The organism is Nostoc sp. NMS2 (genome assembly GCF_017115105.1).
Lineage (GTDB): Bacteria > Cyanobacteriota > Cyanobacteriia > Cyanobacteriales > Nostocaceae > Nostoc.
Map to the genome: position 1 here is coordinate 1 of NZ_JABXKH010000137.1, position 57,671 is coordinate 57,671.

The 57,671-nt window shown below is 42.2% G+C and carries 43 protein-coding genes (1 of these 43 running past the window's edge); 20 read left to right on the forward strand and 23 right to left on the reverse strand.

Annotated elements, in window-relative coordinates; all coding sequences use genetic code 11:
- Positions 1 to 146: 146 nt before the first annotated feature.
- Both HWQ36_RS24545 and rimI read right to left on the reverse strand, forming a co-directional pair.
- Positions 147 to 2,618, reverse strand: coding sequence for an ATP-dependent Clp protease ATP-binding subunit (locus HWQ36_RS24545; RefSeq protein WP_292707502.1), 2,472 nt, complete (start codon positions 2,616 to 2,618; stop codon positions 147 to 149).
- A gap of 409 nt (positions 2,619 to 3,027) precedes the next feature.
- Positions 3,028 to 3,579: a ribosomal protein S18-alanine N-acetyltransferase gene (gene rimI / locus HWQ36_RS24550; protein ID WP_292707504.1), complete on the reverse strand. Its 552-nt coding sequence runs from the start codon at positions 3,577 to 3,579 to the stop codon at positions 3,028 to 3,030.
- Between the two features lie 156 nt (positions 3,580 to 3,735).
- Between rimI and lysA the strand changes: the two genes are divergently transcribed.
- The 3 genes from lysA to HWQ36_RS24565 all read left to right on the forward strand — a co-directional run bounded on the left by lysA (position 3,736) and on the right by HWQ36_RS24565 (position 7,005).
- The gene (gene lysA, locus HWQ36_RS24555; RefSeq protein ID WP_292707507.1) at positions 3,736 to 5,226 is read left to right on the forward strand and encodes a diaminopimelate decarboxylase; all 1,491 of its coding nucleotides are present in this window, start codon (positions 3,736 to 3,738) and stop codon (positions 5,224 to 5,226) included.
- Between the two features lie 109 nt (positions 5,227 to 5,335).
- Complete coding sequence (gene cdaA / locus HWQ36_RS24560; protein WP_292707510.1) at positions 5,336 to 6,259, forward strand: diadenylate cyclase CdaA; 924 nt, start codon at positions 5,336 to 5,338, stop codon at positions 6,257 to 6,259.
- Positions 6,256 to 7,005, forward strand: coding sequence for an isoprenyl transferase (locus tag HWQ36_RS24565; protein WP_292707512.1), 750 nt, complete (start codon positions 6,256 to 6,258; stop codon positions 7,003 to 7,005). Before cdaA ends, HWQ36_RS24565 begins: the two co-directional genes overlap by 4 nt.
- A gap of 298 nt (positions 7,006 to 7,303) precedes the next feature.
- Here the strand turns inward: HWQ36_RS24565 and HWQ36_RS24570 are convergent, their stop codons facing one another.
- Both HWQ36_RS24570 and HWQ36_RS24575 read right to left on the reverse strand, forming a co-directional pair.
- Positions 7,304 to 7,576, reverse strand: a complete 273-nt coding sequence (locus HWQ36_RS24570; RefSeq protein ID WP_012412225.1) for a DUF3143 domain-containing protein — start codon at positions 7,574 to 7,576, stop codon at positions 7,304 to 7,306.
- 31 nt (positions 7,577 to 7,607) lie between these two features.
- The gene (locus tag HWQ36_RS24575; RefSeq protein ID WP_292707737.1) at positions 7,608 to 8,132 is read right to left on the reverse strand and encodes a J domain-containing protein; all 525 of its coding nucleotides are present in this window, start codon (positions 8,130 to 8,132) and stop codon (positions 7,608 to 7,610) included.
- A gap of 568 nt (positions 8,133 to 8,700) precedes the next feature.
- Here HWQ36_RS24575 and HWQ36_RS24580 point away from each other — a divergent pair.
- Positions 8,701 to 9,600, forward strand: coding sequence for a DUF3365 domain-containing protein (locus tag HWQ36_RS24580; RefSeq protein WP_292707518.1), 900 nt, complete (start codon positions 8,701 to 8,703; stop codon positions 9,598 to 9,600).
- A gap of 324 nt (positions 9,601 to 9,924) precedes the next feature.
- On the opposite strand, the gene HWQ36_RS24585 is transcribed toward HWQ36_RS24580, so the two are convergent.
- Complete coding sequence (locus HWQ36_RS24585) at positions 9,925 to 10,920, reverse strand: J domain-containing protein (RefSeq protein ID WP_292707521.1); 996 nt, start codon at positions 10,918 to 10,920, stop codon at positions 9,925 to 9,927.
- A 165-nt stretch (positions 10,921 to 11,085) separates the two neighbouring features.
- On the reverse strand, positions 11,086 to 13,191 hold the full coding sequence (gene dnaK, locus HWQ36_RS24590; protein ID WP_292707524.1) for a molecular chaperone DnaK: 2,106 nt from the start codon (positions 13,189 to 13,191) through the stop codon (positions 11,086 to 11,088).
- Positions 13,192 to 13,734: 543 nt separating this feature from the next.
- On the opposite strand from dnaK, the gene HWQ36_RS24595 reads away from it, so the two are divergent.
- The 5 genes from HWQ36_RS24595 to HWQ36_RS24615 all read left to right on the forward strand — a co-directional run bounded on the left by HWQ36_RS24595 (position 13,735) and on the right by HWQ36_RS24615 (position 21,964).
- Positions 13,735 to 14,583 carry a M28 family peptidase gene (locus HWQ36_RS24595; protein ID WP_292707527.1) on the forward strand — a complete coding sequence of 283 codons (849 nt, stop codon included), beginning with the start codon at positions 13,735 to 13,737 and terminating at the stop codon, positions 14,581 to 14,583.
- 248 nt (positions 14,584 to 14,831) lie between these two features.
- Positions 14,832 to 16,364, forward strand: a complete 1,533-nt coding sequence (locus HWQ36_RS24600; RefSeq protein WP_292707740.1) for a SagB/ThcOx family dehydrogenase — start codon at positions 14,832 to 14,834, stop codon at positions 16,362 to 16,364.
- A 553-nt stretch (positions 16,365 to 16,917) separates the two neighbouring features.
- Positions 16,918 to 18,873 carry a PAS domain S-box protein gene (locus tag HWQ36_RS24605; RefSeq protein WP_292707530.1) on the forward strand — a complete coding sequence of 652 codons (1,956 nt, stop codon included), beginning with the start codon at positions 16,918 to 16,920 and terminating at the stop codon, positions 18,871 to 18,873.
- Between the two features lie 7 nt (positions 18,874 to 18,880).
- The gene (locus tag HWQ36_RS24610; protein ID WP_292707533.1) at positions 18,881 to 20,380 is read left to right on the forward strand and encodes an ATP-binding protein; all 1,500 of its coding nucleotides are present in this window, start codon (positions 18,881 to 18,883) and stop codon (positions 20,378 to 20,380) included.
- Between the two features lie 267 nt (positions 20,381 to 20,647).
- Positions 20,648 to 21,964: an aromatic amino acid transport family protein gene (locus HWQ36_RS24615; protein ID WP_292707535.1), complete on the forward strand. Its 1,317-nt coding sequence runs from the start codon at positions 20,648 to 20,650 to the stop codon at positions 21,962 to 21,964.
- A gap of 864 nt (positions 21,965 to 22,828) precedes the next feature.
- Here the strand turns inward: HWQ36_RS24615 and HWQ36_RS24620 are convergent.
- Positions 22,829 to 23,644: a peptidoglycan-binding protein gene (locus HWQ36_RS24620; protein ID WP_292707538.1), complete on the reverse strand. Its 816-nt coding sequence runs from the start codon at positions 23,642 to 23,644 to the stop codon at positions 22,829 to 22,831.
- Between the two features lie 67 nt (positions 23,645 to 23,711).
- Here HWQ36_RS24620 and HWQ36_RS24625 point away from each other — a divergent pair, with 67 nt between their 5' ends.
- On the forward strand, positions 23,712 to 23,873 hold the full coding sequence (locus HWQ36_RS24625) for a hypothetical protein (RefSeq protein ID WP_292707540.1): 162 nt from the start codon (positions 23,712 to 23,714) through the stop codon (positions 23,871 to 23,873).
- Between the two features lie 281 nt (positions 23,874 to 24,154).
- Positions 24,155 to 24,352: an NblA/ycf18 family protein gene (locus HWQ36_RS24630; protein ID WP_292707543.1), complete on the forward strand. Its 198-nt coding sequence runs from the start codon at positions 24,155 to 24,157 to the stop codon at positions 24,350 to 24,352.
- 131 nt (positions 24,353 to 24,483) lie between these two features.
- Here HWQ36_RS24630 and HWQ36_RS24635 read toward each other — a convergent pair whose 3' ends face one another.
- Positions 24,484 to 25,767, reverse strand: a complete 1,284-nt coding sequence (locus HWQ36_RS24635) for an RNA polymerase sigma factor (RefSeq protein WP_292707545.1) — start codon at positions 25,765 to 25,767, stop codon at positions 24,484 to 24,486.
- A gap of 186 nt (positions 25,768 to 25,953) precedes the next feature.
- Here HWQ36_RS24635 and HWQ36_RS24640 point away from each other — a divergent pair, with 186 nt between their 5' ends.
- From HWQ36_RS24640 to HWQ36_RS24655, 4 genes are all read left to right on the forward strand, one after another.
- Positions 25,954 to 26,313: a YciI family protein gene (locus tag HWQ36_RS24640; RefSeq protein WP_292707548.1), complete on the forward strand. Its 360-nt coding sequence runs from the start codon at positions 25,954 to 25,956 to the stop codon at positions 26,311 to 26,313.
- Between the two features lie 35 nt (positions 26,314 to 26,348).
- Positions 26,349 to 26,792, forward strand: a complete 444-nt coding sequence (locus tag HWQ36_RS24645; protein WP_292707550.1) for a nuclear transport factor 2 family protein — start codon at positions 26,349 to 26,351, stop codon at positions 26,790 to 26,792.
- 30 nt (positions 26,793 to 26,822) lie between these two features.
- A complete protein-coding gene (locus tag HWQ36_RS24650; RefSeq protein ID WP_292707553.1) occupies positions 26,823 to 27,233 on the forward strand; it encodes a VOC family protein in 411 nt (136 codons plus the stop codon).
- A 99-nt stretch (positions 27,234 to 27,332) separates the two neighbouring features.
- Positions 27,333 to 27,740, forward strand: coding sequence for a VOC family protein (locus tag HWQ36_RS24655; RefSeq protein WP_292707556.1), 408 nt, complete (start codon positions 27,333 to 27,335; stop codon positions 27,738 to 27,740).
- Between the two features lie 56 nt (positions 27,741 to 27,796).
- Here HWQ36_RS24655 and HWQ36_RS24660 read toward each other — a convergent pair whose 3' ends face one another.
- Both HWQ36_RS24660 and HWQ36_RS24665 read right to left on the reverse strand, forming a co-directional pair.
- A complete protein-coding gene (locus HWQ36_RS24660; RefSeq protein WP_292707559.1) occupies positions 27,797 to 27,937 on the reverse strand; it encodes a hypothetical protein in 141 nt (46 codons plus the stop codon).
- Positions 27,938 to 28,020: 83 nt separating this feature from the next.
- The gene (locus HWQ36_RS24665; protein ID WP_292707562.1) at positions 28,021 to 28,332 is read right to left on the reverse strand and encodes an Ig-like domain-containing protein; all 312 of its coding nucleotides are present in this window, start codon (positions 28,330 to 28,332) and stop codon (positions 28,021 to 28,023) included.
- Positions 28,333 to 29,255: 923 nt separating this feature from the next.
- Between HWQ36_RS24665 and rnhA the strand changes: the two genes are divergently transcribed.
- Entirely contained in the window at positions 29,256 to 30,164 is a 909-nt protein-coding gene (rnhA, locus tag HWQ36_RS24675) for a ribonuclease HI (RefSeq protein ID WP_292707568.1), read from the forward strand.
- 186 nt (positions 30,165 to 30,350) lie between these two features.
- On the opposite strand, the gene cruG is transcribed toward rnhA, so the two are convergent.
- Positions 30,351 to 31,571, reverse strand: a complete 1,221-nt coding sequence (cruG, locus tag HWQ36_RS24680) for a 2'-O-glycosyltransferase CruG (RefSeq protein ID WP_292707743.1) — start codon at positions 31,569 to 31,571, stop codon at positions 30,351 to 30,353.
- 188 nt (positions 31,572 to 31,759) lie between these two features.
- Positions 31,760 to 32,668 (reverse strand): gamma-carotene 1'-hydroxylase CruF, encoded by a 909-nt coding sequence (cruF, locus tag HWQ36_RS24685; RefSeq protein ID WP_292707571.1) that lies wholly within the window; start codon positions 32,666 to 32,668, stop codon positions 31,760 to 31,762.
- A gap of 416 nt (positions 32,669 to 33,084) precedes the next feature.
- Here cruF and HWQ36_RS24690 point away from each other — a divergent pair, with 416 nt between their 5' ends.
- The 3 genes from HWQ36_RS24690 to HWQ36_RS24700 all read left to right on the forward strand — a co-directional run bounded on the left by HWQ36_RS24690 (position 33,085) and on the right by HWQ36_RS24700 (position 36,066).
- Positions 33,085 to 34,170 carry a spermidine/putrescine ABC transporter substrate-binding protein gene (locus HWQ36_RS24690; protein WP_292707574.1) on the forward strand — a complete coding sequence of 362 codons (1,086 nt, stop codon included), beginning with the start codon at positions 33,085 to 33,087 and terminating at the stop codon, positions 34,168 to 34,170.
- A 219-nt stretch (positions 34,171 to 34,389) separates the two neighbouring features.
- Positions 34,390 to 35,283, forward strand: a complete 894-nt coding sequence (locus HWQ36_RS24695; RefSeq protein WP_292707576.1) for an ABC transporter permease — start codon at positions 34,390 to 34,392, stop codon at positions 35,281 to 35,283.
- 54 nt (positions 35,284 to 35,337) lie between these two features.
- The gene (locus HWQ36_RS24700; RefSeq protein ID WP_292707578.1) at positions 35,338 to 36,066 is read left to right on the forward strand and encodes a Uma2 family endonuclease; all 729 of its coding nucleotides are present in this window, start codon (positions 35,338 to 35,340) and stop codon (positions 36,064 to 36,066) included.
- Positions 36,067 to 36,143: 77 nt separating this feature from the next.
- Here HWQ36_RS24700 and HWQ36_RS24705 read toward each other — a convergent pair whose 3' ends face one another.
- From HWQ36_RS24705 to HWQ36_RS24755, 11 genes are all read right to left on the reverse strand, one after another.
- Complete coding sequence (locus HWQ36_RS24705) at positions 36,144 to 39,737, reverse strand: hybrid sensor histidine kinase/response regulator (RefSeq protein WP_292707581.1); 3,594 nt, start codon at positions 39,735 to 39,737, stop codon at positions 36,144 to 36,146.
- Positions 39,738 to 39,877: 140 nt separating this feature from the next.
- A complete protein-coding gene (locus HWQ36_RS24710) occupies positions 39,878 to 40,114 on the reverse strand; it encodes a four helix bundle protein (RefSeq protein ID WP_292707584.1) in 237 nt (78 codons plus the stop codon).
- A 38-nt stretch (positions 40,115 to 40,152) separates the two neighbouring features.
- A complete protein-coding gene (locus tag HWQ36_RS24715; protein ID WP_292707587.1) occupies positions 40,153 to 43,458 on the reverse strand; it encodes a GAF domain-containing protein in 3,306 nt (1,101 codons plus the stop codon).
- A gap of 119 nt (positions 43,459 to 43,577) precedes the next feature.
- Positions 43,578 to 44,051 carry a chemotaxis protein CheW gene (locus HWQ36_RS24720; RefSeq protein WP_292707590.1) on the reverse strand — a complete coding sequence of 158 codons (474 nt, stop codon included), beginning with the start codon at positions 44,049 to 44,051 and terminating at the stop codon, positions 43,578 to 43,580.
- A gap of 122 nt (positions 44,052 to 44,173) precedes the next feature.
- Positions 44,174 to 44,536, reverse strand: a complete 363-nt coding sequence (locus tag HWQ36_RS24725; RefSeq protein WP_114084071.1) for a response regulator — start codon at positions 44,534 to 44,536, stop codon at positions 44,174 to 44,176.
- A 1,024-nt stretch (positions 44,537 to 45,560) separates the two neighbouring features.
- Positions 45,561 to 46,751, reverse strand: a complete 1,191-nt coding sequence (locus tag HWQ36_RS24730; RefSeq protein ID WP_292707596.1) for a response regulator — start codon at positions 46,749 to 46,751, stop codon at positions 45,561 to 45,563.
- Between the two features lie 634 nt (positions 46,752 to 47,385).
- On the reverse strand, positions 47,386 to 48,312 hold the full coding sequence (gene murQ / locus HWQ36_RS24735; protein ID WP_292707599.1) for an N-acetylmuramic acid 6-phosphate etherase: 927 nt from the start codon (positions 48,310 to 48,312) through the stop codon (positions 47,386 to 47,388).
- A gap of 103 nt (positions 48,313 to 48,415) precedes the next feature.
- The gene (locus HWQ36_RS24740) at positions 48,416 to 48,862 is read right to left on the reverse strand and encodes a DUF3110 domain-containing protein (protein WP_292707602.1); all 447 of its coding nucleotides are present in this window, start codon (positions 48,860 to 48,862) and stop codon (positions 48,416 to 48,418) included.
- Positions 48,863 to 49,030: 168 nt separating this feature from the next.
- Positions 49,031 to 50,104 carry an O-antigen ligase family protein gene (locus HWQ36_RS24745; RefSeq protein ID WP_292707605.1) on the reverse strand — a complete coding sequence of 358 codons (1,074 nt, stop codon included), beginning with the start codon at positions 50,102 to 50,104 and terminating at the stop codon, positions 49,031 to 49,033.
- A 112-nt stretch (positions 50,105 to 50,216) separates the two neighbouring features.
- Positions 50,217 to 51,725, reverse strand: coding sequence for a hypothetical protein (locus HWQ36_RS24750; RefSeq protein ID WP_292707608.1), 1,509 nt, complete (start codon positions 51,723 to 51,725; stop codon positions 50,217 to 50,219).
- A gap of 169 nt (positions 51,726 to 51,894) precedes the next feature.
- Positions 51,895 to 52,482: a hypothetical protein gene (locus tag HWQ36_RS24755; RefSeq protein WP_292707610.1), complete on the reverse strand. Its 588-nt coding sequence runs from the start codon at positions 52,480 to 52,482 to the stop codon at positions 51,895 to 51,897.
- Between the two features lie 976 nt (positions 52,483 to 53,458).
- Here HWQ36_RS24755 and HWQ36_RS24760 point away from each other — a divergent pair.
- Positions 53,459 to 57,671: the 5' portion of a translocation/assembly module TamB gene (locus HWQ36_RS24760; protein WP_292707612.1), read on the forward strand. Its footprint extends 1,772 nt past the window's final position; the window shows 4,213 of its 5,985 coding nt (coding positions 1–4,213); it begins with the start codon at positions 53,459 to 53,461; the stop codon falls past the right edge of the window.

The following is a 57,671-nucleotide window of genomic DNA, read 5'->3' on the forward strand; positions in this document are numbered from 1 at the left end:
GAAACTGGTTTGCTAGTTGCTGCTACTGTACCTCATAACAGCTGTAGATGCTGTATACTAACGCAGACCGAAAAAAACGGTAGAGCAATAAATACTCTACCGTTTTCTAATTTTCTATTTGAGATTTAAATCCCAAACCCTAAATCTTACTCAACACCTTGGGGTAACAATTCCCGACGCTGTTGAGAACTAACTTGCACAACGCCATTTTCATCGACATCAACAACGGCAGTATCGCCATCTTTAATGCGACCAGACAGAATTTCTTCTGCTAGGCTATCTTCTAACAGGCGCATAATTGCCCGACGTAATGGCCTTGCGCCGTAGCTGGGACTGTAACCTTCAGTGATCAACCGATCCTTGAAGCGGTCTGTGACTTCTAAGGTGATACCTTTTTCAGTCAGACGACCAAATACTTCCTTGAGCATAATTTCGGCGATTTGGGTCACTTCTGGCTTACTCAACTGACGGAAGACGATAATTTCATCGAGTCGGTTGAGGAACTCTGGACGGAAGTACTGTTTGAGTTCTTCGTTCACCAAAGAGCGAATCCGGTTGTAAGTTGACTCGCTCGCATCTTCTCCGGAGAATTCAAAGCCGATACCGCTACCGCCTTTTTCAATTACCTTAGAACCAATATTGGAAGTTAAAATCAGCAAGGTGTTCTTGAAGTCCACCGTGCGACCTTTGGCATCAGTTAACCGACCGTCTTCCAAAATTTGCAGCAGCATGTTGAATACATCGGGGTGTGCTTTTTCGATTTCGTCGAACAACACCACGGTGTAAGGACGCCGCCGCACGGCTTCGGTTAGCTGACCACCTTCGTTATAGCCAACATAACCTGGAGGGGAACCAATCAGCTTGCTGACGGTGTGACGCTCCATGTATTCGGACATATCTAAGCGGATCATCGCTTCTTCGGAACCGAAGAAGTAAGCAGCTAAGGATTTCGCCAACTCGGTTTTACCTACACCCGTAGGTCCAGAGAAGACAAAGCTAGCTATGGGTCGATTGGGATTTTTCAAACCGACACGAGCGCGACGAATTGCCCGTGAAACTGCTCTCACAGCTTCATCCTGACCGATTAAACGCTGATGCAAGGTGTCTTCCATGTGCAGCAGCTTTTCAGATTCAGACTCGGTGAGTTTGTTCACCGGTACCCCAGTCCAGGAAGCGACAATGTGGGCAATGTCTTCTTCTGTAACTACAGGTTCTTCACCTTCTGTGCCAGTTGCGTTGGTCTTGCTTTGAGCGATCGCTCGGATTTCGGCTTTGATTTCCATTTCGCGATCGCGCAGTTCCCCAGCTTTGTCAAAGTCTTGAGAGCGCACCGCGTCATCTTTTTCTTTTAATATCTGACGCAGTTCTTTGTCTAACTCTTTGGCTGCGGGTGGCAGTTGGGAGTTAATCAAGCGCACCCTAGAACCAGCTTCATCAACTAAGTCGATGGCTTTATCTGGGAGGAAGCGATCGCTAATGTAACGGTCTGATAACTTCGCCGCCGCTACTAATGCTTCGTCGGAGATTTTCAGTTTATGGTGTTGCTCGTAGCGTTCGCGCAGACCATATAAAATTTCAATTGTTTCATCAACTGTAGGTTCGCCAACCATTACTGGTTGGAAACGCCGCTCTAGGGCTGCATCTCGCTCGATGTGCTTCCGGTATTCATCTAGGGTTGTAGCGCCGATGCACTGCAACTCACCCCTAGCCAAAGCTGGCTTGAGGATATTCGCTGCGTCAATAGCACCTTCTGCTGCACCCGCACCAATTAAGGTGTGTACCTCATCAATCACGAGAATGACATTACCCGCCGAGCGGATTTCATCCATGATTTTTTTCAAGCGTTCTTCAAATTCACCCCGGTACTTGGTTCCTGCTACGAGCAAACCAATATCCAGTGTGACGACGCGCTTATCTTCCAGGATGTCAGGGACATCTTTGGTGGCAATGCGTGAAGCTAAACCTTCAGCGATCGCAGTTTTGCCAACTCCTGGTTCCCCAATCAGCACTGGGTTATTTTTAGTTCGGCGACCCAATATTTGAATCACCCGCTCAATTTCCTTGGCGCGTCCCACCACTGGATCGAGCTTATTGTCGATCGCCATCTGGGTCAGGTTTGAGCCAAATTCATCCAGAGTCGGGGTTTTTGTGCGCCCGGATGAACCGCCTGGTGAAACTTCGGCAGTTTCTCCCAACATGCGGATGACTTGGGTTCTTACCTTAGATAGATCCACACCGAGGTTTTCTAGCACCCTGGCTGCGACGCCTTCCCCTTCGCGGATTAGGCCCAACAGCAGATGCTCGGTGCCAATGTAGTTATGCCCCAGTTGGCGTGCTTCTTCCAAAGAGAGTTCTAGAACTCGCTTTGCCCGTGGCGTAAACGGAATTTCCACGGCAACAAAGCCTGATCCCCGTCCTATAATTTTTTCAACTTCAATTCGGGCATCTTTGAGATTGACGCCCATTGATTTCAGCACCTTGGCGGCTACACCAGTGCCTTCGCCAATCAGACCCAAGAGGATCTGCTCGGTTCCGACAAAGTTGTGACCTAAACGGCGGGCCTCTTCTTGGGCCAGCATGATTACCTTAATGGCTTTTTCTGTGAAGCGTTCAAACATGGCATTTTTCCCATCACCTGCGGTCGTGCCGGTATGCTGATTTTAGCACAGGCAAAGCTTTTGGATGCCTGTATAACAGATTATAGACATCCTGAAGCTATGACTTGGGTTGATGGGCTAATTGTTAACTATTGACTACTTTTATGTGGCTAGTGTACTGAGGAGCTTTAGTTCACCAGCGTTTTTGGGATTTATTACAAATAGCTGACTGCTTAGATTAGGGGTTTCTTTACTCAATTCCAAACATTTATATTTAACATATATCTTTTTTAATATCAAGCAAAAATATTTTATATATTTTTTACTTATAAAAATCATTTTTCATATAAAATATTTAAATAAATTTAGTCGCAGCAAAGTTACATTTTTTTGCTGAAGCTGATCCCAAGCCCTAATTAGGAATTACGAATTAGTTTAAAAGCAAGTGCCAAGAGGATTTGCGAAGGCGATCGCTGATTGTAGAATACCACTGGTCTAAAGTTGCTGGAAATTTGGAGTGTTGTAAATCTGGGAGCCAAAGGATTAGCGCATCTTCACCGTTATCTTGGTAGTAACCCCGCCGCCGTCCGGCTGTTTTGAAGCCAAATTTTTGATATAAAGATATTGCCGCCAAGTTAGAAGCCCGGACTTCGAGGGTAGCTCGCTCCATTCCGCGATCGCAAGCTGTCTTAATGAGTGAATATAGTAAAGCCGCACCCAAACCTTGACGGTGATATTGGGGATGAACCGCCAAAATTGTAATGTGGGCTTCCTCTAAAATTGACCAAAAGCAACCCATTCCTAACAAACTGATGTTGGAGAAAGGGGAAAATAAACCGAGTAAATCGCTGTTGGGACTATCTAATTCACGTTTGTAGCCCTCCAGAGTCCAAAGTCCGCCAAAACATGCTTGATCTAGTTCCAGAATTGCACTGAGATTATCTGGTGTCAGTAATTTAATTTCTAAGTCTAATAAGATCACATTTATTGAATAAGATTACAAACCCTTTTTGACATCAGACCCCTCAAATCAAAGCCGTCCTTCTAAGACAGGGCTTTAGACCCAGCTTTTCGGTAAACTGGGAATCGGGCGACGAACTCAAAGCCCATAATTTGAACAAGGACAACTTTTATATTTATGGTATCGACTCACCCCACTGGGGTTCAACATTCTGGAAGTCAATATTTACCTAAAAGGCGCGACACTAACCTGAATCCCTCGCCTAATCAGGAACTTTTACCTCTAACTGCTAGAGTTCATAATCATGACTCCCTAGAAATTGGTGGATGTGATGTCACAACCCTAGTTAAGCAATTTGGTTCACCTTTATATATTTTAGATGAAGAAACCCTGCGTTCAGCTTGTCAGCAATACCGAGATGCTTTCAAGCAATACTACAAGGGCGAATCTCAAGTATTGTACGCCTCAAAAGCTTGGAATTGTTTAGCAGTTTGTGCGATCGCTGCGTCTGAAGGATTAGGAATCGATGTAGTTTCTGGGGGTGAACTTTACACCGCCCTACAAGCGGGTGTTAATCCCAATAAAATTTACCTCCACGGCAATAATAAATCTCGTGAAGAACTAGTTTTAGCGATCGAGTCTGGTGTCACCATTGTGGCGGATAACTGGTATGAGTTGCGTACCCTTGTGGAAATAGCAGGGGAGCAGGGGAGCATACTTCGACTACGCTCAGTAACCGGGGGAGATGGGGGAGATGGGGGAGATGAGGGAGCAGGGGGAGAAAATTTTACCTCATCCCCTCTTCCCATCCGCATCATGCTACGGCTAACTCCCGGTATCGAGTGTCACACTCACGAATATATTCGCACGGGACACTTAGATAGCAAGTTTGGCTTTGATCCCAACGATTTAGATGAGGTGTTTTTGTTTGTCAGTCAACAAACAGCCCTTAATTGCGTGGGGGTACACGCTCATATTGGTTCCCAAATTTTTGAGCGCCAACCCCATCAAGATTTGGCTGCTGTCATGGTGCAATGGCTACGGGATGCCGGAAAGTATGGTTTAAATATTACAGAGTTAAATGTTGGTGGCGGTTTGGGGATTAAGTATACAGAATCAGATGATCCCCCCAGCATTGAAGAGTGGGTGAAGGCAATTTGTGAAGTTGTTCAAGAAGCCTGTGCGGTCGAAAATCTGCCTTTACCGAAATTACTGAGTGAACCAGGGCGATCGCTAATTGCCACAGCTTGCGTCACTGCTTATACTATTGGTTCATCCAAAGTTATTCCAGAAATTCGTACCTACGTAGCGATCGATGGGGGAATGTCTGATAATCCTCGCCCGATTACTTACCAATCAGTTTACCGGGCAGTAGTTGCCAATAAAATGTCTTCACCTTTAACTCAAACAGTCACAATTGCTGGTAAACATTGTGAATCAGGAGATATTCTGATTAAAAATGCACTACTCCCAAAGACTGAACCAGGAGATATTCTCGTAGTTATGGGAACTGGTGCGTACAATTACAGTATGGCATCTAACTACAACCGCTTGCCCCGACCAGCAGCAGTTGTGGTGGCAAATGGCGAAGCAAATTTAATTTTGCAACGTGAAACTTATCAAGACTTAATTCGACAAGATAGCCTACCAGAAAGGCTGAAAATTTAGTTATTTGTCCTTAGTCATTAGTCATTGGTCATTAGTCATTTGCAAATGACAAAGGACAAATGACTAATGACCAACCGTAAATTAGAGGCAAAAGTGTAATCCAGATGTCATGAGAGATTGGTGGAAGCAATGGCTGATAAACCTGGGGTGGTCACAGTCCTTGCTACTTGGGACTCTGGATATTGTGTTAGTGCTGGCGCTGACGTACATGATACTAGTTATTATTAGTGAGCGCCGAACACTGTGGATGGTGCGGGGATTCATTATCTTAATGCTAGCCTCAGCACTAAGTGGCAGATTAGGACTACCTCTGCTAAGTTTTGTGCTAGAAAAGTTGGTGATTGGTTGTGCTGTAGCGATGGCAGTTGCTTTACAGTCAGAGTTTCGGCGGTTTTTGGAGCAATTGGGGCGTGGCGAATTCCGCCAGTTGTTTCAACCCGATCGGCTGGCAATCCCCAAATCTGATAGTGTAATTGATGAAATTGTTGAGGCTGTTAAAGAATTGTCAAAAAACCGGATTGGAGCTTTACTAATTGTGGAAACCACAGGGCCAATTGATGAGCGAGATTTTTCTGTGCCAGGAGTAAAGCTAAATGCGGAGGTTTCTAAAGAACTAATCCAGACAATTTTTCAGCCAAAAACTTTGTTACACGATGGAGCGACATTAATCCGTGGCTCACGGATCGTATCATCGGGTATAATTTTGCCACTTTCGGGACGCACAGCCTCGCGCCAGTTGGGAACACGCCACCGGGCGGCAATGGGAATTACTGAGCGGGTCGAAAATTGCATTTGTGTCGTCGTATCTGAAGAAACGGGTTCCATTTCTTTAGCGGAACGGGGAACCCTAAATAGACCACTGACGATTAAGAAACTAAAAGAGTCATTAGAGGCTCTTTTGTCACCAACCGTGGATAGGGAAGCTGTTGCTCCTGGTCTGTTGAGTTTTGTTCGTCAGATAGGTGGGAAGACACTAGCACTGGTTTCACGTTTACTCGGATTACCATCGACCGCTTCTCGAGATAAAAAATGACAGCACAACAAACTAAACTGCAAGATTTGCCTACTGACTTAAAACGAGAACTTTTGCCGCAGCACGTTGCGGTGATTATGGATGGTAATGGTCGATGGGCTAAACGTCAGGGTCTACCCCGAATTATGGGTCATAAGCGAGGGGTAGATGCTCTTAAGGATTTACTTCGCTGTTGTCAGGATTGGGGAATTCAGGCGCTGACAGCTTATGCTTTCTCGACAGAGAACTGGAAAAGACCGCAGGAAGAAGTGGATTTTTTGATGACTCTGTTTCAAAGAGTTTTGCGTCAAGAACTGCGGGAAATGGTCGAAGAGAATGTTCAAATTAAGTTTGTAGGGAATTTGCAAGACTTGCCACGATCGCTCCAACAAGAAATTTCCCGTTCAATGGAAGAAACTAAGAATAATCGCGGTATTCGGTTTTCAGTAGCTACTAATTATGGCGGACGGCAAGAAATTTTACAAGCATGTCAGGCGATCGCAAAACTTGTCCAGCAAGGTTTGCTACAACCCGATGAAATTAATCAGCAGGTCTTTGAGGGCCACTTGTACACAGCCGGAATTACTGACCCAGATTTGTTAATTCGCACCAGTGGAGAAATGCGCCTCTCAAATTTTCTTCTCTGGCAAATGGCTTATGGAGAAATTTATATTACTGATGCTCTCTGGCCCGATTTTGACCGGGCCGAGTTTCACCGCGCCTTGTGTGCCTACCAGCAACGGGAGCGGCGGTTTGGGAAAGTTTAAATTTACAATCAAACCCAACAGCCAATTTCGGACTCAGTGGGTTGGGTGGAGATGACCACGAGGCTTGTTAACAAGGAGGATCAGCAATCAGAGTCGTGGAATAGGGCTTTGATATCTCGATAGCCACTGACAACACGAAAAATCTCCACATCTTGTCCTATGGGCATGTAGAGGATGAGGTAATCGCTTTTGTCAGCTACACCTACTTTAGAAGATTAGCGATGCCTACGGTGGTCACTGAGCTTGCCGAAGTGCGGTAAACTACGCACTTTGTTGGTGAATTGTACTCAGCACTTCCTTATGGGCCAGAAAACACAGCTTGTTCTACATCATCCCGACTGAGAGAATATTTGAATGACCGTTGGATATCTTGTCCATTTTCCCCAGATTGGACATATCGCACAACAATTTGCTCAACGTCGAGCCATAGTTCAGCTTGCCAACTAGGCCGTTGCACATGCCAGCAATGCCTCTGTGTTTCGTCTTGTTTACAACCTTGGTCTTTTAGCCACTGTTCAATTTGTGGCAGAGGATGATTATATAAGGGCGTATCAGAGGGAAGAAGAGGCATAGGAATTTTGGATTTTGGATTAGGAAATTTTTTAATTTTTAATTACCATAAGGGTAATTAGTTGCGATACATAGTTAATTTGCTGTTGTACTGATGGAGTTGACTGTAGCAAACGGGTTTGAAAAGCAGCATCACCACGAGTTAAACCAATGGCAACTGCTAATAACAGACAACCTACAAATGTTAACATCAGCATAAATAAAGCAAAAATTTCGCCAGATGATAAGGGGCGATCGCTAGCATCGAGGTAAGCTGACTTTGACCAGTCATGAGAACGCGATCCGGGATGATTCAAGTCAGGGGGTGGTTGAATCACTCCAAACCGGGAATAGCCAATTTTTAAATCGTAGCCGAAGCGCCGTTCTGGATGGCTAAGAGTGGCGTAGGCTTCGTTGATTTGCTGAAATTTGGAAGTGGCGATCGCAGTCGGCAAGTCTGTAGTATCAGGATGATAGCGTTTGCTCAGTTCCCGATAAGCGCGACGAATATCGATTACCGATGCCGAGGGATGCAGTCCTAGCAGGGAGTAATAAGTTGGTTTACTGCTTTGTGGCATTGCCCCATTGTGATTCACGGCTGTTTGAGTCACTTTGCTCAAAGATATTTTTTATATTTTAAATCCTTTGTGAATTGGAATTTGGCTAACAGCGATTCTCTATGAGGGGAGCATCCCAATGCAAGCTTAAATCTTTTCCCTCACCCCCAGCCCCTCTCCCATCTTTGGGAGAGGGGCTGGGGGTGAGGGCTATCAAGGTTTTTGCACATTTGGGATGCTCCCGTCTATTAGTCGATTTCGGATTTCTACTTAAGCAGCGCGAGATATTGAGGATACATGGATATTTTGGACTAATATTTGATTTTTGAAATCCGCGCAACAAATCTGCTCGGTCGTGGTTTACCCAATTCCTTAACGGACAATTTTTCCGTTTCGGCACAGTGAACCCCTTTCACGGTATTTTGTCTCCCCGCAAGGCATCTACTTTTTTAAAAAAATGTGAACCTGAATCTGGAACCCTACAAAGTTGTTTTGTAGTTATTTACATTCCTCGATGAAAATCCACCTCAACCTGTCCTTATAGATAAGACATAACTCTTGTACTTTTATTTCCACCTACTCTAGGATCATGTTAAAAAACTTAAAACTGAGACAAAAATTTACAATTTTGCTACTCGTAATTCTTGTAGTAGGTATGAGTTCAAGTGGGTTAGCTCTTTCTGCATTGCTGAGGCAGAATGCGACAAATGAAATAGCCTCAAGAGCTTTAACACTCATTGACACAATGACTTCTATACGTGAGTACACACTTATCCAAATCTATCCAGAACTCTCTTTGAAACTGGAAGAGAAGTTTCTGCCCCAAGTTGTATCCGCATACTCAGCACGAGAAGTTTTTGAAATTCTACGAAAAAAACCAGAATATCGGGACTTCTTTTATAAAGAAGCAGCAACAAATCCTACAAATCTTCGGGATAAAGCTGATAGTTTTGAAGCAAACATTTTAGAGCGTTTTAGAAAAGAAAAAGATTTAAAACAGGTGAATGGATTTCGCTCACTTCCTAGTGGCGAAATATTTTACATTTCCCGTCCGCTATCAATTAGCCAAAAAGCTTGTCTTCAGTGTCATAATACTCCTGAGACTGCTCCAAAAACTATGATTGACCTTTTTGGAGCAGTCAATGGATTTGGTTGGCACTTAAATGAAATTGTAGCAGCTCAATTTGTGTCTCTACCAGCAAGTAAAATCATCGAAAAAGCTCATCAATCCTCTTTATTAATAATAGGACTTGTCTCTGCTATTTTTATAGTGGTAATCCTTTTGGTTAATATCTTTTTGAATCGACAAGTTATTCTTCCTCTTAAGCGGATAACTCGTATTGCTGAAGAAGTGAGTACAGGACATTTAGAAGTTGACTTTGAGCAGGTTTCTAATGATGAAATTGGGAATCTTGTCAAAGCTTTTAGACGAATGAAATTAAGTTTAGAAATGGCAATGAAAAGAATTAGGTCTCATACCAATTCTTGATGAAGCTGCGCTAAATATTATCATTTTTTTCCTCTAAAATACAATCCGGTTCAGTTAAGGGCCACTGGCAAAATTTTGGGTTTTCGAGACGCGATAAATCGCCGTCTCTACAAGTGTTTTGGTCTTATCTGAATTGTATTGCTCTAAAATATAGGATGTAAAAAATTCCAACTCTAGAATAGTTATTGATACTTGTGACGTTGTTTGTCAACTTCAATGTCTCATTTTTCTTAAGTATTTGTATTTAGAAAAATCAGTAGCTAATTCCAGATTTTTGTATTGCTTTTTATACTACAAATGAAGTACATCCTGTGGGCTATATCCCTAACGGATTAAATCAGCACGGGGTTTAAAGGTTTCAATTTGCCGTAACTTTTCGTAAAGTTCCCGTTCTTCTTGACTAATATTTTTCGGTGTAACTATTTGAATTTCTACTAATTGATCGCCACGTTTACCGTCATCACTGGGATAGCCTTTATTACCTAGTCGAAATTTTTGACCTGACCTAACTCCGGGAGGGGTGGTCATTTTTACAGGCCCATCAAGAGTGGGTGCTTCTACCTGTCCTCCTAAAACTGCTTCGCTGGGAGTAACCGGTACTTGGCAGAGGATATTTGAACCTTCTAACTTAAATAATGGATGAGGTTCAACGGTAATTTTTAAGTATAGGTCGCCACCACCAACGCCTTGATTTCGCAAACGGATGGTTTGACCTGTTACCATACCTGGAGGCATATCAACTTCTAGCGATCGCCCATCTTCTAAACGAATGCGTTCATTACCACCTTGATAAGCTTTTTCTAGTGGTAGCGTTAATCTGGCTTCTATATCTCGCCGAGTAGTGCGAGGTGGGGTGTTAACTGTATAGGCAACTTTGGTTCTGGGGGAACGAAACGGATCGCTCGTATTCCCATTACTAGAATTACTTGTCCCACTTTTATTTTTGACGCCGATAACTTGATTAATAAAGCTTTCAAAATCGGAGAATTGACTTGGATCTACATCCTGATTGCCGTTGCGATCGCTAGCAGCACTCTGCCAAGTTTTAGCCTTGGGCGTTTGTTTGTTGCCTGCAAAGCCTTTTTGCTTCCAGTAGCGGCTAAACTGGTCGTATTGCGATCGCTTGGCTGAGTCGGAAAGGACTTCATAAGCCTCGCCGATATCCTTAAATTTTTCCTCAGATTCTTTGTTACCCGGATTAAGATCGGGGTGATATTGTCTTGCTAACCGCCGATAAACCTTTTTAATTTCCTCACCAGAAGCGTCTTTAGATACTCCCAAAATCTCGTAGTAATCGCGGAAATTCGGCAAATTTTGCATAGTCAGTTATTTAGATTTTAGATTTTAGATTTTAGATTACTTACAGCAGGTTGCAAGTAAGTGAGGTCAAAAATGCAGGACTCACACATCAGATATAAAGAGTTTCTATCTCCTGCCCCCTGCCCCCTGCCCCCTGCCCCCTGCCTCCTGCCTCCTGCCTTCTACTTACAACCAATCATTGTCATCTTCATCATCCCAGTTATCTTGGTAGCTGGGACGGGCTTTGCGTGGAGGACGGCTTTCATAAGAGGAAGAACGACTGTCTCGGCTATTGTCTCGGCTATTATCTCGGCTATTGTCTCGGCCATAGTCTTTGCCGTAATCTCTGCCGTAGTCCTTACCGAATGAATCGCGTTCCCGATATGTATCTCTAGGAAATTCGCGTTCTTTATCCTTATCACCGCCAGTAAAGATGTCACGGATAGTACCTAACAAATCGTCATCTTCATCTTCAGCATAAGTCTGGCGGACTTCCCGATTTAGCTCATAGAGAGCATCTTGCAAATCGGCGTAGGCTTGATCGATACCGCGATCGCTATTTTCCTTCAGACTCTCTTTTAAATCTCGGCAAATATTATCAATTCTTTGGCGGCGGCTGCGAGCAAACTGCATACCAAATTCGAGTGCTACTTCTCTAAGTTGCCGTTCTGCTTGGAAAATCAACGCCTCAGAACGAGTCCGCTTTTCTACCCGTTCTTTCCGTTCGCGATCGACATCGGCGTATTTCTGAGCGTCTTGAATCATCCGATTCACTTCTGACTCGTTCAAGGTGGAAGCGCCTTGAACGGTGATACTTTGCTCTCGCCCAGTGGTTCTATCTAGGGCTGTTACCTGTAAAATACCGTTAGCATCGATATCAAATGACACCTGAACTTGGGGAATTCCGCGTGGCGCTGGGGGGATGCCATACAGCTTAAAACGTCCTAAAGACTTATTGTTTGCTGCCATTTCACGTTCGCCTTGAACTACGTGAACTTCCACAGTATTTTGGTTATTTTCAGACGTGGAAAAAATGTCAGAACGACGGACTGGGATGGTGGTGTTGCGAGGAATGAGTTTTTTCATCACGCCGCCGATGGTTTCCAATCCCATAGAAAGGGGTGTGACATCCAAAAGCAGCACATCTTTGAGTTCGCCGGCGAGAATTCCGGCTTGAATTGCTGCACCCACTCCCACTACTTCATCGGGGTTGACGTTTTCGTTGGGTTCTGTACCAATCAAGTCCCGCACTAGCTGCTTCACCATTGGCATCCGTGTAGAACCGCCAACTAACACTACTTCTTCAATGTCTCTAGGTGAGAGTCCGGCATCTTTGAGGGCGCGTTTCACCGGTGTCCGCAATCGCCCCACCAAATCACCACACAAACCTTCAAACTGGGAACGAGTTAAACGAGTTTCCAGATGTTTGGGGCCATCTTCCGTGGCGGTGATGAAGGGTAAGTTAATATCGGTGACGCTGACAGCAGAAAGTTCTATTTTAGCTTTTTCCGCAGCTTCCATCAGACGTTGCAAAGCTTGGCGATCGCGTCTTAAGTCTACCTCTTCTGTTTCCAGAAATTGCTCTGCTAACCAATCTACTATTTTTTTGTCAAAGTCATTACCACCAAGTTGCGTATCTCCACTAGTAGCTTTGACTTCAAATATCCCATCGCCTACTTCTAAAATCGACACGTCAAAAGTACCGCCACCTAAGTCAAAAACTAAGATAGTTTCCGTGTCACCCCGATCTAATCCGTAAGCCAAAGATGCAGCAGTCGGTTCATTGAGAATTCGCAGCACCTCTAAACCAGCAATTCTGCCAGCATCGCGGGTTGCCTGCCGTTGAGAATCGTTAAAATAAGCGGGGACTGTTATCACTGCCCCTGTAACTGGTTCACCCAAATAGCGACTAGCATCGTCTGCTAATTTCTTCAGCACCATTGCCGAAATTTCTTCTGGGGCGAAATCTTTATTGAGACGAGGACAGGCGACTTTAATATTACCTACTTCATCTTTGCGGATGGTGTAGGGTACACGCTTAGAATCTGGACTAAGTTCGGCATATTTCCGCCCAATGAAGCGTTTCACTGCAAAAAAGGTATTTTGGGGATTGAGGACGGTTTGGCGGCGTGCCATTTGTCCAACTACCCTTTCGCCTTCTTTGCTAAAGCCAACTACGGAGGGGGTTGTTCGCATTCCTTCTGCATTGGCAATCACCACCGGCTTGCCACCCTCCATAACGGCGACTACTGAGTTGGTTGTACCCAAGTCGATGCCGACTACCTTGCCCATGCGTTACTCTTCTCCTAAAGTGTCTTATATATTTATTATGATTGGGCGAAACTACCTCTAGCTTTGTGCTATGGGATGAAAACACCTCAATGGTATAATAGTCATCATTAAGGCAGTGAGCTAAGAAGTAAAGCTAGAGGAGATAGTTGCAAGACTAGGATAGCATTGACAATGATTGCTGTGTCCAAGCAGTCTCAATTCTTGTTATCCGGTTACTTCTATGCACTGAATCTGTAAGTTGCTAAATGCACTTTAATAATAAATTTGTGCTTCATTGAGTGCCTGAAAAAGCGGCAAGGGAGCAGAATTGGGATTCTACACTTCAGCAAAGCTCTGTTACCACCTTATTTGTTGTTGCGCTCAATCTAATAGGGTACGAGAACCACTTACACTTAAATAGAAGTGGAGGATTCAGACCCATTTTTCCCCTTTCATTCCACCACAGTTGTATGATAGGGTCATTTCTCCCTTGCCCCCTGCCCCCTTGCCTCTTGCCTCCTGTCTCTTCGTTGAAAACCTTAATATTACCGCTATTTTAAACATTTGAATTTAACAGAGCGATTACAAACTTACCTCAGTGCGATCGCGCGAGAACGCGATCCTTACATGGCAACGGCTGGACATTTTTTTGTCCAAGAATATATCCGTCAGGAATTTTCCCAATGGGGGAGTGTGGAAATCCACACCTTTGAAGTCAGGGGTAAAGCTTGTAAGAACTTGATATTAAATTTACACTCCCAAGCTAGAGGGCAAAAAAAGGATTTGCCACCGATTTTAATTGGCGCTCATTATGATGGCGTTCCGGGAACACCTGCGGCTGATGATAATGCCACTGGTGTGGCGGTGTTGCTGGAATTAGCCAGAAAGTTTGCTGCCCAAGCTGTAAGATATCCTTTAAGGCTGGTTGCTTTCGATATGGAAGAATACGGCTTACTGGGTAGTGCTGACTATGCAGCCTTGTTGCACCAACAAAAGCAACAGCTACGTTTAATGATCTCCCTAGAAATGCTGGGCTATAAGGATTCTACGCCTGGTTCTCAAAGTTATCCCCCTCCTCTGGAACGCTTCTACCCAGACACAGGTGATTTTATTGCTTTAATTGGCAATTTGCGGACATTGCCTGACTTAATTGGTATGAGCCGTAATATTCGCAAAGCTGGCGTAGCTAGTCAATGGCTACCCGTGCCGAATCGAGGTTTAATAGTTCCCCAAACCAGACTTAGCGATCATGCACCTTTCTGGGATTTGGGTTATCCGGCAATGATGGTGACAGATACGGCATTCTTGCGAAATCCCCATTATCACAAACCTAGTGATGCGATCGCTACTTTAGATTTAGATTTTCTTAGTGGTGTCTGTGAAGGCTTAGAAATTGCGATTCGGCGGTTATGAAAAATATTGGACATGTCCAGAAATTAAATATGCGTTATCCAGAACCCTTGTAGAGGTGTAGCAGTGCTATGTCTCTACATTCTTTTTGCCCAATGCCCTGTTTGGCCAATGCCCCATTCCCAATCCCCAATGCAGTTGTTACCAATTACCACTTTATGACTATGAGGATTGTACGAATTGACACGAAACAATGGGGCTAATGAATGCCAAGATCAAAAAAAGAATGCCTCAAGGATATTAAAAGTACTATGCCAGAATTACACCAATCAATTGCCCAGCATTACCACGAACGGACTAAATACAACCCTGAGACACTCGCCTCCAAAAGTCAGCAGTTAGACTGGACTAAACAGCCAGTGCCTTTCAAAGAGTACAAAATTGGCTCTACTGTTGATCTCAAACCCTATATCCAAGAAAAACCAGAGGGCTTTGCTAATAACCCAGATGCTCAATGGTGGCAAAGACTTTCCCGGTTGCTGTTTCGCAGCTATGGATTGACGGCGAGAATGCCTTCTATGGGTAGTGCGGTGTATTTACGTGCTGCTCCCAGTGCCGGCGGATTATACCCGGCTGAAGTGTATGTGGTTTCCCGTGGCACGTCGTTATTGCCACCTGGTTTGTATAACTACCAGTGTCGGACTCATTCGCTGATGCATTATTGGGAAAGTGATGTTTGGCAAACTCTCCAAGCAGCTTGTTTCTGGCATCCTTCTTTAGAAAACACCCAACTAGCAATTATTGTCACTGCGGTATTTTATCGTTCTGCGTGGCGCTATGAAGATCGGGCTTATCGCCGGATTTTTCTAGATACGGGACATTTATTGGGTAATATCGAATTGGCTGGCGCGATTACTGATTTTCGCCCTCATTTAATCGGCGGCTTTGTGGACGAATCGGTAAACGATCTGCTTTATGTAGATCCGCAACAAGAAGGTGCGATCGCTGTCTTACCTCTGGCAGACTTGTTAGATGTCAATCAAAATTTGCCATTGGGATGTACTGCTTTACCTTCCGCCACCGAAACCAATTATCCCCAAATCCCCGATGGTGAATTGCTGACATATTTCCATCGACACACCGAGATCCAATCAGGTATTACTGGCAATCTCAATCTACCAGTGATCAAACAAGAAAAATCTTTGGAAGATAAATATAACTTTCCTTTCTGTTTGAAAATTCCCACCACCACCATACCTATAGACTGGGGACAAAAGCTGTCAGAACTGGAAAATACTATGTACAAGCGCCGCTCTACCCGCGCTTACAATGGTGATGATTTAACTTTCGAGGAATTAAAAAGTTTACTCGATTTCACTTACCAACCGCAAAATTACATCGACCAAAGTTTAGATATTTCTCCAGACTACTTTGATTTGAATTTAATAGAAACATTTATTGCTGTTTGCGGAGTTAAAGGACTGGAGGCAGGTTGTTATTATTACGCGCCCAAAGCCCAAGAATTACGCCAAATTCGGTTTAAAAATTTCCGGCGAGAGTTACATTTTCTCTGTTTGGGGCAAGAATTAGGGCGGGATGCAGCAGCAGTATTGTTTCATACAGCCGATCTTAAAGCTGCGATCGCTCAATATGGCGATCGCGTTTACCGTTATTTACATCTGGATGCCGGTCATTTAGGACAGCGCCTGAATTTAGCCGCAATGCACCTAAATATAGGCGTTAGCGGTATCGGTGGATTCTTTGATGACCAAGTAAATGAAGTTTTGGGTATTCCTGCTGATGAAGCTGCTCTATATATCACTACATTGGGACACCCAAGATAAAACGTAGATGTGCATAAGCTTACCGCAGGCTACCGCAAATTAGCTGAAAAACATCGAAGTTATATGTAAGAAGGGCTTTAAGCCCTAAGTCTTGCCAAGACTGATTTTGTGCAGTTTCACAGAGAATTGGTATAAACTTCGTTACTAAACTCATCTATCGATTATGTTGCAAAAACTGCCCATAATTTGATAAAAATACTGATGGGGAATATGAGTTTTTTTGAAACTCATACCAATTTTAGGTAAGGCTACGCTTTATTTACGCAGGGGTAATTCATAAATTGCCCCTACAGCCTGTAGTTTTACATCACTTTTATAGTCGCATCTTCAAACAGAAATGATATCACCTTTGAGCAACCTCAAGTGCCTATTATAGCGGTTCTCAATTGTATGGAATACAGACCTAACAAGAACAGCCCCAACCCTTGTAGTGTTGGGGAGTAAAATTCAAAGCCTCTCTCCTAAAAGGAGAGAGGAATGGAAGTGAGGTCAAAGTGTATAGCATCCAAGCGAGAAGCGCTATAAGAAGGAATAAATTATTCCAAGAAAAATAATGCTATTTCCTGAAAATGAAAGTCAACGGCTAGAAGTACTTCTTTTCTCTAAAAATCCTAATCCAATGTGGATATATAACCAGAATAATCTGCAATTTTTGGATGTAAATGAAGCTGCTGTTATCCACTACGGCTACTCACGAGAAGAATTTTTGCAAATGCGAATAACTGACATTTGCCCTCCAGAAAATGTGCCTATCTTCAGAGAATATTTAGGACAAAAGCACACTAACTTACACTTTTCTGCACAATGGCTACATCGGCGAAAAGACGGACAGATTCTTGATGTTGAAGTTGTCACACATACAATAGACTATGCCAGTTACAACGCTCGGTTAGTTAATATCCGAGATATTACAGAACACAAACGAATAGAAAGAACACTTCAAGAGCAAAATGAGTTTTTGCGGAGGATTTTTGAGAGTATACCATTGATGATTGCACTTATTGATACTAATGGTAAACTCCAGTGGATAAACCAAGAATGGGAAAGTGTTTTAGGCTGGAAATTTAAAGACTTCCAAACTGGTGATGTCTTGGAAGCATTATATCCTAATGCTGAATATCGACAGTATGTAATTAATTTTATGCAGTCTGCACAACACAATTGGGCTGACTTCAGAACTCAGGTTCGAGATGGTGATTTACTCGATATGTCTTGGACAAATGTTAAACTTTCAAATGGTCAAATTATCACTATTGGTCAAGATATCACAGAGCGCAAGCGAACTGAACTAGCTCTAAAAGGTCAAGCCGAACGGGAGCAATTGATGCGAACTGTTGCTCAACGAATTCGTCAATCTTTGAATCTCCAAAATATTTTGAATGCAACAGTTCAAGAAGTGCGAGATTTACTTCGGGTTGATCGAGTAGTAGTTTATCAGTTTGACTCAGAAATGATCGGCACAATTATGGCCGAGTCGGTGGAAACTGGATGGACAGTTTCTTTGGGCGTAAAGATTCATGATACGTGTTTTCAAACAGGCGCAGGAGTGGAGTATTATCAGGGACACAAACGAGCGATCGCTAATATTTATGAAGCTGGACTAACTGATTGTCATATTCGCTTATTAGAACAATTTGAAGTCAAAGCAAATTTAGTTGTACCCATTTTGCTAGAAGTAAGTTCTCAAAACCCTGGCTCTCACCTTTGGGGTTTACTGATTGCTCACCAATGCTCTGGTTTCCGTGAGTGGGAAGAAAATCAATTAGATTTGCTCGATCAACTGACAGTCCAATTAGCGATCGCAATTCAACAATCCAGCATCTTTGAGCAAGCTCAAACTGAACTTGTTCAAAGACAAAAAGCTCAAGTCAAATTAAAAAATGCCTTGGCTGAAAAAGAAGTTCTGTTAAAAGAAGTTCATCATCGAGTTAAGAATAATTTGCAAATTGTCTCCAGTTTATTACAACTTCAGTCTCAAACAGTCAAAGATCCTGAAGCCATCAAAGTTCTTCGAGAAAGTCAAAACCGAATTGAATCAATATCTCTAATTCATAAAAATTTGTATACTTCCGCTAATATTGGGCAAATTGATGTTGCTGACTATATAAGTAATTTAGCAGCAAGCCTATTAATTTCCTATCAAATCTGGCCTAATAAAATTACTCTAGAAACTGATATAGATTCAGTGAATTTAAATGTCGATCAAGCTATTGCCTGCGGATTAGTTATTAACGAATTAATCTCCAATGCCCTCAAGCACGCTTTTCCGAATCAACAAGTAGGTACAATCAATATTGCTCTACGCAATATAAATAATAGTATCGAAATGACTATCCAAGATAATGGAATTGGTTTACCAGATAATTTAGATTGGACAAATACTGATTCTTTGGGTCTGTCATTAGTATATGACTTGGTTACAGAACAGCTAGAAGGCGATATTACTTTAGAACGCAATCATGGAACAGGATTCAAAATCAAATTTACGCAGTTAACCTTGCATCAGTAAATATCAAATGGGTCAAGCTAGGATTTTAGTTGTTGAAGATGAAGTGATTGTGGCTAGGGCTATTGCTAGCCAACTCAGTCAACTAGGTTACGTTGTTACGGGAACAGCTTCATCTGGAAAAGTTGCCATTGCTAAAGCATTGGAAACTCAACCAGAGTTAGTATTAATGGATATTATTCTTAAAGGTGAAATGGACGGTATTGCTACTGCCAGCCATATTCGTGAGCAGTTAGACGTTCCTATAATATTTTTAACCGCTTATGGTGATCATAATACTTTAGAAAGAGCCAAAATTACCCAACCTTTTGGATACATTGTTAAACCATTTACTACAAAAGATTTAAAAATAGCAATTGAGATCGGTCTTTTAAAACACCAGTTAGAGCGTGAACTACGGCAAAATCGAGATCAGTTAGCAACCCTTTTAAACTCAATAAGCGATGCTGTAATCGCTACAAATGAGCAGGGAAAGGTAACATTTATGAATCCCGCAGCTGAGGCACTCACTGGCTGGCAGCAAAAAGATGCTTTAGGAAATGAGGCGGCGAATATTTTTCAGATTGTCGATGAAGTCACAGACACTATATTAGAAAACCCAGTGACAAAAGTGTTGCGGGAGCAGCAGGTTGTTTATTTAGAGGAATTCACATCTCTGATTACAAGAGACGGAAAAAAAGTTCCCATTGGCGATAGTGCTTCACCACTGAAGGGACGACCCGATCAAATAAATGGTGTAGTAGTTGTTTTCTGGGATCTTAGCGATCGCCGCCAAACAAAAGTGCTAGAGCAAGCATTAGAAAAGGAGCAAGAACTTAACCGTCTCAAGTCCTTATTTATCTCTACCGTATCTCATGAGTTCCGTAATCCCCTGACTGTTATTCAAACGGCAGTAGAGCTTATAGAGATGCAAGGAGCAAATTTGACAGATGTAAAAAGAGGAATTTATTTAAAGCGAATTCAAGGTGCTGTACAGTCTATGGAAAAACTTATGGAAGAAGTGCTGTTTGTGGGCCGAGCGGAGGCAGAAAAACTTGTATATAACCCTGCCTCACTTAACTTAGAGCAATTTTGTCTAGAGTTAATCAAAGATTTTTCTATTGTTGAAAGTAGCGTGTGTGAAATTGTTTTTACCTGTCATAGCGATCGCACTGACGCTGTAATGGATGAAGGACTCTTACATTACATATTCGAGAATCTCCTCTCAAATGCGATTAAATATTCTCCAAGAGGTGGCAAAATTCAGTTTAATTTAATATGCGATCCAATTGAGAAAGTAGCAATTTTTTCTATTCAAGATCAAGGAATGGGCATTCCAGAAGCAGATCAAGCTAGACTTTTTGAATCATTTTACCGAGGCTCAAATGTCCATTCAATTAAGGGCACTGGGTTAGGTTTAGTAATTGTTAAAAGGTGCGTTGATGCTCACAGGGGTCAAATTAGTGTTACAAGTCAAATTGGAGTTGGTACTAATTTTACAGTAATTTTGCCCTTAAATTCCGATAGCTGAAGCGAAATCTAACTGGGCTGTCATTTGTCATTTGTCATTGGTCATTTGTCACTAGTTATTAATTATTTTCCTTTGCCCCTCATTTCCCTCATCTCTATGCCCTGTTTGACCAATGCCCCAAGCGGCGGGGCGGCTATCCCTCTCCACCTACACTACCCGCTTATTTTTAGCGAAAATTTTCCTGAAAAAGCAGTAAAATCAGGGTTTTTACGAAGAATATTTCCAGATGCTAATATTGTTAATTGGTTTTAGGTACGGCTATTCAATATGGTTCCCATAGAGACTATTCTCAAAAATTCAGAGCAAGTCACTCGGTTGTTTTCTCATCTTGAATTTGATGGAAAAAAGCTCAATCATCAACCGGGTAGTGTATTAGGAAGTACTGCATTGATTGCGGGAACCACTATTGGGGCTGGAATTCTCGCTCTACCAGCTGTTACTCTGCCGTCTGGTATTGTGCCATCCACATCTGGACTGATTGCTGTTTGGCTCTACGCTTTAGTTTCAGGGTTATTGGTTGCAGAAGTTACCTTAAACACGATGCGAACAGAAGGGCGTGCAAGCATAGGTTTTTTGGGAGTTGTTGAGAAAATCCTTGGTAAGCTGGGAGCGCTAATGGCTGGCGGCGCATATTTATTTATGCATTATGCTCTCTTGGTGGCATACATCACCCAAGGTGGAGAGATTTTAGGATATGCGGCGGCAAAAATCTGGAGTGTGCAGATATTGCCAGCGTGGATGGGTACAACGACTTTCACGCTGTTATTTGGTGGCATTATGTATCTTGGGCGAGAAAAGTTTATTGAGAAATTAAACAGTGCCTTTGTCGGAATTGTCATCGTTTCCTTTTTGGGATTATTGTTTCTCGCAGGAAGGCACATTCAGAGTGCCCAATTCTTATTTCAGAACTGGAGTGCCCTTGGTAGTGCTATTTCAGTGATGGCTGTGGCACTATTTTTCCAAAACGTTGTGCCGTTGGTTGTGACGCAACTCGAAGGGGATGCCCACAAAATTCGTCAGTCTATCTTAATTGGTTCTGTGATTCCTCTAATTATGTTCTTGGCGTGGAATATCGTAATTTTAGGAAGCGTCAGTCCTGATATGCTACATGGCACATCTGATGGTAGAACTGTTTTTGACCCACTGCAAATTCTCCGAGCAGGTGGTGGGGGGGAATGGTTAGGAATGCTAGTATCCATTTTTTCAGAGTTTGCGATCGTCACATCATTCATCGGATTTGTGTACGGTTTGCTGGATTTGTTTGGAGATATTTTTCTCATGGCACAGGGCAAGCTTTCTAGCCGTTTCCCTCTCTATTCACTGGTTCTTTTCCCGCCGATGACTCTCGGAACACTCAATCCCAGCATCTTTTTTACTGCTCTAGATTACACTGGAACGTTCAGTATCTCAGTTCTAGGTGGAATTATCCCGGCGTTAATGAGTTGGAAGCAACGTCAAGAACAAGAAAAACCAGATAGCACAAATCAACCACTCGTTCCTGGTGGGAAGGTGACACTCATTGTGATGATTGGAGTGGCATTAACCATGATGGGAAGACAAATTCTATTAATTTACACAGAGTAAAACCATAGTAAGTAAGTCGGCGTAATTAAAGCTAACTGGCAAAGGCTGTCATTTGTCCTTTGTCGTTGTTCATTAATAAAGGTTTTAACCCGGATTTCTCACAAGTGTGAAAAAACACTTGGGCTAGCCAAATTGTGGACAATTTAATTGATACATTATCAAAATACCTCCAGAGATGGATATCTCAGAGTAAAAGCCGAAGTATCCAAGGATGTATAAAATACATGAAAAGTGATTAATACTGGAACAAGAAACTTTTAAGGTTCTTCAGGACTTATTATGCCAAATAATTAGCGATCCAAGTTAAAACTCGTCAATTAGTATATAAAATTATGAGTAAAGTCGTTGATATAGTTGACATTGAAACCATATTTATTGTTAGCTGTAAATATAACAATAATATTTTTAGGTGTATTTACAGATATGCTCAACAAAAGAGGAATTAAAATTCTAATAGAACTTCTGGATTTGAAAGATGTAAAAGTTATATCATAGCGTCTTCATGCGGGAATTGGAATTGTTTTACAAACCGAATCAATTAAATCACATAGTAGCTTATAAAAAGCGATTTGACATTGAGGAAATGTTTAGAGATTTTAAAAAAGGTGGGTATAACTTAGAGAGTACTGCGGAGTGCAATCAGATTATCTGACAAAAGTTAGAATGCTACCATTCGGTTTGGTAGCATTTTGAAACATAACTAAAATGGGAGGTAACAATCGCCCCAGTTTGACTAGGGAAAATCCATAAAATAAATCTTGATGGCCTTGGTAGTTGATCTATCAGCGTGGTCGAGTATTCACTTTAGTAAGGCTTTTCGATTTATTTCGGGTTCGTGCTTAGTACCTCGTTTTCTTTAAGTCCCTAACTCAACTGTAAAAGGATTCTAGTTTGTTCACCTACTACACCATCTGGGGACAACCCTTTTGACTGTTGAAAAGCTTTTACAGCTTGTTCTGTCGCGTTGTCAAATATCTGATTGGCTTGTTCTAATGGAATGCCAGCTTTTCTGAGAGCTAATTGCATCTGGCCTACATCTTTGCCAAATTGATACGGGGTTGTCAGCTTCATAATTCTCGGATATTGCACATTTGGAAATCCCTCAGCAGGAGAATTATAAATACACCTTAAAGTTTGTTCACCTAAATCTCCATCTTCAGCAATCTTATTATCTGGATTGGTCTTGTTCCATAGTTTTTGAAAAGCTTTGATGGAATCGGGGCGGATATCCCTGATTTTATCAGATGTGCAATCAAAGTGCATTGCATCTTTGTTGCCATAAGTCCATTCCCATCCATGACTGGTCATCAGAGTTTTCACGTCTGCCCATTCTTCTATGTCTAAAGATGCACCCTTTTGGTGGTCTGATTTTCCGGGATATCCGACTAGATTATCAATTAATCCCCTCTGTTTTTGGCTATAAAGCATTGCTTGGGCAATCACAGAGCGGTAGGCACTATTAATAGTCAAAGATTGCCCGTAAGCAGTTAATGCTGCTTTCAAGGCATTCCGTGCTGGAAGTTGGCAGTAAGGAAAAAGCCCCTCACCTTTTTTTATATTTAAGTCAGCAATACTGACTAATGAATTAGGAACTAATTGATTTAATTCCCAAAAAAGCTGCAAATCTAATCCCCGAACTGCAATTGTACTAACTGCTGTTAGCTCTTTAACTAAAACCATAATTCTTTATTCCATCACTCTTGAACTTCTTTGAGGTTATTAGTTATCAAGCTAGAGAACAAAGTTTATGCAACGCGAACTTCGCGTCGCTCTCTGTGCCCAAGAAATTAAGCCATCTATTCAGTCCACTGTGGGGCATTTGTTACCAATTGAGCAAACTTATCAACTTCACATCCTCAAACTCCAGCATCACGCCGCGACGCTCATCAATCGTTGCCCAAAGGAATAATTGTATTGCTCATCTCTTCTTTTGAGCGATCGCCAGCCCCATGCAGAGGCGAAAAATGCTTTTAAAAACCTCAAAGTAAGAAACTTTAGAACTTAGGTTTTTACTTGAGTTGCCACAATGGAGTGATATCAAGGTTTTCAGCAGCAGATACGGCATTTCTAACCTACGTCGGTACGGTTTACACCCCTTTGATTTTTGTAAAGCTATCGTAACATTTATTTATATAAAGCAATGTTTGCTTACGTAAGCAAACTTAAATAAAAGAGTAGGTAATAAAAGCGATGAATCAACCCATTGAATTATCTTTAGAACAAGAATTCAGCCTTAGAACTTTCTCTGATCAAGTGCAGCAGATGTCCCGTGAACAAGCTCAAGAGTTTTTGCTGATGTTCTATAAGCAGATGATGATAAGGGAAAAGACTTACCAAGAATTGCTCAAACATCAGTGGGAAGTTGGTTCAGGTTCAATCTTGGGCTAAAACAAACCTTGCAGCGTCCGCCGAATAACTAATACTGAAATTGGTGTATGTCTAATGCAACCAAAAGCCTTTTGCGCCAAAAGTCCGCAAATCACTTCAATAATTGTTTGCGCGTTCGGCGATGCTGGACGTTAGGACTGAACTGAGCGCAGCCGACGCTCTAGAAAGCGGCGTTCGCTGTTATTTGTTACCAGCGCGAGGGCTAGGGCGTAGCTCTGTGCGGCTTCTTGGGAGGCTCCAATACGGCGCAGCAAATCGGCACGGGTGGCGTGAAATAGATGGTAGCCATTAAGTTGAGGGGTAAGCCCATCAATGAGTTCGAGCGCAGTCTGAGGACTCTCGATCATTGAGATCGCCACTGCCCGGTTCAGCGACACAATCGGCGAGGGTTGCAAGCTCTCAAGCAAATCGTAGAGGCGGACAATTTGTAACCAGTCCGTTTCTTCTGCCTGTGCCGCCTGACAATGTAGTGCCGCGTTAGCGAAGCTCACCGAAGGTATCGCAGCTTGCACTCCAAACGGGCCAGTTCCGGTTCGCAGTGCCTCTTCAACAAGCGGCAACGCCTCAGCAATCTGCTGTTGGTTCCAGCGATGGCGATCCTGATCTTCGAGCAACACCAGATCGCCCGCCTCATCCAAACGGGCATCGCGTCGGGAGTCGTGCAGCAACATCAGCGCAACGAGGGCAGTCACTTCTGAAGGCGGTTGCCGTGCCATCAACATCCTCACGAGACGACCCAGCCGAATCGCTTCTGTACAGAGGTCGGCTCTCATCATCGTCTCGCCCCTAGTCGCCGCGTAGCCCTCGTTGAAAATCAGATAGATCACTGTTAGTACTGCGTCTACCCGCACAGACAGATCGGTCGTGTCTGGCACTTTATAGGGAATACCTGCATCCCGAATTTTGCGCTTGGCACGCACCAGCCGTTGCGCCATTGTTGCCGTGGGTACAAGAAACGCCCGCGCAATTTCATCCGTCTCAAGTCCGCCCAGCATCCGCAGCGTCAAAGCAACCTGCGCCTCAATTGCCAGTGCTGGGTGGCAGCAAGTAAAGATCAGCCGGAGCCGATCGTCTGGAATTTCATCTGTATCATAAGTTGGCTCCTCTTGGGTTGGGATTAACCCGCAGGCGGCGTACCATTCCAGCTTTTCCGTGAGCCGTGTCCGCCGTCGGAGGCGATCGATAGCTTTGTATCGGGCTGTTTTGATCAGCCACGCACGGGGAAGATCGGGCACGCCGCAAGACTGCCACTGATTCGCGGCAGCGATAAAGGCTTCCTGTACCGCTTCTTCAGCCACGTCGAAATCTCTCACTAACCGGATGAGGATGGCGACGATTCGCCCCCACTCAGCTTTGTAAACGGAAGCGAGTGCTTGGTTTACGTCTGTTTTTGCGTTTGGGATTATACCTGACATAAAAAATTTTTGGTGAGGTGTCGATTTGAGTCAGCACCGTTCGACTTAACTTAGAAGGGAAACAAGGGAGGTATACCCCAATCGTACTAAACGATCAAAATTTTTGGCTCCCGTGTCGATTTGAGTCAGCACCGTTCGATTTACTAAAGAAGGGAAGCAACAACGGGAAATAAAGGAGGCAACTCGATGAAATATTTGCTGCTGATTTACCTGGAGGAAAATGCCCTGAGCCAAACCGAGCGGGAAGACTGTTATGTAGAATCCGCGCAACTGGCACAACAACTCAACTCGAAGGGGCAGTATCTGGCGACCGCCCCTCTGCACTCTGTCGCAACTGCAACCAGTGTTCGGGTGCGCGACGGCAAATCGCTAGTGACTGATGGACCGTTCGCAGAAACCCGCGAACAATTGGGCGGTTTTTTTCTGATTAATGCTCAGGATCTCGATGAAGCGATCGCGATCGCTGCCCAGATTCCAGCAGTACAAGTTGGCACCGTCGAAATTCGACCTGTGATTGAAGTTGCGGGTTTGCCAGAGAATTCGTAACTGTACTCAACCTCAACCCAAAAGGAGAAATGACGATGACAACCAAAAGCACGATTACAGAAGAAGAAGTTCAGATTCGCCAACTGATTGCGGAGCAACAACGTGCCATCTGCACCAAGGATGTTGACCAAATTATGTCCCGCTATGCCACCGAGGTCATTGTCTTCGATGTTAAACCTCCCTTCCAAACCCAAGGGAAAGATGCTTGGGGTCAAGTTTGGTCAGAGTGTTTGCCTTATTTCCCGGACACCTTTGAGATAGAAACACGAGACCTCAAGATTACCGTCAGTGAAGACTTAGCGGTTGCACACTGGCTATTTCGCTTTACAGGAACTCAAGACCATCCAGCAATGCAGACGTGGATGCGCGTCACCTCTGTCTGCCAGAAAAATCAAGGCGAATGGCAGATATCACACGAACACCTCTCAGTTCCATTTGATCCAGAGACAAATCATGCTGTATTGACGCTAAACCCATAGCCCAACTAAAGTCACCTCTTGCAACATCCAATGAAAATCAATTCTTATCTCATGTTCAACGGCAACTGTGACGTAGCGTTCAAGTTCTATGAACACTGTCTTGGTGGCAAAATTGTTATGATGCTGACCCACAGAGATGCACCCTCAGCCGAGCATGTACCTGCTGGATGGCATGACAAAATCATGCACGTCTGCCTCGATCTGGGCGATCGCCTCTTGATGGGGTCTGACAGTCCGCCTGGGTATTTTGAAACACCCCAGGGCTTCTACGTGCAAATCAGCGTTGACGAGCCAGTCGAGGCAGAACGCATCTTTCATGCACTAGCAGAAAATGGAAAAGTGAAGATGCCGATCGAGCAAACCTTCTGGTCTGTCCGCTTTGGCATGTTGGTCGATCAATTCGGTATTCCGTGGATAGTCAACTGCCAGAAGACTGCTTGAATCGTCATTTTGGGGAGCGCTTACGGGTGTCTCCCTTAAAACTCAAACCTCAACCTTTTCGCCGATCCTTCACTGTACAATGATTCAAAAGGAGAATTTATGAGTACTCAAATTTTCGTCAATCTACCAGTCAAAAACCTTAATCAATCGATCCAGTTCTTTACTCAACTCGGCTTTGAGTTTAATCCTCAATTCACTGACGAAACTGCCACTTGTATGATTGTGTCCGAAAACATCTTCGTGATGCTTTTGACGCATGAGAAGTTTAAAACGTTTACTCCCAAAGAAATTTGTGATGCTACAAAAAGCACAGAAGTCCTTGTGTGTTTATCTTCTGATAGCCGAGAACAAGTCGATGAAATGGTTCGCCTTGCTGTCGCCGCCGGTGGAACAACCTATAATGAACCCCAAGATCACGGTTTTATGTATGGACATGGATTTGCTGACTTAGATGGCCACATTTGGGAAATTATCTATATGGAGCCAAACGCAATAAATCAAGGTTGAAAATGCGATGTTTAAGGAATTAACTCTTAAATTGGTCTGTACTAAACCCAGCTTTTTTATGCCATCCACTCAGTCCACTGTGGGGCATCTGTCACCAGTTGAGCAAACTTATCAGGGTAAGCATCCTCAAACTCCAGCATCACGCTGCAACGCTCATCACTCGTTAGTGTACTGAGTAATTCTTTAACTGACTCCACCCCATATTTAACCTGTTCAATCGCCAGCCGAGCCTAATATTTAACTCTATCCCACCAAGAATCACTGAGATTTTCATCTGTGTTCATACCTTACGATTATTACTTCCAGGCATCGCCACTCGCACAAGAGATGTCTGCGTTACTGTTTTCTCGCTATCACTAACCGCATAGATAACAGCATAATCACCCATTTGTCCTGGATTGGGTGTCCAAGTAAACCGTCCTGTCACCGCATCAAGTACCGCATCCAGAGGCAAATCAACGGCTGTGTAGGTGAGATTTGTGTTGTTATCTGGGTCAGTCCCAGCTACTATAAATTGGAGTGTTTCACCCAGAGCCACAGCATGGGGTGACACAGATATTGCAGGAGTGCGGTTCACGTTGGCAATACGCAAAGTAACATTGCGGATATCGCTAGCACCTTGGGCATCAGTTGCCGCAAATCTTAATATATATTCACCCGCTTGTTCATAATTGGGCTTCCAGGTAAATTGCCCTGTGCGCGGGTCAAAGGTAGGTCAGCGATCGCTAATTGTACTTCTTTGAGAATACCTTGTTCTCTTGGAGTAATGCCTGCACTCGCCCACCGAGCGATCGCCTCGGTACGGAATCTTTCTAATATTTCTAGTGTTAGTTGGTTAAAGTGTGGGGGATTGTCTACCTCAATAGGCTCACTTATAGTGCTGGTTTGCTGTTGAGTTATCTCAGCTTCTGCTGTCTTCAAAGATAGGCTCAATAAGCTAGGAGTGGCTTCATTTTTACTTAACAACCCAATTAATAGTGCATCACCTGTTACACCTGTAATTAGATCGAAGCTAGTGTTTGTGGTGTCACTTAAATTTGGTGTTAATGATAGAGGAACTAGGGCTACAGAAGACTGTTCTGCAAAAGCAGTTAAAGATAATGAAGTATTAATTGTAAAAAGGTCTGTGCTGGGAGAACCAACGGGTGATATCGAGGGATTGTTTGAAGTTATTCCGATTCCTTGACTTAACTTCAATGGATATCCAATCAAGGGTATTAGTTTTAAGCCTGTTTACGTTTCGTAAAATACCTGGGGTTTTTCGTACTAACTTACTTAGAATCCAAGGTAATATTGACATCTAGCACGCAAAAAGCGATCGCAACTTAGAAAACTTTATTGCTCAACACCCACTCAATAGCAAAAAATCATTTCTCGTCACAACAGCCTTTTTGTGGAGCGTTGTTGCTAGAGTGCTAGCAACTATAATAGCCAGGATATTCTTTACAAAAATTCGCCGCTAATTACTCTTGCCTTAGCGTCCTTAGCGTCCTTTGCGGTTCGATATCCTAAACTATGTCCACTCAACCCACAATCCAAAGCATATACACCGATGGTGCTTGCACCGGGAACCCTGGCCCTGGCGGTTGGGGAGTTGTCGTCTACTTTAGCGATGGCTCAATCCACGAAATGGGCGATGCATCGCCTCATACCACCAATAATAAAATGGAAATGCAAGCTGCGATCGCAGCCCTGCAATTTCTGCAAACATCTCAACAAGCCCAACCAATCACCCTCCATACCGATAGCGAATACCTGATTAACTGCGTAACCAAGTGGGTGAAAGGCTGGAAACAGAAAGGCTGGAAAAAGTCAGATGGTAAACCCGTCCAAAACCAAGAGCTTTTAGAAACTCTTGATGAACTCAATACCCAACAGATAAAATGGCAACACGTCAGGGGACATTCTGGTAACATAGGTAACGAACGTTGTGATGCGATCGCTCGCACTTATGCCAGTGGCAAAATCCCTTCCCTACAACAATTCACTCCCACAAATTTTTATAAATCTTTACCTTCCACAAATGAAATAAATGTAGCAAAAGTAGCTGATTATGAAAAAAACTCTCGAATAATTAACCAAAGTCCCCAAGAAATCAGTACTTCTGCACTAAAAATAACCGTTATGGAACCATCAACTGGGCCTACTGCGGCCGCTATCGATGAAAAACCGTCAGAAATGAGGGTTTCTCAACTCCGCAGCTTGGTCGAAACTTTGCGTATCGCTGACGAAATTTCAGAAAAAGGCTACTTAATCACCAGTTCTGAGTTAGCAGACTTGATGGATGTCCACGCCAGCGCTGTTACCAGTCGTGGAGATCAATGGCGCTGGCGAAACTGGATAGTGTCACGGGTACGCCGTGAAGGAAATCAAATTCTTTGGGAACTGGAACGCGGGGATCAAGTGGGAGGGGAAGAGGAGTGAGGGAGTGGGGGGATGAGGGGGATGAGGGAGCAGTGAGCAGGTGAGACAAGGGGGACAAGGGGGGCAAGGGGGACAAGGGGGACAAGGGGGAATTATTGAATAGTCTCTTCCTTGTCTCCCCCCTCTTCCTTGTCTCCCTTGTCTCTTCTTCATGCCCAATGCCCCTGCCCAATTCCCAATTCCCCACTATATATATTTGCGTCCTCGCCACTCGCGTGGCTTGTGGAACGCAGATAAGAAGATTCGCAGCACAGCTAGGGGATCGGCTAAAGGGGAAAGCCAGAATAACCAGCCGCCTTTAGCACTTTTGCGATCGTAGGAAGGTGCGATCGCAATTAGCATCGCAAAGCGAATCACCACTAAGAATAAATTCAGTCCCAGCAAGAGCAGTGGGGGAGTAGGTAGAGACGCGATTAATCGCGTCTGTGGGGGAGAAATTAATAAAAAACTGAGGACAATTAAAAGGGGTAGACCTTGAACGGATGTGAGTAGCCATAAATCTCCCCACAACTGCGAACGAGAAGTTGCATCTTTAAGATCGAGACTCCGCCCCCATTCCTTCCACGTCTCCATCGCCCCTTCATACATTCGTACTTTCAGCACCTTTGCGCCATCTAAAAAGCCCACTTTATACCCAAGAGTTGCAATATTTCGTGCCAAGGTGACATCATCACAAAAAGAACTACTCGCACTGCTGTAACCACCCACAGCAGCTAAAACGGAGCGACGACACAAAAAACACTGCCCATTTGCCATCACCCGTTCAGGCTGCTCTGCATTGATCCCAGCAGGGTCAAATCGGTAAAGTAAAGTCATCAACAAAGCTGGTTGTAGCCAGCATTCCCCTGGATATTTGAGGATAAACTGGGGCGAAAGAGAAACTAAGTCATAGCCTTGTGCTTCAGCTGTCCTCACTAAACCCGCAACCAAACCAGGATGTGGTTGAATATCAGCATCCAGCCCCAAAAACCACTGACTACCCTCAGAGCTATATAGAAAACCGTTATGCAACGCCCAAGGCCGCCCCACCCAACCAGAGGGTAAAGGATCATCTGTCATTACACGAAAGCGCGGATCTTTTTGCTGTGTGGCTTTTACTAAGTCGGGTGTACCATCACTGGAGTTGCTATCTACAACAAGAATTTCCCGAACTTCGTAGCTTTGCTGACTTAAACCAGCTAACAGAGGACTAATGCGAAGCGCTTCGTTCAGCGTGGGAACGACGACACTAACCTTACCTAAAAGCTCTGGCGTTGGCTGTTGCGGTTTTATTGGTGGCAGCCGTCTTGGCCCCTTTAACAGGCGCGAAAACAGAATCGCCGTTGCTGGTACTTGGATAAGTAGCAATAAAAAGGATATGGCGCTTTCTACTATTAAAACGTTGTCTACTGTTGTCAAAATACTTATCAATTATAAAGTGCGACTATACAAAATAAATGGGAATTGGGAATTGGGCACTTGTACTGAGCGACTTGTGCCGAGCGAAGTCGAGGTAAGTCGAAGTATTGGGAATTGGGGAAAGACTTACTGTAACTTCTCCTCTGCTCCCCCTGCCCCCTGCCCCCTTGCTTCTTCCCCATTCCCCAATCTCTAGGCTATTTCAAGGCAACTTCAACCTTTGCGACTGATACTTCTTGGCTTACTGGTTCAACAGCAACTTGAGTAGCTATGGTTGAACTCTTTAACCACAGCGCCACGGCGGGAACTACACCAAGCACTAAACCGAGCAATACAGGGATGGAGAACCCAGCAGCCAAACTTAATCCGGCGGCAAAGGCAAAGTTAGTTAAATAAACGACTAAGGGTAGATTGAGTTGCGATCGCTCTAATTTAATCGATGTGTTTCTCCACAACAAGCCTGCCATACTCATAAACAGGGCGCTAGTGCCAAACCAACCTGCATAATTCTGGTAAGGTGTGCCAAAGAAAGCACCTGGTTGTTCCCAATACCAAAAAGGCAGAGAAGTTTGACTCATAGCTGGCTCAAGGGCAAAATCCCAGCAAGTGAAGAGTAAAGCACCAACAGCTATAGCCGCAATATGGCGACCCCAACTGGGTTTTTGAGCCACTTTCAAACCAGTTCTTGCAATTAAATAAGACGACAGTCCAACATAGAACCAAGATAAAGGAATTGTGAAAGGAACTAGCCCTGCAATTTTATAACCCAAGCCACTCAAGTAGCTATAATCTCCAAATGGAAAACCTGTGCTGGTTCCCAGTAGTTCACTTCCCAAAGAGATAAACATAGCTGGCAGCATAAATGCTAGCCAAGTTCCCAATCCCAGCGTCCGGTAGGCATAAATAGAGACAGCTATTGTCCCCAAAATGATATCAACTACACCGCCGCCAGCCATACTTAGCTGTACGGCAGTTTCTCCAACCTGCGATAAGTTGAAAATTATTTCGGCATTAGGTACGACCAGTAGCATCCCTACCAGTCCGAAGGCTTTTGACACGATATGACCAATCAGGCATACGCGTTCAGCGATAACAAGTTGTCTCATGATAATTCCTTAACAAGATGTGACACGCGGCTACTCTGCTGCTAACAGTTTACAAATGTTTAACAACATATTTAAATACTTTGTGCCGCAATTCTCTACAAACTTGTTTGGCTTTCTTAGGAAGAGCATAACAGCCGATTGATTGAAGCTATAAGAAATATGATGATAAACCTACTAGTTTAAGCTATATATTCAAAATCTACATAATTCTATCTGCCAAAAATTCTGGTTTCTTGTCCTACTGATACCCGTATGATGCAAAATTCCTTCCATGTAGGATCTCGTTGAGTGAAGAAAACTATTATAAATTAACCAAGCTCTAAAGTGAAGAATGATACATTTATGCCAGAAAATTACACTAGGGAATACGAAGTATAACGTAATCTAGTAGTTGTCGATGAATAACTTCTAACTTAATGGCTAACAGACGGGGATTTTTAAAAGGGGTGGCAACACTTTCTAGCTTATCTTTAGCTGGTTGTGGCTGGAGACTGGCTGAAGTCCGTGCTAATTCTAATCCGAATGGTCAACGTGACCAACTTTATGTCTTTACCTGGACACAATATACTGACAACCAATTACTGAGAACTTTTAGCACCCAAACTGGCATGAAAGTGCTGGCGGATGTGTATGATTCCAATGATGTCATGCTGGCTAAGTTGCAAGCTGGAGGTGGTGGCATTTACAGCATCATCAACCCATCTGATTACATGGTGCAGAAGATGGTAGACAAAGGTTTGTTAACAGAGATAAATCACGATCGCTTAATCGGTTTAGAGAATTTATTTCCCCGGTTTCAGAATCCTAGTTATGACCCCAATAACCGATATAGTATCCCTTTTAACTGGGGGACAACAGGTTTGCTTTACAATTCCGAAAAAATCAAAGATGCACCACAAGACTGGGATTATCTGTGGCAGAATCAAGAAAAACTTAATCAACGGATGACCTTGCTTAATGATGTTCGAGAAGTCATGGGTGCAACGTTACGGATGCTAGGTTATTCTTACAACTCAAAAAACGAAAAAGAAATCAAACAAGCTTATGAAAAATTGAAGGTGCTAAAACCTGCGATCGCGCGTTTTGATACCGACGCTTGGCAAAATCAAATTCTGGCAGGAGATTTACTATTAGCAATGTGCTATTCAGCAGATGCAGTGAAAATTTCTCAAGAAAATCCTAAACTCAAATATGTGATTCCTCGCAGTGGTTCTTCATTATGGACAGACACTATTGTTATTCCGAAAACAGCCCCTAATTTAGCTGGAGCTTATGCTTGGATTAACATGATTCTGCAACCAGAATTAGCAGCCCAAATCAGTCAACGCCTGAGTATTTCTACGCCTAATATGGCTGGATTTGAGCAATTGCCAAAAACAATCCAAAACAATACTAATTTATTTCCCGCAGAATCACTTTTAGCAAACTGTGAACGTGTTACTCCTGTAGGAGACTTTGAAGAAGTTTACGATCGCTATTGGACTCAATTAACTAGCAGTTAAAATAGTTAAGTTGGTCGGCGCAATTAAATAACTGGCAAAGACTGTCATTTGTCACTTGTACTGAGCGACTTGTGCCGAGCCTGTCCTGAGCGTAGCCGAAGGGCGAAGTCGAGGTAAGTCGAAGTATTGGTCATTAGCAAGGGCTTTAAGCCTATTTACGTTTCGTTACATAGTTGGGTTTTTTCGCTCCAACTTACTTAGGAATTAGATTTATAAGTAATGAATGTTGAAAAAAATGGGATTTCTCAAATAGAAGAATTGCCTCGCCTGCGAGGAAATTGGCTGCAACCTTTGATATTACTTGCACCATCGGGGATTTGGTTATTACTTTTGTTGGTGCTGCCAGCTTTGATAATTTTCGAGTTAAGTTTAGTTGCAGACATCCGGCCGGGAGATTTGGTTAATCCCAACGGATTCCAAAACTACATCCGAATATTTGACCCCCTCTACTTACAAGTAATCGTGCGATCGCTATTTTTTGCGTTTGGCACTACAGTAATTTGTTTAATTTTAGGCTTCCCCGTCGCTTATTGGATTGCTCAGATAGCGCCACTACGTTGGCGGAATTTGCTGCTATTAGGCTTTGTTTTGCCTTTGTGGACTTCCTCGTTACTTCGCTCTTATGCTTGGATTACAATTCTTCGTCCTACTGGTTTATTGAACAGTTTACTCAGCACTTTCGGCTTGCCTACTTTGCAATTACTTAATCAGAGTCAAGCTGTATTTATTGGCATGAGTTACAGCTTGTTACCCTATATGGTTTTGATTTTATATGCTTCTCTCGAAAAGCTAGACAAGCGGTTGTTAGAAGCGGCGGCTGATTTAGGTGCAAATCCGGTGGAAACTTTTTGCCAAATAACCGTACCACAAATTTTGCCTGGAATTACGGCTGCTTCTATGCTTGTATTCATCACAGGCTTGGGAGATTTTGTCGATCCAGAATTACTTGGTGGTGCTTCTAGTATGACGGCAGCGCGGTTAGTTTATAACCAGTTTCTTGGAGCAACCCAAAATTGGGGATTTGGTTCCGCTTTAAGTATGACGTTAATTTTACTTGTTAGTATTGCGATCGCACTTTTAATTAAGTTTGGCGAACCTGCACCCAAACGCTAAACTTTTGGTCGCTCATTTATAATAAGGGCATCAAACGCCAGCGAGACAACGGTTATGCTCTCACCCGATCTCAAAAATGCGTTACCAACTACTGATGAACTTCCCTGTTCAGACGATACACCAGTGGATAACGAAGACCAAAACTTTTTGCCCAACATTTTACTATTCTTACTCAACTCCATTTGGGCAAATCGCCTGGATTGGTACTTTGGAGTAGATATGGGAGTGTATCACACCACGGGAGTAAATCCTAGAGTACCTGTAGTGCCGGATGCTTTTTTAAGTGTGGGAGTAGAACGGAAAAAGGGTGGTAAATCACGCAAAAGTTACGCGGTTTGGGAAGAAAATGGGATCGTTCCAATATTCACATTAGAAATGGTATCCCATACCCCAGGAGGTGAATACGACGAAAAACTAGATATATACAGAAAACTGGGTGTATTGTACTACGTAATTTATAACCCTGAATTTTGGCGACGCGACCAACATCAACCCTTTGAAGTGTATAAATTGATAGATGGAAGCTACCAGCTACAAATAGGTGAGCCTTATTTTATGCCAGAAGTGGGGTTAGGTATTGGGCGATACCAGGCTGTAATTGCCGGGATACAACAGCAGTTTTTATGTTGGTATGATGAGCAAGGAAACCGCTATTTGACAGATGCAGAACAGGCACAGCAGGAGCGATCGCGGGCTGAACAAGAGCGGCAAAGGGCTGAACAATTAGCGCAGTATTTACGTTCTCTAGGTGTAGATCCAAATAATCTACCTGGTAATCCGTAATTACGAATTACGTTAGCGAGTCTTTCCCCAAAGGGAAACACTAAGAGCGAACGAGTGGAATTACGAATTACGCATTTTTAATGATTTACCACCATGAGCAAATCATTTAAAACATCTGCATTACTGTTAATTAACCTCTTAATTGTAGAAAGAAACTCATTTTCTAAATAAGGCTTGGTCAAGTAAGCCTTTGCACCCAATTCTTGAGCAAGTTGGCGATGCTTTTCAGAACTGCGAGAAGTGAGAATCACTACAGGAATTTTTGCTAATTTGGGGTATTGGCGGAAATTGCCCAACAACTCAAAACCATTCATTCGCGGCATCTCTAAATCAGAGACGACAACTTGAATTTCAGGATGTAACTGCAACTTTTCTAGAGCTTCTACACCATTTTGAGCTTGGATTACCTGATAGCCAGATTTTTGCAGAGTCAGAGAGAGAGTTTGGCGGAGACTAATGGCATCATCTACTACTAAAACAACTTTTGGTGATTTATTATCTGGCTCTTGAGAATAACTGGGTTGAATTTCTATCGTTTTTGTGGAAGTAGATGCAAAAGTGTCTCCCGATATCGCCAAGGCTTTTTTATTTGAGGGAGAGGCTACTGATAGCGTTCTGATATCAAGTATTGTTTGTTCGATCTCGCTAGACTTGACCAGCAATGAAGCATCAATCACTAAGATGAGATTACCATTGGGTAAACTACTACAACCATAAACGTATTTTGGCGGTGCGATCGCATTTCCTAAAGGTCTGATGACCAGTTCTTGTTCACCAATTATTTGGTCAACTTCCAAAGCAAACATTCCCTGATTTCGTCGGAGCAAAAGCACCGGATTTTTACCTATGGTTGGGTCGTCAGTATTGGATGTGTTGTATGGAGCAGTATTCAAGAATGAATCATTATAATTAATCAATTTTGAAAGTTGACGGAGGCTGACCATAGTCTCATCATTGTCTGTGTTCCAATGCAAGACTTTTTGACCTTCAATTTCTTTAATCTGCTGCTCGGAGGGAATCAATATTTTTTCGATCCTCTCCAAAAGAAGGGCATAAACAACACCTTTGGCTTGAACTAGCATTAATTTTTCTGTAGTCATAGAAAAAGGAATTTTGAGTATGAATATTGTTCCTTGGTTGGGTAATGATTGAACTGAAATTGAGCCATTAAGTGCATTCATCTGAGTCCGCACAATATCTAACCCCATACCACGCCCAGAGATTTCAGTCACTTTACTAGCAGTAGAAAATCCAGGTGAAAATATCATGTCTAAAAGTTCAGGTTCTGCCAGATTAGAAGCATAGCTTCTAATTTTTTCTTCAGTTTGTATAGGATACAATTCAGCAGCTTTTCTGCGAATTCTGTCTAAATTCAATCCCTGACCATCATCCCGAACTTCGATAATAGTGTGGCTACCCTGATGATAGGCACAGATTTCGATTAGCCCTTGTTCTGGTTTCCCAAGCTCTCGGCGAAGTTGCGGAGCTTCAATCCCGTGGTCAAAAGCATTACGTACTAAATGTAATAAGGGATCGTAGAGTTTTTCTGCGATCGCTTTATCTACTAGTACTTCAGTACCAGTAAGTTTCAATTCTACAAGTTTGGCATAAACATTCCCAAACTTATTTACCATCTGGGGGAAACGATTTAGGATATTGCCCAAAGGCAACATTCGTGCATCTACTAAGCTCTCTATAATATTAAGAGTTAACTTCTCTTGTTTGTCACTAATTTGAGCAGCTTGTGTCACGAGCAATTCTAGAGATTCTGTGGTTTCTTGTAGTTGCAGCATCTCTTCTATTGCTTCATGCAATGTTATATGAAATTCTGTATACACATCCATTTCTAAAGAATCAAATTCCACTGCAAAATTTTGCGTTTGTTGTGAGGTAATATTTGGTATTTGTAATGGCAAATCACCTAATTCATTTAAAATTGTTTGGTGTCTAGTGATTTGCCGGATTAATTGATCAATGATTTCCTTAACTTGTTCATCTTGCAAACTACGTCTTTTTTGGTAAATCAGTAATTCTCCAGCTAAATAATTGAGGTGTTGCAATCTCTCTGTATCTACTCGAATAAATGAAGGTTGGCGAAAGTTTTTAGTTTGAATATACTGTGATTTATCTTCTATTTCTTTGTTGATTTGTGTAGCTAAATCAGGCATAATTTCAATAGCTTTTTCAGTAACAGCCTGCTCATTGAGACTTAATGAATCAACTTTTTCTGAATAATCATCATTTGAGATTGTCACCGCTTGCTCTATCAGGTTTTGGCTAACTTCTCCTCCCCATATTGTCTCTAGTAAATCATCAGTGGTTTGAGAAGATACAGATTTAGATATTTCTTTAAAAACTAACAGTGTTTGCAGTTTGGGAATATCAAGCCAATTTTTCTCTTTGGTAGTAACAGGAGGATAGTTTTTATATTCTTGTGCTAATCTATGAATTCTGTTTTGTAATATTTTAATGACTGAGATATAGCTTTCAGAACTTTTAACAGAATTCTGAAACTTTGTGACAGCAAATAAGATGATTAAAATTATCCCATGTCTATAAATACAAATACTTTGACTATCTTGTTCTTCTTGAACAAAATCAAGAAAATTTTTCAACCAATTTTCGATATAATCAAGTAGATTTTTTCTTCCTAATCTGGGAACAAGTAAATCAAAACTAAGCTCTACTTCTGGGATTTGTATCTCGTGATTAAACCAGCCAAAAACGTAACGAATTACTTTTAGATAAAACTTGGCGGTTGTTAGATTTACAGATTCATTTTTATTGTTAACCGATGTAGTGATAAACTGGTAAAATTGCTCTTCGTTAATAACCAATATGTCAGCAAATGAATTATTTTGTAATTTTTCAGACAACTTATTGTTTGTCACTATCGTGAATTTTTGCAAAGCTAGAGAAGTTTCTCCACCAGATGTGCGATCGCCTTCTATTACTAATTTTTGTGCTTGTTGTAAATCTGCAAGGGCAATTTCAGCGATTTGCTGTACCTGAGTAGGATTTGCTTGCAGTGCTGACAGAATTGTTTGGGAAATCTCTCCCAATCCAGGTAAATTTAGAGATTCTGCTAAACCGAGAAATACTTCAGCTTGGGACTGTAAGAATTCAATAAATTCATTATTATTTGGTGGATTGTTAACAGCTTCAGCAATACTGTTTAGACGTTGCTCTACTCCCACCTCAAAAACAGACTGGACAATATCAAATCCCAATTCCTCAGACGTGGGAATATGAGCCTCATCACCAAATGCATCACCTAGCTTTTCTTGTAACTGCGAAAACACTGAAGTTGCCCGATTGAGTAGCTCTTCATCATTCACAGTGCCGATTAACTCAGTATTCAATGCTATACTAAGACACTCATAAGCTTGTAATAAAAGTGTTTGGAGTTCCGTATCAATTACTACATTTGGGTTGTATAAAGCCTTAAATACATCTTCTAAAAAATGGGCTATCATCTTAATCACTTCTAGCCCAACATTAGCAGCGCCACCTTTAAGTGTATGAGTAGCCCGCATTAAGTTATGAACTTTAGCAATGCTATAACCTTCCGATAGGCTAAATATTTCTTGTTCAATAATCTGTACTAATTCTGGGGCTTCAGCTAGAAAGTAGATATATCCTTGTTCGCGGATTTCGTTATCTGTGATCATATTTTAGATTTTAGATTTTGGATTTTGGATTTGTTGCGTAAAGTTTTAATTGAAGCAACTATCATTGCCAGAATCTCGGTGTTTTCAGACATCAAGTTGCTCACTTTTTCGAGTGGTAATAAACCAACCTCAACAATAAATTACATCCAATAAAGACTTTCATCGGCTTCTTCCTCTACCAAGCTGAGTTTAGCAATAACATCGGCGGTTGACTTACCACGGCAAGCTGACCGATAGTTAGCTCCCACAGATGTTGCTGAACGGATTAGCTGCTTGCCAATTACATCTGCCGTTCGGCTCTGCGGAAGGGCTTCTACTAAGCGAATTACTCGCAATGCTAGCTGCTTTGTTCTCCGCTTAAAATCCTCCTCATTCATAATCAAAAATCTAAAATCTAAAATCTAAAATCTAAAATTCATTTAACTTTAAACTTACTAGCGGTTGTTAATAGCTCTTGCGCCATCCCTGATAAATCTTGAAACACAGTTGCAATTTCTTGAGATTCAGCAAAAGTTTTATTAGCAATTTCTGCTACATCTTGCATTGATTTTGTGACTGTTACAGATTGCGTCATTTGTTTTTGAGTCGCTGCGGTAATCCGCTCGATTAACTGACTAATTTCGGCAGTTGCAGAAACGATCGCATTCAAGTTTTGGCGAGTATCATTGACAAGGTTTGTGCCTTCTACTACCTGCTGAATCCCAGTTTCCATTGCTACTGCAACTTCCCCGGTTTCTGCTTGAATATCCTGGACTAATTTTTCTATTTCGATGGTTGCTGCTGCTGACTGGCGAGATAAAGAACGGACTTCATCGGCTACAACTGCAAAGCCTTTGCCATATTCACCGGCACGGGTGGCTTCAATGGCTGCATTCAGAGCCAGCACGTTTGTCTGTGTGGCAAAATTACCAATCAAATTCACCACTTTGGAGATTTTTTGCGAAGATTCACTAAGGCGTTTAATCTTTTTGCTGGTTTGAGCAACGGTTTCACGAATTCCTTGGATTGCTTGTACAGTCAGATTCATCGCTGTATCGCCAGACTCTACAGTTTCATTGGCTTGTTGCACCGCAACTTGTACTAATTCGGCATTCGCCACCACAGCTTGAGTAGAGTCCACCATCTGTTGAATTTCGCCTAATGCTGCGGTAATTTCCTCAGATTGTTGTTGCGCCAGATTAGTCAGTCCCGCCAGTGAAGCCTCGCTATTGGTAGAAGTTTGAGCAACTTGTTGAGCAGCCCCCTGTACTTGGAGAACTATTTGCCGCAGTGCTTGCAGGGTATTATTGTAAGCATCAGCGATCGTACCTAGCTCATCTTCTGTAATCGGTGCGCGTACTGTTAAGTCGCCGTTGAGGGCGGGTCTAAGGGCTGTTAACAGTTGAATAGATCGTTGTTGTAGTAACTCCTTAGCTGCCTTTTCTCGTGCTGCTGCTTCTGCTAATTTTGCTGACTGTGCTTGTACTTGTTGCAAATATTCGGTATGTTGTAATGCCAGTCCTAACTGGTTGCCAATGCGTGCTAACAACGTGACTTCTGATTTTTCCCAATCACGAGTTCCAGAATTTTGATATGCTCCCAGCAATCCCCACAATTGCTCACCAGCAAACACAGGAACAATTACATAAGCTTTGACTTCAAATTGCTCTAAAATCTCAATATGGCAAGGAGAATGACCTACCTGATAGATGTCATTTACAACAAAGCTTTCGTCTTGGCTATATCGACCTCCCTGAGTTTCTTGCAAGTGGGTATCTTCCCAGACGGTTTTGATATCGGGGCCTACCAGTTTTACCCAAGTATGACCTACTGATTCTGCGACAAATTCGCCAGTCCAATTAGGGTTGAAGCGATAGACGGCGACGCGATCGCATCGCAGTAATTGTCGTACTTCTTGAGTGGTTGTTTTGAAGATTTCTTTTACATCTAAAGATTGCCGGATGCGGTTACTGATCTTGGTGACAGCTTTCTCTTGTTCCGCTATCTGAGCTAGTTTGTCAGATTTCAACCGAACTAATTCAAAATAATCTATCTGTGATTTGGCTAGGCTAAATTGCAAGCTAGTTTGAACCAAAAAGTTCACTTCCCAGGTTTCCCACTCACGGGAGCTAGAATTTTGATAAGCTGCCAGCAATCCCCACAATTTATCCCCGAAGAATATAGGAACAATTATGTAAGCTCTGGCTTCAAACTGCTCTAAAATCTCAATATGGCAGGGAGCAAGCCCTACTTCATGGATATCATTAACGATAAAGTTTTCACCCCTGGCATACCTACCTCCCTTAGTATCTTGCAAGTAAGTATCGTCTAAAACGGTTTTAATATCAGGGCCTACCAGTTTTGTCCAACCAGTACCCACAGACTCAGCCACAAATTCGCCACCCCACTCAGGGTTAAAACGATAGACGGCGACGCGATCGCATCGTAGTGATTGACGCACTTCTTGGGTGGTTGTTTTGAAGATGCTATCTACATCTAAAGATTGCCGGATGCGACCTACTATCTTAGTGAAAGTTTTTTCTTGTTCAACTATTCGAGCTAGTTGCTCAGATTTCCTATTCACTTGTTCCAGATATTCGCCTTGTGAGATAGCCACACCAAATTGCAGTCCAATTTGAGTCACAAAGCTTTCTTCCCAAGGTTGCCAATCACGACCAGAATTTTGGTAAGCTGCCAGCAAGCCCCATAATTTCTCTCCAGCAAATATGGGTGCAATGATGTAAGCCTTGATTTCATACTGCTCTAAAATCTCAATGTGGCATTGAGCATGACCCATTTTATATATGTCTTTGGCCACAAAGGTTTCACCCTTGGCATAACGTCCTCCTTGGGTGTCTTGCAAGTGGCTATCTTCCCAAACCATATAAAAATCAGAGCTGACCATTTTTATCGAGCCATTACCCATTGACTCAGCGACAAACTCGCCACTCCAGTCAGGTTTGAAGCGATAGACACCGACGCGATCGCATTTTAGTAATTGACGTACTTCTTGAGTGGTTGTTTGAAAAAGCTTATCGACATTTGATACCCGCAGAATTTTTTCAAGGACTTTAGCTACTGATTTTTTTGCTAGTATTCGCTGTTGTTCTTCTTTTTTGAATTCAAAGCTCTGCAATTTATAGATTAGTTCTGTTGTAATTTGAGATAGCAGACTAATTTCTATTTCTTGCCACTGCCGCGTTGAGTAGCAATTATTTACTGCCAGCAATCCCCATACTTTACCTTCTACTAATATTGGTAAACTCAAACTAGCTTTAATTTGAAATTTATCTAGTAGTTGCTTTTGATAAGGGGTAAGCTGAATCTGATTGATATCGTCAATAACTACAGGTTCTATATAGTCTTGATTGGTATATAAACCAAAAATAATTCCGGGAATATTTTCGCCTATAGTTGGTGTCCAACCTAGTGTTCGAGATTCTGCTAAAACATTACCTGAATCAACAGAATTAAACTGATAAATTAAGGCGCGATCGCAGCCAATTTTTTCTCTAACTTGCGCTACAGTAATTTTCAGTAGTGTATCAATATCTGGAGCTTGACGCAGATGAGTTGTGATGTCTTGCAACTGTTGCCGCCAAGTTTTAAATTCCTGAGCGATCGCATTTAATAAAGATATTTCATTACCAGCAATATTTGATATGTTAGCGTTTCCATTCAAATTTTCTACTTCCGATATTAGATGTTCATTTTCATGACTATTGGTATACAAAAATGTCATTCGATTAGCCTCAAAATTTGTTATGGATAATAAGTAGATATTTGGCAGGAAAGGATGAGCTATGATTTGCTTATTAGGGATTAGGAATTGTCAAGAAATTATCCCCGATCATCTAATTTTCAATTATGAATCTTCCAGATGGGAGATTGGATAATTGTTATAGCATCCAAATTAAAAATCATATCCTCGGAATCATTAATAAAGTACCCCTGTAATAAAGGAGATATTTTAGGATAAAATAGTTCGGTACTTGGGGGTTTCATTTGCTGAATATCCAGCCATTCAATATCTATAATCTGTTTCACTAATAGTCCTAAATACTTACCATTATTTTCCAGAACAATTGCCATCATTACTGAAATTAAATTTGCTCCTTGCGAAATTGGAGGATAACCTAACATTGCCTCTAAATCTACTAACCAAAGCATCTCACCACGCCAGTTATAAATACCCAAAACGCTACTTGACATCTGAGGAACACCACATATTTCAGGTAATGAGACTTGCAAAACTTCTGTGATGTGTTGTAACGAAATGACAGCTGTATCTTTTACTCCCAAATTAAAACTTAAAAACTTTTCTTTGGTTTCCAAAGTTATTTATCCTTTGTGCTTGATTATTTATCTCTATCTACAATTTGCCTTTATTGTTCGATATTACAGAAGTTCTATATTATAAATAAGTCACCTTTGACGTTCGTTAATTTATTGCATTATTAATGAATTAATCGCTTTAAAATTACTACTAGTTCCTCTCGATCAATCGGTTTTGATAGATAACCATCAGCGCCTAACATATTCCCCCAAATTTTATCTACATCACTATTTTTGGTAGAGCAAAAAACCACAGGTATTTTGCTAGTATCGGGGTTATTTTTCAGTTCTCGGCAAATTTCAAAGCCACTTTTCCCTGGTAAAATTACATCGAGAAATATGAGGTCTGGCTTGTTTTTATCTATTTTGTCTTGAGCCTCTTCACTGCTTGTGGCGCTAATCACAGAATAACCTGCCTGTTGTAAGTAACGGCTGATTATTTCCATATCTGTTAAGCCATCTTCAACAACTAAAACAGTATTCATGGTAATTACCCTTTAAAAAACTTTAATAATGTAAACTAATTAGATATACAAATCCTAAGTGATTCATGAACAAAGATATGCAGAAATTACGCATAAAATATTCCCCAATACTTTTAAAAAAGGAAGTTAAGGGGAGTGCGCGAACTAGGTTTTAGGTTTTCAATGCGTAATTACTGACATATAAAAGACTAGAGACTAATCCCTAATCCCTTTGTCACAACCAATATTTAACAACTCAAATAGGACTGCTATAAATACAAAAAATTGTATTTGTCTAATTTTGATCCAATCTTTATGTATTAACCTCAGAAAAATTACGTAGCGGACAGAATATAATATATATTTTTGTTAATATAAAAATTTTTATTAAGAAATAAGAAAAGCATTATTCGTCATAATTAAGGAGTAATTTTATAGGAATATAATCAAACTAAATATTTAAATATGTACAAAAAAATAATTAGGTAGCCTTCAGACTGCTACCTAATTATTTATTGTGAATTTTGACTTATTATTCATCAACCCAGTAATTTAATGGTTATGAAGGTGAGAAAGTCTAAGAGGATGTTTGAAAAGTTCTTTGGTCGGTAGCAAAACGTTTTAGAACCCCCTAAATCCACGCCACTTGCTTCATTTGGGGAGACCACGCCAGATGCTCCACTACAGCGCTTCGCGCATCCTGCGGCGGGGGAGACCCCAAGACCGCAGTGGCTCCCCTTCAAAAGGGGGACTTTGACTCCGGTTCCCCCTTTTTTAAGGGGGGTTAGGGGGGATCTAAACGCTGTGAGGCAACTCTCAAAGACTTGTGTATACACAGTAGCCTTTTGAAGGGGGGATCTAGAAGTGCCTAAAATTACAGCCGACCACTTTTCAAACAACCTCTAAAAGCGGATCACTATAGAATTTATATTTTATTTTTGAAAAACTATGTAAAATTCAAAAAGGCTTCTTTTCCGTTGCCTATTGCTTGTTAAACCAAGTAACTATGGCTACGCCATGCGCGAACAGCAATCAAAGCGGATTCCTATACATTGGCTTTATTCTTCTCGATGGGGACACTCGATGTAGGTAAATACTTACGTACTATACTCATTACCTTGTCAGCCACTACAGGTTTAGTAATAAAATCTGTAGAACCGATTACTTTGGCACGAACTCTATCCAAAAGACCATCACTGCCTGTTAGTATAATCACTGGTGTATTGGTAAAGGCAGATATTCGCCGCAACTGAGTGCAGATTTCATAACCACTGGCAACTGGCATAATCAAATCCAAGAAAATTAGGTCTGGTTTATCTTGAATGAGGGTTGGGAGTGCTTGTACAGCATCTTGAATTTTGATAAACCTTAGTCCATTGGAAGTAATAATATCCTCTAGCATTTTACAGACTTGAGGGCTATCATCCACGCAGGCCACTAATGGAGCATTCGGTTTCTTTGGTTGTGCAGTGGTAGGCTTATTGTTGACCTCAGTCACTACTAATGGCATATCAGGTACTTCTACCAATTCGATGATTCCTTTAAGGATATAGGGAAGCAACGAACGGGTGAGTGGTAGTACACTCTGCTTCATTTTCACGGCTAAATCTAAGAGAGTGAATTTGCCATTGATTAAATTCACAAAGTTTTTGTAGATAGATAGACTTACCATCTGCTGGAGTTGTTCTGGTCGCCGCAGAAATGGTGCTAAGTCAGGAGAAAAATTTGCTAAACCAGCTTCTGACCAAATTTTCCACGAGTCTTGCATGTGCTTTACAGACATTTCTGCACTCGTGAAACTCATTGGTGTTTCCAGGATAACTTCTTGGCTGCGATTGCAAGTTATAGAAGCAAAGTTTCCTTGCATGGCTAGGTCAAATAATAGTTCTGCTATGGTGCTTTCGGCAATTGACTGAATCTGTTCTCTCTGAATTTTCTGTTTTTTATGAAAGATTTCTAGAAGGCAGTAATCCCAGTAATCGACTGATACATCTTGTAAACGCAACTGCAATTTATCAACATCAATCTGGGGACAATTTTGAGCCATCTGTCTACGCCAACGCCGGCAGGGATGAGTTCCCCCTGTCGCCCAAACTATGCGTCCCAGGCGATAATAAAAAGTCCATTGACCACCCTTTGAACTTTTAATATTTAATTTGCCATTATATTGCAGTTGAGTACAAGTTTTAAATTCATTCACTAAGTTATTTGAAAGAAGAAGTTCTGAGTGGGTCATACTTTATTCCTTGTATTCAAAAGCCAGTTATTGAAAAACCCACACTAATTATATAGTGGTCAGGAGAAACATCAAAAAGTGCAAATACATTTGATATAGGAATCCGATTTGATTAATGAACATACTTGTGTAGGTAGGGAATAGGGAATAGGGGACAGAAAAGAAGGGAGTTAGAGGTGTACTGAGTTTTTTCAGAAATTAAATATGAGTCCTATATATAGAAGTCCAAATCAAGTTTATTAAAAGGAAAGGTGATGGGAAAATAGTAAAAATACTGCTAGTCTGTAAGTTCTATATCATAGAGTTTATTATCGGCAGACTTTATGACTCCAGTGGGTTGCTATAGTTCACATCATTAGGATACATTCAGTATTGATACATCATCTTAATAAATTTCATACGGAATTATATCCGTATAAGTTCTGAATTTTTGTTTAAAAGGATTAGTAGTATTTAGAGATTCTTACTTTAATTATTGAGATTGGCTATGAACGGTAAAAATATTTATCTCAATTTATATTGATTAATGTAAGTCAATTGAAGTAAGATTTTCTAGGGAATATTATCTTAAAAAAAGGTGTGCTGCTCAGACAAGTAGCAGCCACCTACAGAGTATTTATTTAGGAAAATGTCTTTAAGGTTGGTTGTGATTTTGATAGCTCATGACAGCTGCCCGAAGATTACTTTGGTGTTCTGAAAGAAGCCGATCGCCATCCTCTTTTTCCAAGCCAGTCCAGTGCATTAATAATGCTAGTTTAACCCACTTGCCACTACGTTCTAATAAAAAACCAGCACCTTCCCGACTTAAGCCTGTGAGGTCTTGCAATATTCGCAAAGCGCGATCGCGTAACTTTTGATTTGTGACTGCCACATCGACCATGCGATTGCCATAAACCTTACCTAGTTTAACCATTACTCCAGTAGAAAGCATATTTAAAGCTAACTTCGTGGCTGTACCAGCTTTCAGGCGAGTTGAACCAGCGATGATTTCTGGCCCTGTCAATAGGCGAATGTCAATATCGGCATCAAAGCTAACTTGTTCAGCCGGAACACAGGCGATAAAAATAGTACTGGCTCCCCGTTGACGAGCAGCATGAAGGGCACCGTGGACATAAGGCGTTGTCCCACCAGCAGTAATACCGACGACTACATCTAGCTGGGTAATGTGTCGCCCAGCGATCGCAGCTTCGCCATCTTCGATGCTATCTTCTAAATCCTCCGAACTGCGTACCAGCGCACCCGCACCACCAGCAATAATCCCCTGTACCAACTCTGGGGGGGTACAAAAAGTAGGTGGACACTCAGCAGCATCTAGCACCCCTAACCTGCCACTTGTGCCCGCACCAATGTAAAATAAGCGTCCCCCGTGACGCAAACGCTCTGCGGTGCTATCAATCGCTTCAGCCAATTGAACTTTCGCCGCCGCAACCGCCGCAACTGCTTTTTGATCTTCGCTATTAAACAGTTCTACTAATTCCAGAGAACTGAGCTGGTCTAAGTTAAGACTGTTAGGATTTACCAGCTCGGTTAAAAGATGCCCACGTTCTTGCAAGTTTGTCATTTATCCTTATGTTCTTTGTCCGTTGTCCTTTGTCATTAGTCAGTTAGCGATCAATGACCAATGACCAATGACCAATGACCAATGACCAATGACTAATGACTAATTAAAGTAATCCTTCCAATTTGCGACGCATCTTCTCTAGTTCGGAATCAGATAATTCTGGTTCTTCTAGTGGCTGTTGATCGAGAGGGAAGGTGTCTTCAACAGTATCCTCCTTCTGGGCGTTTGCTTGCCAGTCAGTTTGTTCTACATTCAGTTCTGGGACTTTACTGATTAAAGGGCTGTTTTCTGGGATGATTTCCCATTCATATCCAGCGCTTTCGCAAAATTCCTTGATTTCCTCAGCATCCATTGGCTCTGGTGTCGGTGAGGGGAAATCCTGAGCTTCCAGCATTAGGGCAAAGCGCGTGGCATCGTCTTCTGACTCGAACATCAGAATTTTATTGCGTAGCTTGCCGCCGTAGGCATCGCCCTCTCGAACCGTGTGAATCCCCTCATTTTCCGTTCGAGCATTAAAAATCAACACAAAAACACGCATTGGTGTAATCATCTGTCTTTTTTAAGGTCTATTCATATTAAAGTTCTAGATTGTGCCTCAAGGAAAGTCACAGGAACAATTTTCAGTCTATTCAGATTTTCCTGAAAACGCCAAGAACCGGATTTGGAATTATGAACTAAATATCTGATTTGTAGTTTGTATGTAGGACTACAGTAGTAATTAACTATTTCTGTTATGTGTGATTTTCGGGACACGGGATATTCTAGATATACTGAGCGACCACCAAGCTAGATGGGTAAATTGGGCGCACTCAAACCAAGTGAAGGTAAAAACGAGGTAAGCAATGAAGACTGCTTCAATTCCCCGGTAAGGTGATTTGATGACCTGCCACAGACACCATCCCAACAGGACTAGGTACGATGCCATCCCCAGTAACCCTACTGATAAAGTTGTATCTAAAATTAGATTGTGCGCTTTAGTTGTGGGTAGTTGTGCAGTTTTTATTTGGCCATTTTCGTCTTGGTAGTCGAAACTAAAATCACCCAAGCGAATTACTTTAGTTATTTTTATGCCGGGGCGCACATGGGAATAAGCAGTGCCGAAACCATCCATTCCCCATCCGAGTAAGGGACGGAGACTAATTCTATAGTTGGCCATCTGCCACAGATCAACGCGGTTTGATGTGATTTGTTTAATCAGAGGTAAATTATTCATCTGCCTAGTGCTGGTAGCGATGCCAATTATGAGCAGACATACCAGTGTTGCGGGGACTAAAAGCTTACAATGCTTCCGTCCTAATAAGTAGATAGTCGCTACCAGTAAGGCTAATAATCCCGCCCTGGTTTGAGTGAGTAGCAAAGCTGGGATAATTATGATGCCAGCAGTTGCAGCCAGACGTGTGTTTATCCATTGCCATTGCCAACCGACAAGTGTCATCACTGCTACTGCTGCTAGGACAAATGAAGCATGACCGCGATGGGAATACAAGCCAATCGGTTGCTGATTTTGAAAAATGGTACTCCGCAGAATGTTGGACTGGAGCAATTGCCCTGTTGTGGCGGTGTAGTCAATTCGCCAGTTAATGGCTTGGGGAAATATGCTGATGGCAAGGATGACACCGCCAATTACTAAACCAATAAGTTGAGAACGGGCTAGTTCTGGGTGTAGTCTGAGTAGTAGGTTATTGCTAAGGGTGAAGATGGCGATTAGCAGCCAGTACAGCAAGCCGTCGTCCATCTGTTCTTGACCGAATAGCGATCGCCAGGGAAAAGGACTAGCGAGAGTTGCAATCAACCCAATTCCTAAGAATATTTCCCACAGCAGTCTGTTGATTTTCCAACTTTGGGGCAGCTTTAGGTCTTCCCTGTTTTCCCAGAGGATTAAAAAGTTGAGTATGCAGATAAGGCTAATGGCAAATACTTTTGGTTGAGTCCAGATTTCCCCACGCGATGAGTACTAATAGTCCTAATGCAGATGTAGGTTCGGGGGTAGAGACGGGCGATTCTGAATCATCTTCATCAGGATTCCAGCCATCATCACCGAGATTAAAAGATAATAGTTCCTCATTTCCCATTAAGAATGCCTCATCATAAAGGAATGAGATATCCTCATATTCTGTTAAGAATGTTTCATCATCTATAAATGAGGTATCCTCATATTCTGTTAAGAATGTTTCATTATCGAGAAATGATGAACTGTCGTTTTCCACGTAGTCACTTACAGAAGGGGGAGGGCAAAGATTTTTAGATGTCCAAGGGTCAGTAAAAACTGATGGAAGACAACTAGAATAAGAAATATTAAAAATTCCATCATTTGTACCTATAAACCTAGAAGATTCAGGAAAAGATAGACGATTTTCCCCACAAGCAGGCGCATAATAATTTGGATTGGGATTGGCATCCGGATAATCGAAATAAGGGTTTTTTTGTCCAACGAAAAACCAGCCTGGATTATCGCATTTAGCTTTCACCACAAGTCTTACAGGCTTGTCGCGAAGAATGGCAGACATAGCCCATGCTTTGTAATCTAACGGTTCTGGAGGTGGTAAAGGTATTGAAGGTGAAGGTGATGGTTGAGATGTAGAACAGCCACCGCCACCACTACCAGGGTTACAAACTAGATCAGGAATTTTAGGAATGGGAATAGGTATTGGCTCAAATTTAGGTATTTCGGGTATGCCTATAGGTATAGGTATGGGTAAGGGATTTTTACGACGATATACTCTGTTTATCCAACCCCATCTGATTCCGTTGTAAATTGTTACTTCTCTTTCTGCTGTTTCCTCAACTAAGTAAAGTTCAGCAAACCAGGTGTGAGGGTTTTTGGCATCAGGTCTATAAGGTCTGTCAAAGGCAGAAAATTCGCTTTTCCCACTCAAGGCATCACGTTCGTTTCCACCACGATAATATGGGTTAGCATTCTGATATGGAGGGATATCTATTCCATCGTACCGGACACCGTGTAAATTTTCGTTTTCAGAAACGCTTTGTTGTTCATCATATATAGTATGATTGTTGACTATATGTTGAATCCAATGAATTTTTCCTTGTTCTGGTTTTGGATCTGTTTTCTTGGGATTATACTTTATATTAATATTAGCTCCTACTCCGCCTCGTATGTGATTTTTTGGATTCGGATCTTCTTTTGCACAAAGAGTTTGAGCACCGCAGCCATAGTAATTAGAAATTTCAAAATTACCATATAAGTTCTTCTTGGAAGATTCAAAATTCCAGCCTTGCCACCTAACATCATTCTTGAACATATTGAGGAAAGCTCTTGTCCCACCTAACTGAATAGGGGCAACGTATCTAGGTGACAAAAAAGTTGTACCTGTGGTACTAGCATCTATAACGTAGGGTACTGTAGGATCGTAACGAGAGATAGCACCTTTTCCAAACTTAAGAGTAAAGCCCATGCCGACTGGTTTGTCAGTGCCACTAGCAAATTTGTTGCTAAAAAAATTAGAAAGTATGATGTTTTACGCATTTTTTATTATGTCCTAGATATCAAGTTTCTAATAAATATCAGCCATGATCATGAAATTAGCGAAAAAAGTAAAAACTAATTTCATAACTGGCTCAATTTCATGACTGCACTAATTGAATCTCCACAAGTGGAGTTAGGACCTCTCCAGTCCAAATATTTTGTACTATTCTTTGTAAGATGATTGGTTCAATCCACCGAGAAAGATCCTCAATACCTTCACGGAATTCATGATACTTAAACCGAAATTTATATGTACCTGGATACAGTGGGGAAAAACTATAAATGTCTTGATCTGGAAAAGGGATATTCAAAATCAACTCTCGGTCACGCTTTTTCTTCCGGTTCTGTATCCAAAAGAGAAAGGCATCTCGATAGAGTGTTACTGCTCTTCCTGGTATTAACAGCACATAATCAGATTCAATTGGTGGGTTAAATCGCTCACAGCCGATACCTGTTTGGATTAATTGGTTATCTGGTGCGATCATTTCTGGAAACATAGAGTAAAAATTCGATGAAAAATAAAAGGGTGTTTGCGTATTATTAGTAATCCGAATACCAAGCTCTACAGGAGTACGAACACCGCGCTTGGCTTCTGGAATGGTTAATACCCTCTGTGATACCACAGTTTCAAACCTGACATTATCCACTTCAACGGCATTACTCTCATTCGATTCAAAAGATGTCATTTTGGTTACCCTCTCTATTTCCAGATTTTCATACGCAGTCAAATTTATTGGCGTATGGCTTAATCCCATTGTCCTGAAAAAGAATGATGATTTGTTGTCAAATACAGATTTTTAGAAATATTTTTGCCCTTTGCTTCATCTCACCAAGGCAACAATATTAATATTCTCTTAAATGCAGGGCAATCACTTTCTCTAAAAGCTTTATATAAATCTTCTTTATTTGAAGATTCACAAATGGATAGTAGATGCATAAATTAAATTTATCAATGAGGCAAAACTATTCATTGCTGTACTTCGGCGCTACAGCGAATCAGAAAGCATTAAGATAAATGTAGGCTTATTTTGGAGTATGTGATAACCCAATATTTACTGAACTAGTAAAACAGCATCTACTGAATTACTAAACCAAACTTTATGAAATTAATCTAAAGTAAATGAGAACGAAAGAGTTTAATTTTAAAAAATCAAGAGAAAGCGGAGTATTAATGATACATTTAGTTTGTTGGTCTTAATTGAAATGTATAAAGTCGTCTGGTTATCTTAGATGGTCTTTATGAAGATAGCCGCGATCGCGTAAGAAAGGTGTACAACAGCATTGGCTAAGGTTCCATTGGCAATCAGTCAGCTTGGAAGGTGCTGAAAGTTCCAAGCTGTTGAATCAAAGGTACATCTCTTTCAATGTCTTGTAACTGCCAAATCCTGACTAACACGCGATCGCTCTTGCGGGTTAATCTGGAACTGAATGCTTTGCAGTAGGCACTTCTTTCGCGCCGATGTCATCATAGCCATATAATCCGACTAAGAAGCGATCGCTAATAGTAGATTATGTTTGGCGATCGCTCCAAGCAAATACCGTAACTCAACTAATGAGGTATTGGGTTTAGTTGGCGTATCCTGGAAATGGCATACTGAATCAATGTGTCAGTTAATGCTTGTCTGTGCCAGCGACATCCGGCAATTAATACAGTGAAAGCAAATGACTAAATCTCCCAATCAAGATATTCTCTCTCCGTCCCCTAACCGCAAGCGTCTGTGGTTGCTGGTGTTGAGTCGGGGTAGCATTGCCTTGAGTGGACTTTTACTGTTAGGAGTTATCATCGGTATTTGGCGGTTGTGGACTTTTGTCCAAACAGAGTTAACGCCGTTGGCACAACAAAGTCTGACTACTACACTCAACCGTCCGGTAAAACTGGGAAAAGTCACACAATTTTCGTTAACGGGAGTGCAGTTTGGGGCTTCAGCTATCCCAGCCACACCCACAGATCCAGATCGGGCGACAATCGAATCTGTGGAGGTAGGTTTTAACCCGTTACAACTAATCTTTAACCGCCACCTCAAGCTTGATGTTACCTTAGTCAACTCAGATATTTATATTCAGCAGGATGAGCAAGGGCGCTGGGTTTCCACTAGCATCGCATCGTCAGGTGGAGGCAGTGCCATTAAAACTGATTTGGACTTTTTGCGGTTTCGTAATGCCAAGCTGGCCTTGATGCCGCAGGGGAGAGTATTGGGAGAAGGGGGAGATGGGGGAGATGGGGGAGAAGGGGGAGAAGGGGGAGAAGGGGGAGCAACATCCCCCTCATCCCCCTCATCCCCTGTAACATTTTCTCAACTGAATGGATCTGCACAACTTTTAGCAAACAACGAGTTGATTCGGTTTGAAGTGGGCGGGCAAGCAGACAGTGGTGGCAATATTTCTATTCAGGGAGAGACACGTTCTAGGGTGCTAGCGGGCAACTTTCAGTTGCAAGCACAAGATTTGCTGGCTGCGGATATTACTCGGTTGATTAAGTTACCAGTGAACTTACAGGCGGGTCGAGCCAATGGCGACTTGTTAGTTCACTTGACACCAGGACAGCAGACTTTATTGTATGGCAATGCGGTTGTGCAAGGGGTAACACTTCAAATACCCAAAGTCCCGCAATTGTTAAGCAATAGCCAAGGAAATCTCCGTTTTCAGGGAACGGAGTTGCAGTTAAACAATGTTACTACCAACTACGGCAAAATTCCTGTAGTGGCTACGGGAATCATCGACACTCAAGCAGGCTTTAAGTTGATAGGGCGTGTAAATGCGGTGAGTTTGGCTAATGCCCAGAATACCCTCAAGGTAAAACTACCTGTGCCGATCGCTGGACAAGTACAAGCTTCTTTGCAGATGACTGGATCGACTAAAGAGCCAATTCTCTCAGGCACAGTTGCTACAATCCAAACTGCCCGCATTGATAAGGTTGATTTTAATAGTATTAGTAGTAAATTTGAGCTTGTTACTAGTTCTAATTCCTCTTTAATTACCCTAAAAGATATTCAAGGTAAAGCTAAAGTTGGTGGTGAAATCACGGGCGCTGGCACAATTCAACTTGGTAAAACACCGCGATTGGATTTAAATTTCGCTGCCAAGAATGTTCCGGGGGATGCGATCGCAAAAGTTTATGAAACAATACCTGCGTTTCAAATCGGCAATGTCTCTGCTACAGCCCAATTAACTGGCGCTCCTACTAATGTTCAAACTTTGGTACAGTTTCAAGCCCCTAACGGAACTTACCCTGGCACTGGCGAAGTTGCGATCGCTCCAAATCGCAATGTCTCTTTCCGTAATGTAGCTCTTAATGTCAGTGGTGGCACAGTCCGGGCAACTGGTAGTTATCTTAATGAGCGTTGGCAAGCTGTAGCTGTTGCCTCTGGCGTAAAATTATCACCCTTTGTAGACAAAAGTCAACTGCAAAATGTCTCTTTGGATAAGACACAGTTTAATGGTCGTCTCATTCTCTCAGGCAGCACAGCACCATTTAAAATTGCCACAATTCGCAGTGATGGGGCAGGAGTTCAAATTGGTGGCGGCACGGTTGCAGTTTCTAATATCCAACTGCAAGACCAAAGTTTCTCGGCTCAACTTGTAGCTAATGATGTACGGTTAGGGCAAATATTGAAACAGTCTCCCCCAGCTTTAGATAATCCTTTGGCGGGGACGTTCCAAATCGCAGGTAACAGAGATAATTTCAGCCTGAAAACCATGCGTGGCAATGGTGAAGGTAGCCTGGCTATTGGTGGTGGTACGGTTACAGCTAAAAATATTCAAGTGGCTAATGGTGTGTATCAGGCGCAAGTTCAGGCTAAGAATGTGCCTGTACAGAAGTTGGCAAAAGTACCAAAGCAGTTTCAAGGGGCGTTAAGTGGTCAGTTTGATGTAGCAGGTTCTGTTGATTCTTTTAAACCAGAAACTATTCAAGCTAGTGGTCAGGTACGGATAAATGTTGTGGATGGGACGATTACAGCTAAAAATATTGAAGTAGCTAATGGTGTATACCAGGCGCAAGTTCAAGCGAATAATGTACCTGTGCAGAAGTTGGCAGCAGTACCACCACAGTTCCGAGGGACGTTAACTGGTCAAGCAAACGTGGCGGGTTCTGTTGAGTCCTTCCAACCGCAAACTATTCAAGCCAGTGGTCAGGCGCGGGTAAATGTTGCGGGTGGGACAATTACAGCTTCTAATATCCAAGTGGCTAATGGTGTATACCAGGCACAAGTTCAGGCAAACAATGTACCTGTGCAGCAGTTGGCAGCAGTACCACCGCAGTTGCGGGGAGTGTTAACTGGTCAAGCAAAGGTGGCGGGTTCTGTTAAATCCTTCCAACCGCAAACTATCCAAGCTAGTGGTCAAGGACGGCTGGATGTTGCAGGTGGAACGATCGCAGCTTCTAATATCCAATTGGCTAATGGTCGCTATCAAGCTGTAGTTAATGCTTCTGGCGTGGAATTAAATCGGTTCAATCAGCAATTGCGGGGTCAATTTGGCGGTCAGTTGCAGTTAGCTGGCACTGTCGGATCGTCAAAATTAGCAGATGTGCGGGCTGCTGGACAGGTGCAATTATCCCAAGGTATCCCTGGTCTTGAGCAACCCCTGACGGCTGCGATCGCTTGGAGTGGTGAAAGGCTGACTATTGAGCGAGCAACTGCTCCCGGTTTAAGTGTGACTGGTAACATATTAGCCAATGCTAAAAAGGCGGGTATACCGGAAATTACTGCATTAAATCTCAATGTCCAAGCGCAGAATTATAACCTAAAACAGTTACCGATTAATCTTCCTAATCAGGTTGCTGTGGCGGGTAAAGTGGATTTTAATGGACAAGTCACTGGTAAGCTGCCCTTGCCAAATGTGGTAGGGCAAATTAATTTACGAGACTTAGTTGTTCAAGATATTGCTTTTGAGCCGTTGTTAACTGGAAATATTGATTCAGCACGGGGACGCGGTTTAAATTTAAATTTGGCGGGAAATAGCGTAGACCCGAAGGGGCTTCTCGGCAGAGATCGCTTGGCCTTTAATTTAGATGCCAATAATCGCCCGAAATCTTTCTTCGTAAAATGGCAGGAAGCATCAGCCACAGGTAATGTTCAAGGGAATGACTGGGCACTCAAAGTTGCAAATTTCCCTTTACAAATATTGAATTTGACTCCGCCACCCATTACTCGGTTGGGTACTGGTAAGATAGCTGGGTTGTTAACCGGGGATTTGCAGTTTAATCAGCAGACATGGGCAGCAACGGGGAATTTAGCGATCGCTAATCCGCAAATTGGCCGAGTTAAAGGCGATCGAATAGCTGCTCAATTCCGCTACGGTAACGGTAAAGCCACACTCACCAGTAGCGAATTTGTCAAAGGAAAAAGTAGCTATGCCCTTGTCGGTACGTTTGCCCAAAGCTCTAAAGGGCCTCAACTACAAGGTAAACTGAACGTCAACCAGGGAGAGATCCAAGATGTTTTAGCTTTAGCACCGGTATTTGATTTACAAAATTTGCCAGGTGGTTCAGCAGCAATCTACGGCACAGCAGAGGATCTAACCACTACCCCCCAAGGAGTACCAAATCAACCCTTATTAACCCAAATCCAACGGTTTTCTGAAATTGAAACTTTGGTAGCAGAACAGCAAGAACAGCGACTTAATTCCACTCCAATACCAGATTTAGCAGACTTAAAGGGGACTTTTAATGGGGAAGTGGCTGTAAATACAGCTACAGCCAATGGATTATCAGTGGATTTTAATTTGAATGGACAAAAATTTGCTTGGGGTAAAAAGGAACAACGAAATCGTTTTTATACTGCTGACAAAGTGATTGCCGAAGGCAACTTTGAAAACGGTGTTTTGAGTTTGCGACCTTTACGAATAGAATCTCAAAACAGGTTAATTGCCTTTA

Bases quoted from the DNA above. Each gene is read 5' to 3' on its own strand.
- HWQ36_RS24635 (WP_292707545.1), bottom strand. From the start codon at position 25,767: ATGTCAGGTATAATCCCAAACGCAAAAACAGACGTAAACCAAGCACTC.
- HWQ36_RS24710 (WP_292707584.1), bottom strand. From the start codon at position 40,114: ATGAATGAGGAGGATTTTAAGCGGAGAACAAAGCAGCTAGCATTGCGA.
- HWQ36_RS24730 (WP_292707596.1), bottom strand. From the start codon at position 46,751: ATGACCCACTCAGAACTTCTTCTTTCAAATAACTTAGTGAATGAATTT.
- HWQ36_RS24740 (WP_292707602.1), bottom strand. From the start codon at position 48,862: ATGATTACACCAATGCGTGTTTTTGTGTTGATTTTTAATGCTCGAACG.
- HWQ36_RS24630 (WP_292707543.1), top strand. From the start codon at position 24,155: ATGAATCAACCCATTGAATTATCTTTAGAACAAGAATTCAGCCTTAGA.
- HWQ36_RS24545 (WP_292707502.1), bottom strand. From the start codon at position 2,618: ATGTTTGAACGCTTCACAGAAAAAGCCATTAAGGTAATCATGCTGGCC.
- lysA (WP_292707507.1), top strand. From the start codon at position 3,736: ATGGTATCGACTCACCCCACTGGGGTTCAACATTCTGGAAGTCAATAT.
- HWQ36_RS24575 (WP_292707737.1), bottom strand. From the start codon at position 8,132: ATGCCACAAAGCAGTAAACCAACTTATTACTCCCTGCTAGGACTGCAT.
- HWQ36_RS24690 (WP_292707574.1), top strand. From the start codon at position 33,085: ATGGCTAACAGACGGGGATTTTTAAAAGGGGTGGCAACACTTTCTAGC.
- HWQ36_RS24725 (WP_114084071.1), bottom strand. From the start codon at position 44,536: ATGAATACTGTTTTAGTTGTTGAAGATGGCTTAACAGATATGGAAATA.
- HWQ36_RS24580 (WP_292707518.1), top strand. From the start codon at position 8,701: ATGTTAAAAAACTTAAAACTGAGACAAAAATTTACAATTTTGCTACTC.
- HWQ36_RS24750 (WP_292707608.1), bottom strand. From the start codon at position 51,725: ATGGGCTTTACTCTTAAGTTTGGAAAAGGTGCTATCTCTCGTTACGAT.
- HWQ36_RS24650 (WP_292707553.1), top strand. From the start codon at position 26,823: ATGAAAATCAATTCTTATCTCATGTTCAACGGCAACTGTGACGTAGCG.
- HWQ36_RS24600 (WP_292707740.1), top strand. From the start codon at position 14,832: ATGCCAGAATTACACCAATCAATTGCCCAGCATTACCACGAACGGACT.
- dnaK (WP_292707524.1), bottom strand. From the start codon at position 13,191: ATGGGCAAGGTAGTCGGCATCGACTTGGGTACAACCAACTCAGTAGTC.
- HWQ36_RS24565 (WP_292707512.1), top strand. From the start codon at position 6,256: ATGACAGCACAACAAACTAAACTGCAAGATTTGCCTACTGACTTAAAA.
- HWQ36_RS24695 (WP_292707576.1), top strand. From the start codon at position 34,390: ATGAATGTTGAAAAAAATGGGATTTCTCAAATAGAAGAATTGCCTCGC.
- cruF (WP_292707571.1), bottom strand. From the start codon at position 32,668: ATGAGACAACTTGTTATCGCTGAACGCGTATGCCTGATTGGTCATATC.
- HWQ36_RS24715 (WP_292707587.1), bottom strand. From the start codon at position 43,458: ATGACATTTTTGTATACCAATAGTCATGAAAATGAACATCTAATATCG.
- HWQ36_RS24755 (WP_292707610.1), bottom strand. From the start codon at position 52,482: ATGACATCTTTTGAATCGAATGAGAGTAATGCCGTTGAAGTGGATAAT.
- HWQ36_RS24625 (WP_292707540.1), top strand. From the start codon at position 23,712: ATGCAACGCGAACTTCGCGTCGCTCTCTGTGCCCAAGAAATTAAGCCA.
- HWQ36_RS24605 (WP_292707530.1), top strand. From the start codon at position 16,918: ATGCTATTTCCTGAAAATGAAAGTCAACGGCTAGAAGTACTTCTTTTC.
- murQ (WP_292707599.1), bottom strand. From the start codon at position 48,312: ATGACAAACTTGCAAGAACGTGGGCATCTTTTAACCGAGCTGGTAAAT.
- HWQ36_RS24645 (WP_292707550.1), top strand. From the start codon at position 26,349: ATGACAACCAAAAGCACGATTACAGAAGAAGAAGTTCAGATTCGCCAA.
- HWQ36_RS24570 (WP_012412225.1), bottom strand. From the start codon at position 7,576: ATGCCTCTTCTTCCCTCTGATACGCCCTTATATAATCATCCTCTGCCA.
- cdaA (WP_292707510.1), top strand. From the start codon at position 5,336: ATGAGAGATTGGTGGAAGCAATGGCTGATAAACCTGGGGTGGTCACAG.
- HWQ36_RS24615 (WP_292707535.1), top strand. From the start codon at position 20,648: ATGGTTCCCATAGAGACTATTCTCAAAAATTCAGAGCAAGTCACTCGG.
- HWQ36_RS24610 (WP_292707533.1), top strand. From the start codon at position 18,881: ATGGGTCAAGCTAGGATTTTAGTTGTTGAAGATGAAGTGATTGTGGCT.
- HWQ36_RS24655 (WP_292707556.1), top strand. From the start codon at position 27,333: ATGAGTACTCAAATTTTCGTCAATCTACCAGTCAAAAACCTTAATCAA.
- HWQ36_RS24700 (WP_292707578.1), top strand. From the start codon at position 35,338: ATGCTCTCACCCGATCTCAAAAATGCGTTACCAACTACTGATGAACTT.
- HWQ36_RS24705 (WP_292707581.1), bottom strand. From the start codon at position 39,737: ATGATCACAGATAACGAAATCCGCGAACAAGGATATATCTACTTTCTA.
- rnhA (WP_292707568.1), top strand. From the start codon at position 29,256: ATGTCCACTCAACCCACAATCCAAAGCATATACACCGATGGTGCTTGC.
- HWQ36_RS24640 (WP_292707548.1), top strand. From the start codon at position 25,954: ATGAAATATTTGCTGCTGATTTACCTGGAGGAAAATGCCCTGAGCCAA.
- HWQ36_RS24620 (WP_292707538.1), bottom strand. From the start codon at position 23,644: ATGGTTTTAGTTAAAGAGCTAACAGCAGTTAGTACAATTGCAGTTCGG.
- HWQ36_RS24585 (WP_292707521.1), bottom strand. From the start codon at position 10,920: ATGCAAAATTTGCCGAATTTCCGCGATTACTACGAGATTTTGGGAGTA.